Genomic DNA, 57,671 nt, shown 5'->3' with positions numbered 1-57,671 from the left:
CACACGTCCCTGGCCCACCCAACGACCGAACTCGAACACGATTAACCAATTGATCGAGCATTCCATCCCGTGTCCTGGCTCGTGGGCCGACGAGCTGGAGTTGCAACCGCAGTCGACCTGGTCACGGACACCGACACTGCGGGATGCCCGCGTTCTGCCCGCGCCGACCTACGGCTCGCTGACCGTCGACCCAGAACTGGGATTGGTTCGCCACACGAAGGGACACCCGTGACCTCTCCTGCCACCTTCGACCTGCGTGACCAGCGATGGATACCTGTGGTCACCGAGAACGGAACTACACACATCCGATCCCTGCGCGAGGTCTTTCACCACGCGCACGAAACAGAGGACCTGGCAGTGACGGTTCCGCCCGCGGCCGTGGGGCTGCTTCGGGTGCTGTACACCATCACCGCCCGCGTTACCGGTCTCGACCGACACCTCCCCTTGGAGGATTGGAAAAAGGCTCGCAATACGGTGTTGCGCGAGGGTCAGTTCGACAAATCCGCTGTCGACGCCTACCTCGATGCCGATTCGGGCGCGTGGAACCTGTTCGACCACGCCCGCCCCTGGATGCAGGATCCGCGTTTGGTCGAGCAGGCAGAAACCAAAAGCATCAACCAGCTCGATCCGAGTCGCCCCGGGGACAACTCTCCTGTGTGGTTTCGTCACACTCACCACGGGCACGCCCCGGCGCTGCCGACGGCGGAGGCGGTCCTGTATCTGCTGGTGCACAGTTTCTACGGCTCGGGGGGAACCGGGGGGAAACGCACCGTCACCGACGGGTTCGGCCAGACGGTCTCCGACCAGTACATGAGCAGCGGTCCGTTGCGAGGCGTGCTCAGCCACCATCCGCTCGGCCGCAACCTGCTGGAAACGCTGGTGCTCGGACTGCCCGGCCCGAACCATGAGCACGAGGCCGATGTAGCCGACCTGGCTCCGTGGGAACGGCACGAGCACCCCGATCCACTGGGGCATCCACCACCTGTGACCTGGCCGGCGGGAATTCTGGTCGGGCGATGCCGGCACGCGTTGCTGCTGCACCCGAACGAGACCGGCGAACACGTGACCCAATGTCGTCTGACCTGGGCGTACAAGAAGCCCCATACTCCCGTGGCCGACCCGTACACGATTCGACAACGCACGAAGAGCGGCGAGTGGAACGACCGGAGTGCTCACGCCGACCGGGCCATCTGGCGAGACCTGGACGCACTGCTGGCCGACACGGACACGCACACACGTCCCGCCGTTCTCACCGGCGCTACAGGACTACCGAGCGGGGTCAGGGACGCGCTCCGCGTCCGCGTACACGGCGTCGATCAGGACCGCCAGTCCCGCGACCGCCAGTGGATGACCGCGACGACTCCACCGATCATGTCCTGGCTCGAGGCAGAGAATCCCCGTGCTGCCGACGGCGCCAGGCAACTGCACGACGCCGCGGAAACCGTCGCGACCAGGTTGGTCTCGGAGCTGCGCAGGGCCTACCACTCCCTGAGCATCAGTAGTGGTCGATCAGGCAGCGGAGACGTGCCATGGGGGGCACCTGCGCTGCGTCACTACTGGCCCGCCGCGGAAACGATGTTCTGGGAACGGATGTACGAGGAGGACTTCACCGAACCACACCGTGCCTGCACGGAGCGCGCGCTGCAGGCCCTGGAGGCGGCCACCGACCACGAAGCCCATCACCCTCCGGTGGCCCACGCACTCGCCACCGCCCGCCAGAACCTGATCAACGCAGCGGCCAAAGCCGAACCCCGCGACCAGTAAGAGGAAACCACCCATGGCCCGTGCAGCCAGCGACTACGCGACCCGATTCGTCACCGACATCGCCACCCAGGCCACTGCGAACCCGGCCGTACGCACCGCACTACGCACCGGGCTCGGACGCGAACCCGACCAGTGCCACCGCATGCACGCCTTCGTCGCCCCGTGGCTGGAGGAAGACTCCCACCCCGACAAGGAACGCGTCCACTACACGATCGCCGCACTCATCGCACACGCCCCCGAAACCGCAGTCCCCACCGACGAAGACGCATCCGGCGATCTCGGCGAGTCCCTGGCCCGCGCCGCCCAGCACCACGTCCTCGCCTCCGCCACTACGGAGAACTACCTGCATCTGGTGGTCCGTCAAAACCCCGGTACGCTCTGCCGCTACCTCACCACCGTCGTGCTCTCGTTGCGCGACACCGGGATACCGGTCGATTTCGCGCGGCTGTTCGACGATGCCGGCCGCTGGCCCTGGCAGTCTCGCCGGATCGCCAAGACCTGGCTGCAAAGCTACTACCGCTCCGTCGCTTCCAAGACTTCCTCCTCCTAAGCTCCGTTACCTCCCTCACTCCTCCCCGATATCGGTCAAAGAAACAGACAAAGATTTCCGAAAGGAAAGAACATGCACTTGGACATTCACGCCTTGCAGCCTGTCCCCTACTCGAATTTGAACCGCGACGCGCTGGGCAGCCCGAAAAGTTGTGTCTACGGTGGATCGACGCGCACACGCGTGTCCAGCCAGTCCTGGAAACGCGCCGTCCGTTTCGAACTCGAGCAGCAACTCGACGAACCTACGGTCCGCACCCGCCGAATCCCCGAAGCCGTGCGAAAGGAGCTGGAACACCGCGGTTGGGATCACGACACGGCACGCAGGGCCGGACGTGCTGTACTCATCAGCGCCGATCAGGCAGCCACCCGCAAAGACAGCAAGGAAGGCGGGTTGTTCCCCACACCGGATGACGACCAGTCCGATGTACTGTTCTGGGTCCCTCGAGCTGTGATCACGGACCTCGCCGATCTGGCCGAGCAGTACCCCGATGCCATCGCGGACATGCCGTTGCCGTCGAAGCAGGAAGTCACCAAGAAGGAACGTCCGAAGAAACAGGACAAGCCGCAGCCGGTGCTGCCGGTGGCAACCGTGGAGGACATCCTGCGTCGCCGTTCCCCGTCGATCAACCTGCTCGGCCGGATGCTGGCCGAGATCCCTGGCCACCGCGTTGACGGGGCGAGCCTGTTCGCCCACGCGTTCACCACGCACGAATCAGCGATGGACTTCGACTTCTTCACCGCCGTCGACGACCTCAATCCTCCGGATGCGACAGGCTCCGGACATTTGGCCACGGCCGAGTTCACCAGCGGTGTGTTCTATCGCTACAGCAGCGTCAACCTCACCGACCTCGCCACCAACCTCAGCGGCACGGACAAGACGCAGGACGGCTTCGACGACGCCCTACGAGTGGTCGACGCCTACCTGCGCGCCTTCTGTGAAGCCGTCCCCAGCGGAAAACAACGCACCACCGGAGCCACCACCCGTCCCGAGCTGGTGTACCTGGCGCTGCGGCACGATCCGCTGTCGCTGGCAGGAGCGTTCGAAAAGCCCGTGCGTAGTCACAGCGGAAGCGGCTACGCGGAACCGTCGCGGGAGCAACTCGCCAACTACACCGGCAGGCTCCACCGCTTCCTCGGCACCGACGGACTGCTCTGGCACGGCCACGCCTCGATCGCCGCCGAGCCCTACGAGCAACTCGGCGAAGGCTACGACAGCCTGCACGACCTGATCACCGACAGCACGAACCGAGCGGGGGATGCGGCATGACAGGGCTCCTACTCCGTCTGGGCGGCCCCCTGCAGTCGTGGGGCACCCACTCGACTTGGACCGAGCGGGACACACATCCCTACCCGACCCGGTCCGGGCTGATCGGCCTCATCGCCGCCGCCGGAGGACATTCCCGCACCATGGACCCCGACCGTTTTTCCCCACTGCGGTTTCTGGTGCGTATCGACCGGCCCGGCACCCATCTCGTCGACTTCCACACCGTCGGTGGGGGACGGCCCCCGAAGCAGACCGTCCCGACCGCCAAAGGCGGTTACCGGCAAGAGGGCACGGGCACGCTGGTCTCCAACCGGCACCACTTGTCCGACGCTGTGTTCACCGTGGCGGTGACCAGCTCGGACGGCACGATGCTCACCGAGACCGAGCAGGCGCTGCGCCGTCCCTACTGGGCCGGGTATCTCGGACGCCGAGCATGCCCTCCGGACACTCCGTTCCTGATCACCGCAGTGGACGATCCCCACATCTGGCTGCACCAGCGCCTCCCGCTGGCCCGCCCCACTCCATACGAGGAGTCGGTGACCGTGGAATTCGTCGCCGAGCACCCTCCGGACGAGCCCACCGGCTGGACCGACAACGTCGCCGACGATCCACGGGACTTCACCCCCGACCACCGCAGCTACCGCAGCCGCCCCGCCTACCGATACCGGCGCGTCCTCCCCGCCGGCCTGTGCGGCGGGTACGGCACCGACTACCTCGATGCCCTCTCCACGGCCTTGGAGGAAGCCGCATGACCACAACCGCACCACGCACCGCGATGCTGACTCAGCTCAGGCTAAATCCGCGTCACCCAGCCACCGGTCGGGAATTAGCCAATGTAGACGGGATGCACCGCCGTGTCATGTCCCTGTTCCCCGACTCCCTCGGGGACAACCCCCGCTCCGAAGCCGGTGTCCTCCACCGCGTGGAACACAGTCACGCAGCAGCGGTGGTGCTCATCCAATCCACCCTCACCCCCGACATCACACGGCTCCCACACGGCTACGCCAACGCCGCACACCGCGAGCTCGACCCCCTGCTCAGCGCTCTGAAACCCGGGACGCGGGTACGCTACCGGATCGTCGCCAACCCCACCCGCGTCGAAACCACCGACGACGGCAGAAAACACCGGCGCCAGTTGTCCGGGGATCATGCCCTGTCCTGGTGGCATCGTCGCGCCGAGGAAGCAGGACTCGACCTCGAGTCAGCCATGCTCACCCGCGAGTACCAACTGGTGGGGGACAAACCGCGGCGTGCACGGCGCACCCACTACCACGGGGCCGCCCAGTTCGACGGCACCGCCACGGTCACCCACCCCGAGACAACCTTCCGCGCTGTCCTGGAAGGGATCGGACGTGCGAAATCCTACGGCTGCGGAATGCTGTCCCTCGTCCCCATGGCGGAGGGTGACCAGTGAACCAACGACTTCCCAAAGCACTCGGCACACCCAGCGTGCTCGGGCTGCACCCAGTCAAAGACCGCATCACCTATCTCTACGTGGACAGCGTTCGAGTCGTGGCCGACCGCAACGGTGTGTGCGCACAGACCGAACACCCCGATACCGGCACGATCGACCGCGTCTACTTACCGACCGCCAGCCTGGCCTGCGTCCTGCTCGGTCCAGGCACCAGCGTCACCCATGCCGCCGCCACCGCCTTGACCAGAGACGGGACCGTACTCGGCTGGGTCGGCTCCGGTGGAGTGCGCTGCTATTCAGCCTTCCTGCACGAAAGCACCTCCACCGAACTGCTGCACCAACAAGTCCAGCTACTGGCCAATGACGACCAGCGCATCACAGCGGCGCACCGGCACTTCCAACTCCGTTTCGGGGAATCACCTCCAGATGACGCGACCGTAGCTCGGTTGAGAAGTCTGGAGGGAGCCAGAATGAAGGCCACCTACAAAGCGCTGGCGAAAAAGCATCGGGTGGGGCCGTTCCGCCGCTCCTACGATCCCAACGACTTCAGCGCCAGCGATCCGGTCAACCAGGCAATCACCGCAGGCAACAGCGCACTCTACGGAATATGCACCGCCGTACTGCTCAGTCTCGGAGCCTCGCCCGCCTTGGGCGTTATACACGAGCACAACCAACGCGCCTTCACTTACGACATCGCTGATCTGTACAAAGCGGAACTCACCGTTCCGATCGCTTTTGCCCTCGCCCAAAGCACACATCCCGACCGGGAAATGCGCTACCGGCTACGTGAAAACGCCCGACTACTCAAACTCGTTCCCCGTATGATCCGCGACATCCGCTACGTCCTCAACGGCGGCACCGCACCCCCGAAAGACACTCCCACCGGAGTGGTCGACCTGTGGGATCCAGACACCAACGTGCCCGCCGGGGTCAACTACGCCAGCCTGGACGAAAACAACGATGACCCGGAATTCTGATGAGCACCTTCGCCGTTATCACCACCAGCGCCGTCGCGGACGGCACTCGCGGAGCCCTGACCCGCTGGATGCTCGAACCTGCTCCAGGAGTCTACGTCGGCACGCTGACCAACCGTGTCCGGGAATACCTGTGGGAAGCCGTCTGCGAGAGCATCGACGACCAGGAAGGCTGGGCCGCACTCATCTGCAACGCCGACAACGAACAAGGCTACGACATCCACACCCACGGCCCCGGCACCAGAGGCCGAACGATCGTCGATCTCGACGGCCTCTCGCTCGTGTCCTGGACACTGACTCCTGACAGCGATCCCGAAGCTGAGATCACAAAACGGTAAAGCACAACTGTTTTCCCAGCACAAAAAGGGGTTTCCCCGCTCGCGCGGGGGTGAGCCAGGGTGTACGGGCACGTGGCCACGTGGGGCACCGAGGTTTCCCCGCTCGCGCGGGGGTGAGCCGAAGCACAGATGACCACCGAGTGACCGAAGGAGGGTTTCCCCGCTCGCGCGGGGGTGAGCCCTGACCGCCACCAGCCACTACGACAAGCACCACGGTTTCCCCGCTCGCGCGGGGGTGAGCCACTGATTCCAGTTTCCGTGATCAAGTGACCGTCGGTTTCCCCGCTCGCGCGGGGGTGAGCCAGGGTGTACGGGCACGTGGCCACGTGGGGCACCGAGGTTTCCCCGCTCGCGCGGGGGTGAGCCACACCCCCCGCGTCGGGAGACGGCCGGGGGTGTGGTTTCCCCGCTCGCGCGGGGGTGAGCCGTTGGAAAAGCTGGTCAACTCGAATTTCCAGAAGGTTTCCCCGCTCGCGCGGGGGTGAGCCCTACGACATCCTCGGCGGCGGCCCGTGCCCCCAGGTTTCCCCGCTCGCGCGGGGGTGAGCCAGCCGCCCAGTACGCACAGAAAACGATGAACGTGGTTTCCCCGCTCGCGCGGGGGTGAGCCGGCCACCCCGAATGACCGCCCCACCAGCCACCAGGTTTCCCCGCTCGCGCGGGGGTGAGCCCAGGAGTCGTCCGCCGCCGCGCACTACGACAACGGTTTCCCCGCTCGCGCGGGGGTGAGCCGTCCTGGCCCCACGTCGACACGATCGCGTTGGAGGGTTTCCCCGCTCGCGCGGGGGTGAGCCTCGCCGGTGACGATGCGGACGAGTCCAGGGCTGAGGTTTCCCCGCTCGCGCGGGGGTGAGCCCCGGCGTGGACGTGCCCGCCGGGGCGCTGCGACGGTTTCCCCGCTCGCGCGGGGGTGAGCCGGCCACGTAGCTGGGTGCCCAGCCAGTTGTGATGGTTTCCCCGCTCGCGCGGGGGTGAGCCGTTGGAGTTTTCAAGTGGGCAACCTGTCCAGCAGGTTTCCCCGCTCGCGCGGGGGTGAGCCCACCCGGCGGCCTCGTAGACGGTGAACGCGCGGGGTTTCCCCGCTCGCGCGGGGGTGAGCCGGGCGACGAGGTCGAGACGGACGAGCAGCACGAGGTTTCCCCGCTCGCGCGGGGGTGAGCCGAGACCGGCGTGGACGTTCCCGCCGAGGCGCTGGGTTTCCCCGCTCGCGCGGGGGTGAGCCCGGCGGGCCGTACTACACGATGCACGGGCAGCTGGTTTCCCCGCTCGCGCGGGGGTGAGCCGACGCGGCAGGGCCGCCGGGCGGAGCGTGCTGCGGTTTCCCCGCTCGCGCGGGGGTGAGCCCGCCCGGTGGACCTGGAGAAGTTCGCCGTCGACGGTTTCCCCGCTCGCGCGGGGGTGAGCCTGGGCCGCCTACGTGCGCTGGTACGACATGGCCGGTTTCCCCGCTCGCGCGGGGGTGAGCCGGTCAGCTCGACCGCCCAGTCCTGGTTCTCCATGGTTTCCCCGCTCGCGCGGGGCAACTAGACTCATCGGGCACTGCAGCTAGCAGTTTCCCGTGGTGGGAAACCGCTCGAGGACGTGCCAGGTGTAGTGGTGATCGGCGCGGGTGAGTTCGACCAGGCGCAGTTCAGTGATGGTGACCTCGACAGGAGTCAGTTCCCGTGCCCGCCGCACAGCGCGAATGATCTCCTCCGGTGATTGCACCCGATTGCTGTAGGCAATACCCACATGGGGTCGGTACATCCGCAGCGGGTCGATGTCGGCATAGCCCGAGGCCGTCGACACCGCGCGATACACCCCAAGCAGCGGAGACCACGGAGCAACGCTGAACCGCACAGCCCCCGGAGAACCGGCCAACGGGATCAGTTTCAGACGAAACGGCTCGATCCCACGGCAGTGTTCCCCCACGTCCCTGGCCGCGGCCCGCAACGTCGGCACGGGCACCTCATCGACATAGCCCAGACGGCGCACGGTCAGGTGCAGACTCTCCGGCGGAACCAGATCGAGCCCCTCCGCGGGCAGTAGCTGCTGACAACGCCGGCTCAACGCACGGGCCGGTTCGTGCTCGTCCAGGGTGATCATCCAGTGATAGGAACGCCGGTGTGGACGGTCCCAGTGACACAGCATCCGCTCGACCCGCTCGAACGCGGCCTGATCGTGGACCGCGATACCCACCGGATCCTCGTGATCATCCGGTGGATCGGCCGGGAACATCGAACTGTAAGAACTACCCACACCGACCAGCCTGACCCGCACCCGCTGCTCATCCGTCACCGGGTTGGTCCCCCAGCGACGTCGCGCACTTGAGGACGGCTCCACCAGGTGCGCAGCACCTCGGTGAACTCGGTCACGCGTGCGTCTCCTGCCCAACGTTGAGCAAGTCCGTACAGGGTGTGGGCACGTTGCCACACCGAACGAATCGGGTGATCGGCACAGATCCGCACCGACTCGGTGCCCAAGGCAAGTGCGTGTTCCAAGTCCGGATCCGGCTGGCGCAACAGCGCCGTGGCAACATCGAGCCGCACCAGAGCTCGGCTCCAGTCGGAATCGGCCTGTTCCACGGCGGTATCAACATCGCCGGTGTAGTGCAGCACACGTTCCGTGTCCCCCAAGGGCACGTACGCCGTCGCCGCGTTCGCGGCCAGGCGGGCATAGCCGTACGGTTCGAAGGACAGGCACGGCGTGAGCTCGGGGCTGATCTCGTGGTGATCGAGCAAGCTCAGCGCCTGGCCGACAGCCTTCTCCACACCGGCACGGTCACCGAGCTTTCCCAGCGCTCGCGCCTGCCCGTTGACCAACAGGCGGATGCTCTGCGGACTCTGCGGTGCCAGCGCTCTCCCCCGTCCGGCATGGGAATACGCCTGCTGGAAGTCTCCCTGGTAGTACGCTCCCAGCGAATAGGTGCCCCACACCCATGCTTGCAGGTCCACATCCCCGATCTCTGTCGCACAGAGCAGTGCCTCCTGGCAATAGACATTGGCCAATCGAAACCGCCCCATGTTGACGGCCATGTAGCCGGCCAGCCCGGCAAGCTGACCCGCGAGCCGGTGCAGCCGGTAACGGATCCGCAGGGTCTGACGTCCACGCAGGAGCTGGTGGACCTGCCTGCGTGCTCGGACGACGACAGGTCCGAGCTCGACGGGGCCACGGTGTTCGTACTCGGCAACAATGCGCGGCACCTGATCCTCCAGGAACCGCAGCTGCTCGTCACCGACGTTGGACTCCTGCAGTTCCTGCAGCTGCAACCAGAGCTCGTCCGGATCGTCCCAGGAGGAGGTCGAGGTGACCCCGGGGTGTTCGGGCACATGTGACTGTGGTGAGGACGTGTCCTTAGCAGCGGTCTCGTTGAGCAGGTCATCGAGTTCTTCGGGAGTCACACCGAGTACGGAGACAATTCGTGGGCGCTGTTCCGGTAACGGAGCCGCCGTTCCCTTCTCCCACCGCCAGACGGTGCTGCGTTCCACTCCGACCGTCTCCGCAAAACGCTCTTGCGTATAGCCTAGGCCTGCCCGACGTGCGGCCAGGCCTCGTCGTTGACGCGGCATAACTTCCCCGAGTACGTACATCGGATGTCGCTTGAGGCCACCGAAATCAGTTTCAATCTCGGTCACCTTCGATCACGTGATCGTAGTAGTCACAGCATCAGCGCAGGTCAATGATTCGTGTGCATCATCGGTGCAGCATTCGTGCAGCGAATCCGCTCTGGTCGAGGCCTGGGGTGAAGCGGTTGACTGCCCTCGGCTGCGGCGAGAGCCCCGACCTCTCGCCGCAGCCTGCCTCCTTGTAGTCGACCTGCGAACCGGTACCGCTCGCTCATGCACCACAGCCACCAGTCCCGGGATACTCCGTTCCCGATGGAAGTCGGCAACCTGCTGACCGCTATAACTCGGGATGGCTTCACCTGGCGGTTCTGCAACGGACCTCACCGACCCACCGCCCTGGTGGCGACCTACGAATGGGACGACGTCATCGATCTCGCACTGATCCGCGATCGCGACGACGTCATCACCGCGCGGCTGCCCATCACGCACAACACCGACATCTTCGCTCCCGAAACCATCCTGTGGGTCTACGTTGGTGAAGCACATCAGGCGCTGCAGGCACTGCTGGATCTCCCCCATCCCGACCATCCCCGAGCACCCCACGAGCCAGCACCAGCACCGGACACGTTGCACATCCCGAGCGCGAGGCGGTGTCCGCTCACCGTTCATCCACCCTCCCTGCTAGTCGCCCAAGCGCGGCAGAACCGACTCGCTTCGGCCCTAGCATCCCGAGACGACCTATCAACAGCGCAAAACGAGGTGAGCCATGAGCAATCGGAGCGGCACGAACAATATCGCTGAGGCGACGTACTGCCTTTCCGGGAAAGAACAGAAGAACCAGCGAGTCCGATGGTCCGCAACTGGTTCGGCTGCTCACTGGGGAAGAGCGGAACAACCAGAGGCACCTCGACAAGACAGTTGACTCCGCCGAATCCGGTTTCGGCCAAACATGAGATTCAAAACCATTTCTTGTCTCTACCGACTGTAGAGCTCCGGAATTTCCGCCGAGTTCCTTACCGGCTCGTGAGCACCGGGCCAGCGGCGGGAAGCAGGAGTTCCCATAACGACCGGGAAGGACTTCGTGACACAGGAAGGTGTTTCGTGACAAGGGCATGTGAGACCGGTAGCGGTGCTGCCGACGAGGCGAGCACACGGCGGGAAACGATGATCTCCGAACTGCGCGAGTGGGGCGACCTGCGTAGTGATTCGGTCGCGGAAGCGCTGCGAACGGTGCCGCGGCATCTGTTCGCACCGGGTGAGTCGCTGGAGGACGTGTATGCGGCGAACCAGGCTGTGGTGACCAAGCGGGACGAGCAGGGACTGGCCACCAGCTCGCTGTCGGCCACCCACATCCAGGTCACGATGCTGGAGCAGGCTCAACTCCAGCCGGGAATGCGGGTTCTGGAGGTCGGAAGCGGTGGCTACAACGCCGCCCTGCTCGCCGAACTCGTGGGCGAGGCCGGCACGGTCGTCTCGCTCGACATCGATGGCGACATCGTCGAACGTGCCCGCAGCTGCCTGCAGACTGCCGGCTACGAGCCGGTCAGGGTGGTGCACGGGGATGCCGAGCACGGACATGCGCCGGAGGCTCCGTACGACCGGATCATCGTCACGGCCGGCGCGTGGGACATCCCCCCGGCCTGGATCGAGCAGCTCGCGCCGGGTGGGCGGATCGTGGTCCCACTGCGGATGCGGGGGCTGACTCGGTCGGTGGTCTTCGCCCACGACGGGGATCACCTGGTCAGCACGGGATATCGCCTGTGCGGGTTCGTCCCGATGCAGGGTGTCAGCGCCCGCGAGGAACGTCTGATCCCGCTCGACGGGTCCGAGGTGGCGCTGCGGGCCGAGGAAGAGCAGCTGCTCGACGTGAGTGGCCTGCGGCAGGCGTTGTACGGGCAGTGGGTGCAGCACTGGTCCGGTGTGCGGTTCGACCAGGTCGACGAGTTGGATTTCTGGATCGCCACGCAAGCCCCGGTGTTCGGGTTGCTCGTGGCACGGCAAGACGCGGTCGAACGCGGGCTCGTCACACGTGCCGCGTTGCGCGGGGTTCCGACGTTGCTCCGGGGCAGCGGTTTCGCCTACCGCACGAAACGTCCGATCGAGGGCACCGACGAATTCGAGACCGGGGTCTATGCCCACGGCCCCGAGGCGGACGCGGTGGCCGACGAGTACGTCGAGCTGCTGCGCCGATGGGACCGCGATCTGCGGGGCGGTCCCGGCGCGCGTATCGAGGTGTTTCCCGCTACGCGGCCGACCAGTGAACTCCCCAGGGGACGCATCGTCGAGAAAGCGCACACGCGCGTCGCCGTCTCCTGGCCAGGAGCGCGGAATCCCTGACAGGCAGGGCCCGCGGCATCACGGTGATTGAGAAACGAAGGAGATTCCTGTGGCAGTTCCGGACAACACCACCAGCACAGTGGACGAGGTGGGAGATTTCGCTGGCGAGCAGCCCCTCCTTCCCGACGACTTCGATCTCGACATTCGTTTTGTCGAGTCGGGGCCGGTCGTCGAGGAACTCATGCGTCCCACTGATGACGGCTGTGGGCACACCTGTGAATCGGCCTGCAATTCCTGCCCGGAGTAAGTAGTTCGTTGCAGTCCTGATGTGAATCAGGAAGCCGGGCGGCAGTGTTCGCGCTGTCGCCCGGCATCACGCTTTTCCTGTCGTTAGGGGCCCAGGTGTATCGGTTGCTCGACACCGCCATGATCCGGGCGACCCTGCTCCCCAGCGGGGTGGATGGTGGATCGTGGCCGGATCTGACCGGAAGTACGGATGCGCACGTGCGGCAGTGGTGTTCGTGGTTACGGCGGGTGTGGGCGGTTGAGGAGTTCGCGGCGGCCGTGGAGGTGGCCAGCCCGGTGCTGGCCGATCGTGTGCGTGCGATCTGCGCGGGCGAGGAGCTGCGTGCCCGTGAGGTTCGTCGTGTGACGAGTTCGATGATGCGGTATCTGCTGCGTGCCACCACTCGGGCGACCCCGTTCGGGTTGTTCGCGGGCGTTGCCGCTGCCCGGTTCGACCGTGCCACGACGGTGCGCTGGGGCCACCGGCCTCGGGCGGTGGCGCGGGTCGATGCGGAGTGGTTGTCGGCGGTACTGGCGGATCTGGAGTCTGATCCGCAGCTGCGTGCCCGGCTGCTGGTTGTGGCGAACTCGGCCGCTGTGGTCCGTGACGGCAGGATGGTGCTGGGCTGGCAGCGCCGTTCCGAGGACGGCTGGCTGGGAGAGGTCTCGGTGCGCCACAGCCGGGTGGTGCGGGCCATCATGCGGGCCGTGGCCGCGCCGATCCGGGTGTGCGAGGCGGCCGAGAAGGTCGCGGCTGAGGTCAACGCCTCCGCCGCCGCAGTGGAGCCGATGCTGGGGGCGCTGGTTGAGCAGGGGTTCCTGATCACTCAGGTGCGGGCTCCCATGACGGCCACCGATCCCCTGGCCCATGTCGTGGCGGCGCTGGACGAGATCGAGGCCGACACGATGGCCGGGGTGTCGGGGCGGGTGGCCCAGCTCCGTGCCCTCCACCAGGACATGGTGGGGCACAACGCCGTTGGCGCACCGACCCGAGCAGACCAGCGCCGTGCCGGGCTCTCGCGGGCGATGACCCGGCTGGCGCCGAGCCAGCGGCCGGTCGGGGTGGATCTGCGGTTGGACTGTGACCTGACCCTGCCGCAGGGGGTGGCCCGGGAGGCCGAAGCCGCGGCCGCGGCGTTGGTGCGGCTGGCTTCGGAGCCGTTCGGCACCCCGGCGTGGCGGCAGTACCACGGTCGGTTCCTGGAACGGTACGGGCCACGAGCGGTCGTGCCGGTGGCCGAGCTGGTGGCCGATACCGGACTCGGTTTCCCGGCCGGTTACCGCGACTGCCCGTGGGGCACACCGGAATCCGGTCCGGTCTCGGAGCGGGATGCGGAGTTGCTGGCCCTGGCCCAGCGAGCGGTCTGGGAAGGCCGTACCGAAATCGTGCTCGACGAGGCCACGATCAGTCGTCTCGAGACCGCGGGGACGAGGGAGACGACGGTCCAGCCGCATACCGAGCTGCGCGTGCAGGTGCGGGCCCGGACGCGGGACGCCCTTGATCGCGGCGAGTTCGAGCTGGCTCTGGCCGGGGTCTCACGCTCGGCCGGAGCTACCACCGGCCGCTTTGTCGACCTGCTCGACGACGAGGACCAGCAGCGTGCGGTCGCGGCCTATGCCGAACTGCCCACAGTGTGTGCGAACGCGCGCCCGGCCCAGATCTCGGCGCCGGCGCTGTATGCGCGCACCGACAACGTCGCTCGCAGTCGACAGGTGCTGCCCGCGGTGGTCTCGCTGGGCGAACACCGCGAGTCGGGTCACGATGTGGTGCCGTTGGACGATCTCGCCGTCACCGCCGACGCCGAACGGCTGGTGCTGCTGTCGCTGTCGCAGCAGCGTCCGGTCGAACCGGTGGGTTTCAACGCGGTGGAGATGGTCGGCCACGCGCATCCGCTCGTGCGGTTCGTCACCGAGCTCAGCACCGCCCGTGCCAGGCCGTGCGTGCCGTTCTCGTGGGCAGCGGCGGCTCGGCTGCCGTTTCTGCCCCGAGTGCGCTACCGTCGCACGATCCTGGCACCAGCGCGGTGGCGGTTGGAAGCAAGCGAGCTTCCCGGTTCCGGGGCCTCGTGGCAGGACTGGATGCAGGGCTTTCAAGCGTGGCGGCAGCACTTCGCCGTGCCGGATCTGGTCTCTCTCGGTGACAGCGATCAGCGGATGCGGCTGCATCTGCACACTCCGGCGCACGTGTCCCTGCTGCGCACCGAGCTGGAACGCACGGGAGAAGTCACCCTGCGGGAAGCACCGGCCGACGAGGAGTTCGGCTGGTTCGACGGGCACGCCCACGAGGTGGTGATCCCGCTGGCGACCACCGCCACGGCCGCTTCGCCGCCGAGGTGGTCGGCCCAGCACCTCGACCGCGGGCACGGGCACCTGCCCGGCAGCGAGTCCTGGCTCTACCTCAAGCTCTACGGGCATCCCCACCGGCAGAACACGGTGCTCACGAATCATCTGCCCGAGCTGCTGTCGAGCTGGGACACCGCGCCGGAGTGGTGGTTCGTGCGCTATGCCGACCCGGATCCGCACCTGCGGCTGCGGATCCGGGTCGGCCAGCACGACGAGAGCGCCCCTGTTCTGGCCAGGGTCAACGCCTGGCTCGCCCAGCTGCGCCAGCGGGGGCTCGTAGGCCGCGCCCAGGTCGACACCTACTATCCCGAAACCGGCCGGTTCGGCGCCGGAACGGCGATGCGGGCCGCCGAGTCGGTCTTCGCCGCCGATTCGAGCGCGGTGCTCGCCCAGCTGCACGCTATCGAGCACCACGACGGTGCTCGGCCGCTGGCTCTGACCGCGGCGAGCATGGTCCAGCTCGTGTGCTCGTTCCACGACGATCCGGCCACCGGAATGCGGTGGCTGATCGAGCACGCCCACACCCCCTCGGGCCCGGCCCCCGAGCGAGCTCTGCGTGAACAGGCACTGCGGCTGGCCGAGCCACGCGAGGACTGGGCCGCGGTACGCGCCCTGCCGGGCGGCGAGGACCTCGCGGCCGCCTGGCACCGGCGTCGGACAGCGCTGACCGCCTACCGCAGCACCCTGACCGAGTCCGGGCACCGCGAACCCGCCGGCGTGCTGACCGACCTGCTGCACCTGCACCACGTGCGCATGACCGGCGTGGCTCCCGAGACCGAGCGGACGTGCCTGCGCCTGGCCCGCGCCGCCGCTCTGAGCTGGACCGCCCGCACCCAGGGAGCCCCGTGAACACCCTCAACACCGTCGACATCCTCGCCGCGGTCGACGAGCTCGCCGAGCCTCTTTCCGACCCGCACACGCTCTACCCGCACGGCGGCGTGGGCCGCACCCGGCCGCAGTCGCTGCTCGGCGGCGCGGCCGGCCTCGCGCTGCTGCACCTCGAACGTGCCCGCAGCGGCCGCGGCAGCTGGGACACCGCCCGCGCCTGGCTGACCGCGGCCGCACGCGAGGAAGTCTCCACCGGCCGCAACGCGACCCTGTTCTACGGGGCACCGGCGCTGGGGTTTCTCACCCGCTCGGTCGCCGACGAGCCCCACCGGTGTCCCCCCGTGCTGGCCGCACTGGACAGCAAAACCATCGCACTGACCCGGGCCCGTCTCACCCTGGCCCACGCGCGTCTCGATCGGGGCGAGCTCCCCCTGCTGTCCGAGTTCGACCTCTTCCGGGGCCTGGCCGGACTCGGCGCCTACCACCTGCGCCACCACCGCCGGCACGCCATCACCCGCGCCGTGCTGAACTACCTCGTCCGGCTGACCGAACCCCTGCCGTCCACCTCGGACGGCCTACCAGGATGGTGGACCGAGGTCTCGCCCAACGGAGAGATCACCGCCGATTTCCCCGGTGGGCACGGAAATATCGGCCTGTCCCACGGCATCGCCGGACCACTGGCGCTGTTGTCCCTGGCCCTGCTGCGCGGTGTGGCTGTCGACGGCCAGCGCGACGCGCTCGAACGGATCTGCAGCTGGCTCGACACCTGGCAACAACCGGGCCCCTGGTGGCCCGGAGTGATCACCCGCACCAACGTCGAAACCGGACAGATCGCCCCCTCCCAGCGACAAGCGCCGCGCTGGTGTTACGGCACCGCCGGGCTGGCCCGCGCACTGCAACTCGCCGGGATCGCCACCGGCGACACCGCCCGACAACGCACCGCCGAGGCCGCGATGCTGGGCCTGCTGCGCGAGCCCGACCAGCTCGACCGCGTCACCGACACCGGCCTGTGCCACGGGCTGGCCGGAATCGGCCAGACCGCCTGGCGCATGGCCGCCGACGCCGACACCGGCGAGATCACCGGCGAACTGCCCCACCTGTGCCGACGGCTCCTCGCACGGCTGTCACCACCCCCGTCAGATCCCGAACTCCTCGACGGAACCGCCGGCATCGCCCTGGCCCTGCACACCCTCGGCACCCACCAGGCACCGCACACCGGCTGGGATACCTGCCTGCTGCTGGCCTGACCCGACAAGGAGCCATCGCGTGACCCCGTCCTGGCGCCAACTCAACGTTCGATTCGACGACTGGGACACCGTCGAACACACCGCAGTGACCCACCTCGGGCCCGCCCTCACCGAAGCCAGCCACGCCGGGCTGATCGAAGCCTGGTTCTTCACACGCAAGGCCGAACAGCTACACCCCGATGGCCACGGCGTCGCCGCGCAGGGAGCTCCGCGCCCGTGCTGGCGAGTGCGCATCCAGGGACCAGACGAAGACACCGTCTCCGAGGCGCTCGCCCTCCTCCACGCGCACCTTCCCCGGGCCACCCCGGTCATCTACGAACCCGAGGTCCACGCCTTCGGCGGGGCCACCGGCATGGCGCTGGCCCACACCCTGTTCCACCAGGACAGCCACCACATCCTGACCTACCTCAACCACCTCGACACCGCGCCCCGGAGGGTGCAGCGAAAAGAACTTGCGATGCTGCTGTGCAGCCGCCTGTTCCGCGCGGCCGGGCAGGACTGGTACGAGCAGGGAGACATCTGGGCCCGGATCGCGCAGAACCGTCGCCCGATCCACGAGCTCCCACCGGAGACCGTGCACGCGCTGCACCCCGCACTACGTCGCCTGATGACCGTCGACACCGCGCAGCTGGCACGCGATCCCACCAGCGGCCTCGCCGTCGCGGCGGACTGGTTCACCGCCTTCGACGACGCGGGCACACAGCTAGCGCGCCTGGCCCACGAGGGCGTCCTCGAGCGCGGCCTGCGCGCCGTGCTGGCCCACCACGCCCTGTTCGCGTTCAACCGCTTCGGTCTCAGCCCCGCAAGCCAGACCCTGCTCGCCCACACCGCGGCCACGCTCGTCTTCGACTGATCGGACCCTTGCGATGCCCCTCCCGAGCAACGACCACCTCCACGAACGACTCGCCGCGTGGTTCCCGCTCCTGCCACGGCCACGGCCCGCCTGCCGAGCACTCACCGAGCGCGTCGACGAGATCAACCACCTCGCCCACATCGCCGCACACGGCCCACCGGAACAACGCATCACCACCGCCGCCGAAGCCTGCAACAAGGCCGCGCTCATCCTCAGCGACTGCGGCCTGCCCGACCGCGCCCACCAGCTGTGCCGGCGACAATTCGACCTCTTCCACGCCCACCGGCCGCTGGCACCGACAACGGCCAAACTCGCCCTGCAACCCCTCGTCAACCTCGGACGACTGCACATCCGCACCGGGCAGGCCAACCGCGCCCACCAGCTGTTCACCCACGCCTACCAAGCCCTGCGCACGAGAACGGCGACCACGATCGACGGTCGGAACATCGACCTCACCGACCTCACCGACGATCACAGCGCAGCACGAGGCGACCTCGCCCGATTCCTCTGGACAGTGCTGCTGGCCGACGGCACCCGAGCCCTGACCCGAGCCGGACGATGGAACGACGCGCTCGAACACCTCGAACGCCACAAAGGCATCGGCGACCGCATGCTCGACGGCAGACAAGTCGCCATCCTCACCCGCATCATCAACGACGACCACGAGCACGCCCTCGACCTGCTCGCACACAGCTCCACCCCGGAAACGTGGGAACAAGCCGTCGCGTCCTACCTCACCACGCTGTGCCTGACCACCGCAGAACGCGAGACCCAGCCAGCTGACACAGAGATGGTCGAGCGCTACCTCGCACTCCCCCACCAGTCCACACCACCGGTGTTTCGCTGCCGCCTCGGTCTATGCGTACTCGACCTCACCAACCACACACCTCACACACCAATCACCACCGACATCACTCGACAAGCCATCGCCGCAGCAGACGCCTACGCCGCCCACGACGTGCTCACCCACCCAGCCTGCGCGCAGAACATGTCCGACACTGACCAGCACGCGCTAACCCACATCATCACCACCGCCGGCCTCCACCACGGCGAGGAAGCACCAGCCGAGCCCCTCACCGAACTCACCGACGCAATAGCCGCAAGCGAAACCAGCCTGGCTCACGCACTCACACGACCACAGTCAGCTCACGACCAGCCCCGAAGGAACTACCCCAGCACGACTGCCCCACAGCCACCGGGCGAACTCGGCGATGACCTGGCCGGACCGGGAGACACGACAGAGGCAGCGCCGCGAGGGATACCTCGCTACTAAGACCGTGAAACGGCAGCACGTGGAAAATCCACCCTGGGAGCTGACGTCACTTTCCCGCTCGTCAGGCCCTGGGACACGTCTCGAGAACTGCTCAGCGACTACACAGCCGTGCCCGTGACTGGAGAACTGTTGAATGTCTTCCACGTCCCCACCGAGTTGTTCGCCTCGACCGCCCCGTACGACGCCCGCCACCGACCCGGCTAGATGTCGTTACCAGGGCCGACAACGGGCAGCTCGCCCAGCTCACAGACGTCTCCCTTTGCCACGGGTGGGCGGGGCTGCTGCACACCACCTGGCGCATGAGCCAGCACGCCCCGCGGCTCCGCGCGCACCTGCCGAGGCTGATCGACCGAGTCACGGAGCGGCTGGACGAGCACTCCTCACCGGCGGCGGGCCTGCTCACCGGAGCAACGGGAGCCCGGCTGGCGCTGCACGCCGTCACCACCGATCAGCCCCCCGTCACGCGGTGGGATGCCTGCCTGCTGCTGGATGGTTGACACGACGAAGAAGCAAGGAAGGGACACGATGAACACCGAGATCACCACCGAGGCCGCGTCAGCCGAGGAACTGCGTGCCCGCATGGTCGAGAAAGTCCGCAGCAAAGGATTCGCCGCGAACTCGCGTGTGGAGCAGGTCCTGCGGGACATGCCGCGCCACGACTTCGTGCCCGGACACGACCTGGACACCGCGTACCACCCGTTCCAAGCGGTGATCACCCACCGGTTCGCCGACGGCAGCTCCCTGAGCTGTGCCAGCGCCCCGTTCGTCGTGGCGATGATGCTCGACCAACTCGACGTGCGCCCCGGCGATCGTGTGCTGGAGATCGGCGTCGGAACCGGCTACAACGCCGCCCTGCTCGCCGACCTCACCGGCGACACGCAACTCGTGACCACCATCGACGTGGACCCCGACGTCACCACGCAGGCCCGACGAAATCTCAACGCGGCCGGGTACGGCGACGTGCGTGTGGTCACCGGGGACGGCACCGACGGGGTAGCCGAGCACGGACCCTACGACCGGATCATCGCCACCGTCTCCCCCTGGGACATCCCACCGGCCTGGTGGCACCAACTCATCCCCGGCGGACGCATGGTGCTCCCCCTGCGCTGGCGCGGCCAAACCCGCGCCGTGGCCTTCGCCGAACAGGACGGCACGCTCGTCTCGGACTCGGTGGAGTTGTGCGGCTTTGTGAACCTGACCGGGGAGACCGAAGGAGAACAGAGCGGCGCGATCACCGACGACGGCACCATCAGTCTGCACTGGGACCGCGACCAACCACTCGATCACAACACGCTGCACGGCGTGCTCGATGCTCCGAGCATCACACGCTGGTCCGGGCACACGATGGGCGGTAGCGAACCCTTCGACGGGATCTGGCTGCGGATGACCGCCGAGGACAACCGCACTTGCCGACTCGACGTACACCCGGACGTGCCCAGCGAGGTCGCCGACCCGCTTGCGCCGATGCGGTCCCCAGCACTCGCGGCGGGCGAATCACTGGCCTACGTGACCAAGCACCGACACCAGACCGACAACGGCTCCCGCTGGGAACTCGGCGCGATCGGCCACGGACCGGCCGCCGAAACCCTGACCGACCGACTGATCGAGATGATCGACCACTGGTCACCCGCCCGCGACGCACGCCCCACCGTGACCGCCTACCCAGCCCACACCAACCCCCCGCGAGCATCCATCGACAAGCGGCACAGCAAACTCCTCGTTACCTACTCCGAAGAATGATGACCGTCAGATCGTCCTGGTCACGCCATCGTGGACTGAACGCGATAAGAGCTGTCGCCGTGCAGCGGGCGGTGGCATCATCTGCCGTGAGCCCGTGCGGAGCTCGCTGAGCTGTCCTCCCGACCGGGAGTGTCGGTTTGGACGTATAGCTGTGCGGGATCGATCACCTTGCAGACGGGGTGGGGTGCTCGCCCTGTGGGGCTGTGTGGTTCTCGCAGTTCATCGACCAGCAGAACCCACGGCAGTGGGGTGGGCTGAGACCATCCATGTCGCCGCTGCGTAGCGGATTCCGCGACAGACGACGCCGTTCTCACCGACGGTCCACGCCGAGTGATCGAGCATGATGTGCGCTGCCTGCAGGATATCCTCCACAACATGAGCGAAGGCCTGATCATCACGTGCTCCGATCAGGAGACGATCGGTAGATCCAGGTCTTTGGGTCGCGGGGCTCGGGCTGGGGACCGTGAGAGTGCGGGGACGGCTTCGGAGGTTCTTCTTCATGGGAGTCGTTCAAGGGGATGTTCCTTTCTGAATGCACGTTGTCGTCGTGGTTGGTGAGGAGTTCGGTGCAGGCGTGGGCGAGTGGTGTGGCTGTGGCGGGGCCGACGAGGAGGTGGAAGGTCTCGTCGTTTTCGATGCGGCCGAGAACGGCGGGGTGGTCGCGTAGTCCGGTGTTGTCGACGGTCTGGTGGTCGGCCAGGGTGATGCGTAGGCGGGTGACGCAGTGGGTCACCGTGATGATGTTTTCGGCCCCGCCGAGCAGGGTCAGCAGCTCGTTGGCGGTGCGGGTGTAGGGGTTCGAGGTGGATTGTTCTGGTGGTGTCATCGGGCTCCCCAGAGGTAGCGGGGTATGTCCATTTCGGCGTAGGCGACCTGGTCGGTCTCGTTCCAGTACGCCTTGGCGAGTACGTGGGCGATCAGGGATCGCAGCCGTAGCAGGGAGTCCAGCCACGTGCCGGGGTACTGCCAGTGCCGCCATAGAGCGGGGTCGGTGGTGGCGAGGTGGTCCAGGGTGGTGTCGAGGTCGCGGCGCCAGCGGTGTAGTTCGGTGAAGGTCACGGTGGTGTGTCTGTGCTGGGTGGCGTTGATGAGGTGTTCGCGGATCGCTGTGGCGGTCTGTCGGGCGGGGGCGCTCCAGGCTGTCTGGGTGTGTGGGTCAGGGTCGTTGGCCAAGGTCGCCAGGAGGGTGCGTGCGGTCGCGGTGTCGTCCTCCATCGAGGTTCCCTTCAGCATGGTCGGTGATCTCGGTGGCACTGGTCAGGCAGCGCACCGGCCCGCCGCGGGGTTGGTGGTGCAGGGCGCGGCTGAACAGTTGTGTGCGTCCGTGCGGGCTGGTCACGCTCGTCGAGCGCGGTTGGCCGCAGTCACGTCCGCAGGCCAGGTCGGCGTTGGAGACGGCCAGCGGGGCCGTGGGTGCGGGCAGCAGGGTGGCCGCGGTGGCGGTCAGGTCGGTGTCGGTGACCTGGTGGTGTTGCCAACTGGGCCCGGGGCTGATCCACCGGGGGAGCTCGCGGAAGAACTCGCCGTACGCCTCTAGGAAGGCCTGGTCGTACCAGAGGCGATAGCGGGGGTCATCGGCTCGGTCGCGGCGGCGGTGTCGTGACTCGTCGGGTTCCAGGTGCAGGATCAGCACGGTGTCGTTGTGGTGGCGCTGGTCGAGGGCGAGCTCGTGGCTGTGGGCCAGGGCGCGGTCGAAGTCGTGCCACTGGCCGGTGAGTCGGGCCAGGGCGTAGCGGTAGGCCAGCACTCCGAGGTGACAGCGGTCGGAGGCGATCACCCGCTCCGGAGTGTGCGTGTGCAGCCGGGCGGCCTCGGTGGTGCGCGCGTGATCCTCGGCCAGCAGGTGCCGCAGCACGGTCTCGTCACCGCCCTCGGCCGGTGGGCGGGCTTCGGGAAAGACCACGGCCTGCCACTGGGTGAGCAGTGTTCCGAGGAGCGTGGTTTTGCCTGCCCCGGGCATCCCGTCGAGGATCAGCACGTCACAGCACCTGCCCGGTGCCGTGCAGGCCCGCCAGCAGCCACGGGGCCAGGGCGGCGACCTGTTCGGCCAGCTCGGGGTCCAGCTCGAGGGCCCACTGCAGGATCCAGCGGGCACGCAGGGCCAGGTGATAGGCGAGGTGTTCACCGCTGACCGGGTCGGCGTTGGGGGTCCAGCGGCGGCGTTCGGCGTCGTAGGCGGCCAGCAGCACGCGCCGGTCGTGCGTGCCGAGCAGGCTCTCGTGCAGCACCAGCGTGCCGAGGTCGTCGTAGCGGCAGCCGATGCCGGAGCCCTCGAAGTCGATGACGCCCGGCGCCTGGTCCTCGGCGAGCAGGATGTTGCGGCGGGAGAAGTCCCCGTGCACGAACCCGCGCTCGCGCGTGCAGCGCGTCTCGGCCGCTGGTGCCGCCTCGGTCAGGGCGGTGTCGAGCCGGCCTGCGGCCGCACGTGCGGGGCTGGTGCCGTCCGGTAGCTCGCGCAGCCGTCGGCGGTGTTCGGGCATTGCCGTGAGGAGTTCACCGGGCAGGCTGTGCAGCTGGGCGGCGACTTGGCCGAGCGTCGTGGTTGCCTCGTGCGGAGACGGTTGGGTGCCGTTCAATCGGGTGGCTGCCAGCCAGGGCAGCTGTCCGGCCTGTTCGTCGTGGGCCAGCACCTCGGGCACGCGCAGTTCGGGGGTGTGGGCGGCCGTGCGCAGCCCGGCGGCCTCACGGTGGCACCGTTCCTGCCCCCGGTGGGTGTAGACCTTCAGCACCGCGTGCTCGGCCAGGAATATCGCGGAGCGTCCGCCGTAGCCGACCAGGGCGTGGGAGGCGAATGTCGTGCCTACGGCCGCGGTAGCGGCGAGGCGGGCACAGTCGATGGCTTCGGCGAACTCGCTGCTGACGTCCTCGTCGCTGTTGGTGGTGTCGTCGTCCATGTCGAATCCTTACTCGGAAGCATGCGTGCGAGGAGTGGTGTGGCCGCGCCATTCCCGCAGCCAGTACGGCGGCTCGGCAGCCAAGGCCCGTATCTCGGTGTCGGGAACGCTGCCGCGTGTGCCGGCGCGGTGCCGCTCGAGGATGGCGCTGTAGGCCGCGTGTGCGGCCCGTGCCTGGGCCGACCAGGAGTAGTACTGTTCGACTAGGTGCCGTGCGCGTCTGCCCAGACGGTGGCGGCGCACCTCGTCGCCCAGCAGCGCGGTCACGTGTCCGGGCAACTCGGCCAGGTCGGCCTCGACCGCCCACTGCCCGGTCTCGGCGAACCCGACGAACGCCTCGGCCGTGCCAACCACGGGCAGCCCGGCGGCGCAATAGTCGAGGACTTTGAGCTTCATGCCCCCGCCGCTCTCCCGTGGGGCGACGGCCACGGTCGCGGTCTCCAATGCCGAACGCAGGTCGCGCAGCGGGCCGCGCAGCCGCACACGGTCAGCGAGTTCCCGCAACGAGGCGGGATAGCGGCCTATCACCTCGATCACCGTCTCCGGCGGCAGGCTCGGTGCGAGCACCTCGTGCAACCACCGCACCGCACGGCGGTTCGGCTCGTAATAGCAGTTGCCGACGAACACCACCCGCGACTCGGCACTCGACCGCGGCCTCGGGGCAGGTCCGGGGTCGACTCCGCAGGGCACTACGTGCACCGCTGTGGCGCCGAGTCTCCGGGCGGTCGCGGCATCGCGGTCGGTGAACGTGATCACTCCGTCGGCGGCGGCCACGGCGGCGGTTTGCAGCACCGCCGCGGTGTCCTGTCCCGCGTCGTCGATCGAGCGCAGCAGGGTGGGCTCGTCGTCGTGCATCTCGTAGACCAGTGCTGCCCCGGCCTCCTCGGCCAGTTGGCGGCCATAGCGCACGGTCAGCTGGGTGTTGGACAGCACCAGCACGTCCGGTGCCAGCTCGGCCAGGTGCAGCCGCAGCCGGTCGGGACGCTCGTAGACGCTGGCATAGGGCAGATAGCGCACCGGCAGCGGCCAAGCCCCGCTCGGCCGCGAGGCCGGGTTCAGATCGCACAACAGCAGGGTCGTCTCCGCTCCCCGCCGATGCAGCCACGCGTTCAACCGTGCCGTGCGCGCGGCCGCGCCGGTCAGCGGCAGGGTGTGCAGAAACCCGGCCGTGTCCAGCAACACCGCCACGGTCGGGCTGCTGCTTGCAGCGCTGGTTGGCCGTGGCCGCAGTGGGGCGCTCATCGGCTCTTCACCCCCTCGTCCTTGCCGGCTGATGCCCGCTGCGTCGGCCGGAGCGTTTCCAGCCGCCAGCCGGTGATGCGGGCCAGGTGCGTGGCCACGGTGCGCCAGTGCTCGCGCGGGACCGCGCCGAGCACGTCGGAGAGCCGCACGCTGTCGTAGATCACTGCCTCCGGGTGGCGGCGGCGCAGTCGTGCGACCGATACGCCGTGCCAGAAACCACGCGCCAACAACCGAGGCAGACGCACGTCGGCGGCGTGGATGGCCCGACGCACGATCGCGTCCGGCGCCACGACCACCCCGAGTCCGGCGTGCTCGGCGCGCACGGTCAGCTCCAGATCCTCGCAGGACAGATGTCGCCACGGGCGGACACCGAGCCGCTCGTCGAACACCGGCCTCGGCCTGGCACGGGTGGCCAGGTTGCATCCGACCAGCCAGAACGGCGGGCGCAGCTCGCGCGGCTCGCTCGGCCAGTCGGGTGGGACGAAAAACTGCGCGATGCCCGGCTCAAGCGCCGGCGGTTCGGAAAAACCCACGAAACGGGGGACGACTCGGCCACCCGCGCAGTAGGCGCCCGTCTCGGTGAGAGCTCGAACCAGACCACTGGCCCAGCCCGGCTCGGGACGCGAGTCCGGATCGGTGAACAGCACGAACTCGCCGGTCACGTGCCCCACCCCGGTGTTGCGGGCCCGGCTCAGCCCGGCGCGGGGCTCGTGGACCACGGTCCCGGACAGCCCCGCCTCGACCAGCACCGACGGCGAGATCCTGCGGCGACGGTGGTTGTCCACCACGATCACCTCGATCCGCCCGGCGAAATCCTGGACGGCGATGTGCCGTAGCAGACCCGCCAATTCCCGGTGACTGCCACGGACAGCGACCACGATGTTCGCTGTGCACATCGTTCACCCCTGCCGCGAGTAGTGATCGGTGGGGCGGCTGGTGGCCTGCCACATGCTCACGAGCGCGACGAGACGGTCCCACAGCGGACCGCCGTGTTCTTTGACCGTGGACTGCTTCTCGGCACGCTCGAACACGATGACCCAATCCCCTGTTCGACGGTCCCGATAGCCGTGCACGGTCTCTCCTCGGGAGCGGTGTAGCTGGTGGGCCTGTTCCAGATCGGGGTAGGTATCGGCGATCAGCGCACGCACCTCGTGGCCACCGAGGTGGGGAGGCACCGACGCCGGTCGTTCGGCTTCGATGGAGTGTTGAAGTCTCAGCAGCGGAACAGTGATCGTCATTGAAGGTCCTTTCAGGACGACAGTGGGGTGGGAAGGTGGCCCGAGCACGGGGGAGGGAGCCGGGTCCGGGCCACCTGTCTGTCGAGCGGCTCAGCCGTTCGAGACGGGAGTCTCGGCGTCAACATGCCGCCGTACACACGTGCCGCAGGCTCGCGGGCCTGCCGGTTCGAGGTCGTTGTTGACACCAGCGTTGAGACCGCACAGTGTGCGGGCGGTATCGGCCGCGATTCGTTCGTGCACTGTTCCGGTGTGGTCGATCCACACGCGGGCAACGCAGTGGGACTCGTCCGCGGTCGTCATGCCCGTACCTGCTGGGGCGTGTTCGACAGCGGAGCTCGTCGTAGACAGGGTATGCAGGGCATCCCCTCACCCGGGGTGAGGAATTCCAGATCGGTGATCGCGATAGTCGCTCCGCACCACGCGCTCAGTGTGTCCCCGTGCCAGTCACCGGGGCGCATCACAACGATGTGTGCGGCCCGTCTGGTTTCGCCGACAACCCCACGCCGGTAGCGAACGACAAGTGAGATCGGCTCGGGCCACTCAGCCGAGAGCCCCCATGCACCGGAGACATCGGGAAGGGATTCGGCAAGGATCCGCACCAGAGTGTCAAACGCGGTCTCGGGATCGCTGACGGTGAGCTGCCGGGCAGCCTCTCCTTCGCCAACGGCCACGACGAACGGCCGCGCGTCCCCGGTCGTGAGGCTGTGATTGCCCATGTAGTCGGTCCATTCATGTGCGAGTCCAGCGTGGTCACGGCGACCCCGTCGGAGGTCGGGGGCAACGACGGGGCCGCCGTGTCTGTGGTGTCAGGACCGAGCACCGATCGGGGAGTTATGATGCTCTAGTGATTCCCGACACATGAGAGAATGATGCTGGAATTATTCCGATCAGTCTAGACGTCCGATCGGGTGATCCTCGTTGACACCGTGGCCGCATCCTGCGGGTGTAGCGGTGCAACGACCCCGTTGAGGAGCGACAGGTGGCACGCAAAACGATCAGGGCACGTCGACTCGGCAAGCAGATCCGGAAGCTGCGTGAGCGGGCTGGCTTCAACCAAGACCAACTGTGCGAGGCGATCAATGCTGGGCAGGAACGCCGAGCCTCCGTGAGCCAAGGACAGCTGTCCAAGATCGAGGTCGGGGCCGCACGACTGGACGCCACGCAGCTCGAACGCATCCTGACCGCGGTCGGTGCGAACGAGGACACCGCCGCACGGCTGGAAACACTGCGAGCCCGCGCCGAAGAACCAGGCTGGTGGTCCGAATACAGCCCCTACATTCACGAGACGCTGGAACTGACCATCGAACTCGGTGAGGACGCGCGAGCCATCCGCACCTACGACACCAGCGTGGTACAGGGACTGCTGCAGACCGAGGACTACGCCCGAACGATCATCGAGTCCAGCCGTGCCTGGGTGCGTCCCACGGATGTCGACATGCTCGTCGAGCTGCGCATGCGACGACAGAAACGCCTGGCTGACGACGACTTCGGCGGGCTCACTGCTGTGATCACCGAAGCCTCACTGCGCCACCAAGTGGGCAGCCGCGCGGTCATGCGCGCCCAGCTGGAGAAGCTGTGCCAGATCACAGAAGAGGGAACCGCCGCCGTACACGTCCTACCCTACGAGGAGGGACCGTGGCCGGGTTTGGGCGGTTTCCTGATCTACTCGTTCCCGGACGAAGAGGATGCGGAGGTGGTGCAAGTCGATGGAGACCTCGGCGCCGGAATCTACGAAGACCGCGAGCCCATCTCAGCACTGACGTATACGTTCAACGCGGCACTGGCCAAGGCACTGCCCGCCCGGGAAAGCCTGAACCTGTACCGCACCGTAATGAAGGAACTGGACACATGAGCAGCAACCCCTACCACGACATCCCCGACGAGGTGTACGAGCAACTCGTCCACGCCGAGCACGCGGCACCGGCCGCGAGCACCGGCAACGGCGCCTGCATCACCGTCGCCTCGACAGACGGCTACATCTCGTTCCAGGACAGCAAACTCGACGACAACGACCGGCAAGCACGCACCCAGATCTATACCCCGGCCGAACTCGCCGCGTTCGTGGCCGACGCCAAGGCAGGACGCTACGACCACCTGATCTGAGCGCGTCAACAACGACATAATCGGATGTGCCCCGGCTTACCGTGGGAGCCGGGGCACATCCGTATCGTGCCTCATACATTTCTGCTGGGGCACACCCCTGACCTCAACAGCAACCGATGAAAACTCAGGCCGCTGGATTACGTATCATATCAAAACAGCGTAGAGCTCCCGCCAGGATGAGCCCCACAGAATTCGCCGAGACGGTCGAGAGCTACCGCCAGGCCGGACACACCCGCTGACTCTCAGCCCCAACCGCATGGGCCACCGCACTCGAGCACTGGGCAATACTCTCCTGGAACTCGCAGCTGCGTGGGCGGCTACAGTATCGACGTCCATCACTGAAATCCGAAGCAGGTATCTGGGCCCGGCCCATCGCACAGGCTCAGGCACCTACACTGATCCGAACAGCTCCCACATCGAGGTGCTGTTTCCCAGCCCATTCAGTCACGTGTAGACACCCGAGCACGATCAGAGCACGACCTACGCACAGAACTCGCCACGCGGTTCCCCACGGCGATTTCACCGACACCATCACAACCGAATCCATCATCGCCACCCATCCATAACCCCACAACACCAAGACATCGACAGACCTCAAATCCCGGACCCTGTTTGGCTGCGGAAAAGCCTCGTCACGAGAAAAGCTCTCCGCAGCTACTACGTCCAAGCGAGACGCCACATTATGTCGGGCACCCGCTGTTGCCGGTGTGTTCTCGGCTGTGTTGATGCCTACGCGGACCAGTCGTTGGCAGCAAGCCCCCACGCGAGTTTCTTCGCTCGTTCCTCGCTGCGAAACGTCGCGTTCTTCAGGGCTTGCTGCCGCCTCCCGCTCCGCGTCGAGTCGGCATCAGCCGAGAACACAATGACCGGCCACACCAGGTCGGTCTCTACTCGGAAGGAGCACCGATGAATTCTCCGTCGCGTCCTCATACGGTCCCTGAACACGCGGAATGGACCGGGCGTTCATGGTTTTCCTATGAGGGTGCCGATGAGGAGGGGATGCCTATCTTCCGGGAATACTGCCCGTCCTGTGGAGAAGCCATGACGATCAGGGTCAACGGGCGCTGCCGGGCCTGCCATGAGGCCAGCCTGCTTCCCGTTTCCGAAGTTGGGCTCGCCGATACTGGTGAACGCTGGTCGGAGATCTACCTCGGAATCAGCGACGAGTAACGCCGACACTGGGGGTCCGCTCGCGTTTCTGTGATGCGAGTAGTAGCGGACAGGACACAGCTCTGCCAACCAGGCAGGGAATCCCGGAGAGGTTCGGGCAGAACGACGAGGAGGAGCGGGATGGAACATGTCCCGCCATGGGGTCGGGTTGCCTGTACTGGGCACCGACCACAGCATTTGCCCACCGGCAGTCAGCAGTGGCTGTTCGGCGAGTTCATCCGGATCGCGGTGCGGTTACGGGAGGAGTATGGCACCACGATCGCCCTCAGCGGTGGAGCGGCGGGAGCGGATCTGCTGTGGGCGGAGGCCGCTCAGGAGGCTGGGTTGACGACGTGGCTCTACCTTCCCTGCCCAGACCTGGATGCGCGGTGGACGCGGCCGTGGCGGAACCGGCTGGCCGCAGCCGTCGACGGGGCAGGCCGAGTGGTCATGCTCGGCACGCGCTACTGCGTGCAGCTGCTGCACGAGCGCAACGCCCGGCTCGTCGCCGACAGCGAGGCCGTAGTCGCCGCCCACGATCCCTGCCACCGCAGCGGAGGAAGCCTGTCGACGATGCGTCGTGCCTGGGACCAACATCGCCCGATCCTCCGCGTGGATGTGCGTAACCGCCGCACCACGTTCGTGACCAGACGCCCGTGACCTCGATGCCTCTTGTTAGCTGAAAACATCGTGCACGGCACCGGCCAGCGCAGTCTCTTCCCCAGCTATATCAGCACCGCGTCGACGACGGGGTGCTGTGTGGATGAGGGCGCCGGACATTTCCCGTATCCGGACATGTCACCAACGACGCCCGGCATTAACGCCGTGTAGTCCACGCCGCGTCGGTGGGGCGTGGGCACTCTGCACCGCCGTCGGCGAGGTCAAGCGCTGAACCGAGCGCGCTTGACTCCTTTGCCACCGACGGCGGTGCTTGCCGAGTGCGCCCCACCGGCACGGCCGACGGAAACAGTTTCAGTGTGACCAGCCATCACTGTCCTCGGCGATAACGCCGGGAATTTGAGCGCCAACGGGCGCATGCCGCCCGCCCCGGACCCGGCTCCGTTGTGGTCGCCCCGACCGAACGGGCCGGGTTTTTTGCTGAGCACTGCCCGTTTCCGGCCGCGACACGGCCGGAGGTACTGCCCCAAGACAACGACATCGAGTGACTGAGGAGATCATCATGCCTCTCGAATCGAGGACACTCACCGACATCCTGGAGACCACATCCGCTGCGTGTGCCCCGGTATTCGATCAGATGGCCTGGTGCGAGGACGAGATCCAGGCAGCACAACGGCGTCACCCGCACGCAGCGGACACGCTGTATCACTCATGGACGCTCCTCCACCCCACTACCGCGCGGATGAGCACCGAGTTCGTCTACCGCAGCCACGGTCGCGAAATCCTCGAGCGGGTCGCGGCCGGTGAGGACACCCGCCCCGGATCGGCGGCCGAAATCGTCATCGCCCTGTGCGAGGTCGCCAAGACCACTCCGATCACCACGGCGGCCGAGGGCGTGCTCTTCCGCCTGTGGGCCGAGGCGTTTCCCGACCAGCAGGACATCGATCTCCATCGCTCTCACCGTGAAACGCTGTACAACGACCGGATCGACGATGTCGAATCCCTGATGCGCAGCAAAACAAGTGTCACTACTCGGACAGTTACGCTGGCGAAGATCGAGTGCCACGGGCGGCATCACGGTGAACGAGTCACGTGTTCCTACGCCCCGAATGCTCCCTCTATCGACGAGAGCTCCTCGTGCCCCACATGGGCAACACGGTGACCCATTGTGCGCGTGTTGGGCCGCCCTAATATTCGGATAGGACTCGCGACCAGGGATCCGCGGCGAGTTTCCACGTGTCGATCTCACCGGTGACGACAGTATCCGTCAACTGCGTAGCTCTCGATGGATCACCATGCCAGAACAGGATTTCCGCGCTCGCTTCTCTTGTAAATCAGATCACTCACCCGGATCCCTCGCAGAAATCATCGGATGTTTCTGTCCAACGATGGACAGTAATTCGTTGTCCGGCTATCTCGATGTCGCACAGTTGGCTGATTATCTCGTTGTGCGGTGTCGTACTCGAATGGAAGGAAAACCGCATGTCCCAGCAAGAGACAGTTGCCCACCCCGGCACCGGCGATGACTCGCCTCCCCCGGTCGGTCTGATGGACCCGTCTGGGCGGATCGACCTGCGCACTCCGGAGGGGGCGGCGATCTTTGGTCTGTTCCGCCGGATCAAAGTCCTCGTCGAGGAGCCGGACGGCTCTTGGCCTGGTGGGGACCTCGTCGAGGTGCTCAACGAGTGGCTGGCCGATGTCGGACTGGACCCTGACGAGGAACTCGATAACGCCCGATCTCGGCTAGAAACCATGGCAGAAACGAAGGAAGCGTTGTGGACAGTGGCAGGCCTGCGCAACCAGGCCTCACCTGGTGAAACGTTGATCGCCGCGGTGTTCGCTGGTCAGCACTTCTGCCGGGACAGCGAACCCGGCGACGAGGGCGGGTACCAGCGGGTCGTCGACACGGTAACCGCCGAGGACGCGGACGAGGCTGAACGACTCGCGTACGAACTGTTCGAATCCGCCCGGGACGAGTGAGTCGATCGCGCTGCTCTCCGACTTCCCAGTCAGAAATCTTCGGCAGTGGGTGCTCTGCTGCGGTGTCGGTGGGAAGCGGGGAGAGCTCTGCCCCGTCAGCAGCGGAAGTCGAGGGCTGAACCGGACGCGCTTGAGGCCCTCACCGCGACAGCGGGGCTTGTTGAGTGAGCCTCACCGAGACGGGCGAATTCTTCCTGCGTGATGCGTGAGCAGGAACCGACCAAACCCCTGTGCGCATCACGACCAATTTCCCTGTGAAAGGAACACGATTGTCATGTCACATCACATCGAACGCTTCGCCGACGGCAGTGCCGCTTTCGCCAGTGCCCGCCTGGACGCGTGGCACCAGCTGGGCACGGTCACTCGTGAGGCCATGACCGGCCAGGAGGTACTGCGGCTGGCCCGACTGGGTGGGTGGAACGTGCGCAAGCTCGGGTTGACCGCCACCGAGCTCACTGACGAGGGGGTTACCAGCCTCGCGGTTCCCGACCGGTTCGCCACGGTGCGAACGCATCCGGTCACCGGTGAGCTGGACTACCTGGGCACGGTAGGTAAAGACTACGAGATCAGGCAGAACGAGCAGCAGGTCGAGCTGCTGGACGCGTTGGTCGACGAGTCCGGGGCGCATTTCGAGACCGCGGGCAGCCTGCGGGGTGGCACGCAGACGTTCGTGACCATGAAGCTGCCGGAGGCGATGCGGCTGGCCGGCACCGACGAGATCGACCTGTATCTGGTGGTACTCAACAGCCACGACGGGTCGAGTTCGTTTCGGGTGGTGATCACGCCGGTGCGGGTGGTCTGCGCCAACACCCAGCACATGGCGCTGCACACAGCGCGCGCTTCGCATGCTATCCGCCACACCAAGTCCGCCAGGATCAAGATCGCTGAGGTTCGCCAGAAGTTGGGCTTGATGTGGGACTACTGTGAGGCCTTCGAGAACGAGGCCGAACGGATGATCAACGCCGAGTTGTCCACCGACGGGTTCCGGGAGGTCATCGACCAGGTATGGCCGCTCGAGAGCAATCCCTCGAGTCGGACCCGCAACAATGCCGAACGTCGTACCACCGCGTTGCTGCGGTTGTGGCGCGAGGCCGACACCCAACAGTCGATCCGCGGCACCCGGTGGGCCGGAGTGCAGGCAATCACCGAGTACCTGGACCACTACTCGCCGGCCGCGGATACCACCGTGCGCGCCAAGCGAGTCGTGTCCAGCGACGCGATCGCCGACCGCAAACAGCGCGCCTACGAGCTGCTGGCGCTGTGAAAGCGCCAGGGTCCACCCGGAGAGGTCTCCGGGCGGGCCGGCGCAGCCGGTGAACCACCCCTGTACAGGGATCCGCAGCCAACGCGCGTGGCTGCGGCCGACCAAAGCATCCACCGGCCGCTGATTTCCGGGTGAAAGAGAAACACCTCTTCCACCGGCCAGGCTAGCCCAACACCACGAGCTCGTGCTGGTGCAGTCCGAATTCCCACCTGTCGCTATGCGCTGGGGGCGCCCGCCGGGGCGCCCCCAGCGTTGGCTGTTTTCAGGAGCACCCGATGGAGGCTGTCACGAGCACACTGGCCGCTCTGCTGACCGCCGCTGATGAACACGACGAGCCAGTCATCACACGCACGGCCCACCACGCCCGACTGCCCGGACGGTCTAACGGCTGGGTGGTCTCGCTGTTCTACGCCAGTCCCGCTCCAGCTGTCACCGAGGCACGGCCGCCGTCGAGGTCGACACCGCAGACAGGGTCGCCGATCACGGCGACGGCCATGTGCTCATCGAGCGACGGCTTAACGGGCTCTCGGTGTGCAGCTGCGGGGAATACGTCGTCTCGGGGCGGGTGTGCCGGTGTGCTCGGTGGGGCGCACTCGCCACGCCCCACCGAGGCACGGCAACACCCGCTTCGGCGCGGTGGGGCTTTCGTTGTCCGTCCCGGCCGAAGACGAGAGGTCACCATGCACACGCGCTACAGCCTGCCCGTCCGGAAACACACCGGGGCCACCGCCGTCATCGTGGGGTGGCACCGCCTGTTGTCCACGTTCGTCATCCACGTCCACGGCCCCAACCACGCGACTGTGGTCAACCGAGGTGATCTCTACGACCGGATCACCGACCCGCGGGCCGTGGTGGCTACCGCCCGCCAGTGGGCTCTCATCCCACCCGATCTCGTGGCGGCTCTGGTCGCTGACCAGCACGCCTGAATCGTTTCGACCGGTGGGGTCGGCAGTACACAGCGGTGTCTGCCGGCCCGGCCGCGCGTGGACGGACGCGTGCCGTCGACGCGCGGGCGGGCACCGACCATCCCGCCGTATCCACCCGAGTGAAAGGACGTTTCATGGGCTTCGACATGGTCGTGCAGGGCGCTCCGCGCCAGCATTCGCATCGCTATCTGCGCCGCGGTGTTTTCGGGATGCTGGTCACCGCCCAGGAGATGGTTCGCCTGGGTATGGCGTTTACCAGTGACATGCCCACGTTTCCCGAGTCAGGGCATCTCTCCGAGGAGGAGTTCACCAACCAGGGGGAACCGGTCACTGAGCAGGCCCGTACGTATCTGGCCCAACTGGACGAGACGCTGTCCGCCCACGGCGGCGACGGAGCGGGGATTCCGCTGCACAAGTTCGGTTCCAACGACGGGTGGCATGTCACCGCCGTTGAATGCGCCGACGCGGTGGCCGCCTACGACCGGGCGAGGACAGCGGGGACGCCGCACCCGAACGAGTTGGAGGGTGACGTGGTCCCGTTTTTGCGCACCGCCGCGCAGTGCGACGGGTTCCGCGTGTACTGATCCCGCCTCTCGGGCCTCTCCCGGCCCAGGTCGAGCCGGGGTCGGGGGTGTGTCCGTTCTGCTTGGAGAACTTCGAATGACCACTACCGACCTACCCAGCCACTACGACCCGGTGGCGGTCTTTGCCGAGACGTTCGACGACGGAATGCTGGCCGAGCACCTGGCGACGTTATTCACCTGCGACGAAGTCAATGTCTTGGCGGGCCTGTTGGAGTCATTTCACCGTCATGAGGGTGCCCGCTGCTGGTTGGACGTCCACCAGAACGACTGCGACGAGCCCCACCGGCACTAACCCCACGTATCCGTCCCACACCCGAGTGCGCGCCCCGTCATCCCTGCCCGGATGGCGGGGCGCTGTGTGTTCGCACCTCTGGAGGTGACGTGTGTGCCACTGTTCCGTCGTTGCCGCCGCTGCTCCGATCCTTCCTTGTCCCCGGTGACGCCTCCTGCGAATTCGGTCCACCGTGAACAACGCCTCGCCGGCAAAGACCGGCGGGGGCTGGTGTTGGCCGAGTTGGCGCGTCTGTGCCCGGCCTACGCCGCTGGTGGCCCCTTCCGTCCGGTGCTGCATCTGTACACCCCGGTCGGGGAACTGCTGTGCCGGATCGAACATCACCAACGCAATCAGCTCGAGCGGCTGTTGACCACGCCCTATGCCTCGCACCGTCCGCCCGAATGGTCGGCCGACGAGATCGAGCGCGTGGTTATTCAGCTGCGGCGTCTGGCCGAGCTCGACCACCTCGACGGCTGAATCTTCCGTGGGCGGGCCTGGTCCTGCCCGATGTTTCGAGGAGATCCCGGCGCGGGCCGTGCGTGTCCAGCCTGCGCCCGCGCCGGGGTGATCCCCCTGCGAAGGAGAGATCATGTCCTGGATTAGCACATATCGGCTGCTGGCGACAGCCGCGCTGGTGGGATGGCTGTTCACCAGCGTGTGGCTGTGTGTGACGCTGCGACGTCTGCACCAGGCCCGGCATGACGCGTTGACCGGGGTATTGACCCGCGCCGCCTGGCACGCTCACGCCCGCCGGTGTCTCGGCCCTACGGCCACGCTCGGGCTGCTGGATGTCGACGGACTCAAAACCGTCAACGACCTGCACGGACACCACGCCGGCGACGAGGTGCTCCGTGTCCTCGCCACCCGGCTGACTACCGAACTCGGCAAGGATGCGGTCATCGGCCGTCTCGGCGGGGACGAGTTCGTGCTTTTGTCCCCGACCACTCCCACGCACCGGCAGCTCGACGCGCTCGTGACCGAGCTGACTCACCCGATCCGGCTGTCCGAGCAGGACACCACGGTGCGCGTGGGGGTCGCGCTGGGAATGGCGCCTACGGCCCCACGCCGGGGCCAGTCTGCCGCCCGGGTGCTGTCGGATGCGCTGCGCGCGGCCGACGTGGCCATGTACCGCGCGAAAAAACACCCCGAACACGCCTGGCTGTGGACCCGCGACCAGCCGCACCTGTCCCCCTGGTCGACGTGAACCTCACTCGGCACGTCAAGCACCGCAGCGTACTCCCCACCGAACCCAGCAGCCCACTGCCCGCACCCAGCCCGACGCAGCAGTGCTCTCGCGCCCGGTGTGGTCACTACCGCCTGCCGGGCCCGGGCAGGGCGCTCCTACTCCGCTTCCAGGAGGTCGTTGTGTGTTCGATTCATGTTGCCGTGACCCGCTACGCCACCGCTATCAGCGCTCGCCGTGCCGAGGTGTTGTGGGAAGCCACCTATCACGGCATCGACGAGGTCGCGGCGTTGGAACTGCATCAGGGCCACTGCGGCGGGCCCCACGCCGCGGACACGCTGTTCGAAGCGGCCGACGATCTCGCGCCGCTCTCGGTCGAGGAACTGGTCCGCCGTGCCTACGCTCACGGACGCAGCACCCCGAGCGTTCGGGAACGATTCCTGGAGTGGTTTCTCGCGCAGGTGCACCGCATGTTGCTGCCCGACGAGGAGACCCCGTCGACCCCGCCCGGTTCGCGGCCGTACTGGTCCGACGTGGCTTGCTGGGCAGCTCCCCTGCTCGACCCGATCGACGAGTGGCTCGACCACGCCGTAGCCACCGCCTATGGCACCGCCCTGAGCACCGTGATCGCCCGGCACGAAGCCGAGTTGGCCGCGCACCGACCGTCGTGCCGTCGGCACACCGCGGGCTCGCCAACACCGACCGGAAGCGAACCGTCGTGGTGACACCACCCCACACCCTCGCCCCGGCCAGCGTGCTGGCCGGGGCTTTTTGCGTAACCACCGACCGGTGCGTGCCCGCACGCCCCGATCAGCCCGAAGGACAAGGAGTTCGCACATGACTACTGTGGACAGCCCCAGCGTGACCGGTCTGCAGATCCACACCGACCGGAAGAGCCTGCGGCAAGCGCTGCACACCGTCGGGATGACCGTCGCACGTACCTCGCCGATACCGGCGCTGTGCGGGGTGCTCCTTGAAACCGACGAACACAGTCTCCGCGTGAGCAGCACCGACTACCAGTGCACGGTAACCACCCGCCTGCCCGCCCGAATCACTACGCCGGGGCGGATGCTGCTCAACCACCACGAGCTCACCAAACTGCTGACCGGTCTGGGCAAAGGACTGCGCACCCGCGAGGCCGAGGACATGCCGGTGCGGCTACGGGCCACCGACGACGGCACCGGCCAACTCAGCGCCCACGGCTATCACCTGTCGGTGACCAGCTACGCACCCGAGGAGTTCCCGGACCTCCCCCGCGCGGAAGCCAGCTGCGCCGAGCTGGACTGGACCACCTTCACCCACCAGGCCCAGCGAGTGCTGGTGGCCGCCGACACGGACCGCGAACCGTCGATGCCCGCTCTGAGCGGAGTGTCGGTAACCATCACCCCGAACCAGCTACGGCTGGTCGCCACCGACCGCTACCGACTGGCCATCGCCGACTGCCCCGCCACCACCACTCATGACACGGAGCAGACGGTGCTGATCCCGGCCGAACTGCTGGCTTCGGTGATCACGCGCCTGACAGGACAACGTCTACGCATCGGGCTCACCGAGTCCGGGATGGCGACGCTGACCACCGAGACCACCACCGTGATAGCCACTGCCCCGGACGAGCACGCCCGTTACCCCAAGTGGGAACGGCTGATGCCCACCGGCGGCACCACGGTGCGGTTCGAACGGGACCCGCTGGCACGGGCGGCCAACACAGCCGCCGCCCTGGCCACAGCCACAGACTCCGATGCGATGGTACTGCGTCTGGCCGGTGACCGCGTCGCGCTCGCCCCGGTCGTCGACGACGATCCCGAGACCGTCACAGCCCCCTGGCACCCACTGCGCAGCGGCACTATCGAGCAGCCGATGCGGATGCGGTTTCACGCCGAACGACTGGCCGACGCGCTGAGCACCCTGCACACCTCCACCGTCGCACTGACGGTGACCGGTTCGTACACACCGGCCGTGTTCTCCGACGACGACGGCTTGTTCCGACACCTGCTGATGCCAATGCGTACCCCCAGGCGCTAACCTCCGCTATCCGGTCACTAGCGTCCCGTAGCCAATCCCCCATCGACCACGGGCGCCGGGGCGCGGCCGGAGTCACCTTCCCCTGTTGACAATTCCGTTGTGGAGAGGCGTATCTGGAGCTAGCTGTTGCGGGTTGGGTGGTTGTTGATGCTGGGGTGCTCGGGGTTGGCTGAGGGGACGGGTCTTGCGGCGGCAGGATGAGAACCGCCAAGTCCCTCGTCCGCCGATTTGCAAGGACCCGTCCCGTGTCACACAGTAACGCCCCGCTGTCCGTTGAGGGCCGCCGTCGTCGCATCGCTTGGTGCCAGCGCCGTCCGATCGCTCATGTGGCCGCCGAGATGGGGATTTCGCGGCAGTGCGCGTCGAAGTGGGTCAACCGCTACCGCCGGTTCGGCGAACTCGGCCTGACCGACCGGCCGTCGACGCCGCACCGGCAGCCGACGGCGACCCCAGCCCAGACTGTGGCCCGGATCGAGTCACTCCGTCGCACCCGGAAGGCCTCAGCGAACCGGATCACCGTCGACCTGTGGGCCGAGGGTGTGCACATCACTCGCCGCACGGTCACCCGCCACCTACGGCGTCCGGGCCTTCCACGTCGCCGTTTCATCGACCCCACCGGCGGCTCGAATCGCACCCCGCGTCGGATCATCGCCCGCCGACCCGGGCACATGGTCCACCTCGACGTGAAGAAAGTCGGCCGCATCCCTGACGGCGGCGGTTGGCGTGCTCACGAGCGCGGCAGCCACCAGGCCAAGACCGTCGAACGACGTAAGGCCGCCGGTGCGCGGGCCGGGTATGTGTATCTGCACTCCGCGGTCGACGGCTACTCGCGGCTGGCCTACACCGAAGCCCTGCCCGACGAGAAAGCCGGCACGGCGATCGCTTTCACGCACCGGGCACGGGCGTTCTTCGCCGCGCACGGCATCACACACATCCAGCGGATCGTGACTGACAACGGGGCCTGCTACAGGGCCGTCGACGTCGCCACCGTTCTGCGCGGAGCCCGGCATCAGCGCATCACCCCGTACACACCCCGACACAACGGGAAAGTCGAGCGCTACAACCGAATCCTGGCCGAGGAGTTCCTCTACGCCCGCACCTGGACCAGCGAAGGGCAGCGTGCCCAGGCACTGCCCGTATGGAACATCCACGACAACTACCATCGACCACACACTGCCGCCGGAAACCAGCCCCCGGCCTCCCGGCTCCACACCGGCGTCACCAACCTCCAAAACCTCATACAGCTAGGTCCTCCAGCCGCACACCACGAGGGGGAGCATTCGGCTGCAGCGACACAACAAGGCCAGCCCTCTCACCTCACAACGGGGAAGAACGGGCCCGGTGCTGAACGCGGTGCGGTCTCGAGGGGTGTCTCGGTCATTCTGTCCGCTGCGGGCGTCGAGTCACTGTCGGATCACGCGGCCTTCGCCGGTGCCGGTCTCTCAGGGGGCCAGGTAACCGATCCAGCCGTTGTCCTGCACTCCCGTCCTCATGCCCTGGGCCAGTGGCGCGGGCTCCAGCAGCGCCGCGGCCGCCGCGGGGAGGGTTTCGTCGACGAAGCCGCCTGTCGGCCCGCTGCTGCTGAAATCATGCGTGATGAAGAACTGGCGGTCGACGATACCGAGTGGGCTGCCGGTGGTGTAGCTCGGTATGGCGCCGCCCGACACGGGGCGGTGAACTGTGCCGTCGGCGTCGACGGCCCAGGACGGGCCATCAAACCGCGTGACTGCCTCGATCCACTCGCAAGCCACGACGTACACTTCGTCGGTCCGTTCGTAGCGCGTCTGCCGCCCCTCGAAGCCGGCATCCCGCGCGATATAGCGGGGCAGCGCAGGCGCACCATGGCGGCGGGCGAGGGTGAAGAACTCCTGCACCTGGCGGCGCTGCCGGGCCTCCTCCCGTGCGGCGGTCCGTTCGGTCTCAGCCTTCTGCGCGGCGCGCTCCCTCAGCCAGCGCGCGTACTTGGTGGCTTTCTCCTCGAACCCTGACACGATCCCCTCCCTCAGCTCTGGGCTTCCCCACCCAGGCCCCGGGGGGGGGAGGCTCAGGTGTTTCCACGCCTGGACAACATCATCCACCCCTGAACCAGACCTTCCAACCGCTCAGCAACAGATATTCCCGAAAATCGTCTACGTCGAAACAGCCACCTGGAAGCAGAAGAAGGCGACCTTCCCCCAGTAGGCGTAGTTCTCCGGTCGCTACGGCGAGCCGCATGTCTCAGGTGGTCGTGGCCGACGTAGTGGTTGACGGTCGCCCGGCGTGCCAGGTGCCGGCACGGTCCATGTAGGTCTCTCGATCAGTAGGCGGTCCATCGCCTCCAGATCCGTGCGGTGGCTGGCCAGCACGCGCAGCCCGGCCAGCGCACGGATGTCCGAGAGCAGTTTTTCGGTGGGCAACGCCAGCAATAGTCCATATTGCTCCGCTCGTGGTTTTTTAGCGCCTCCATGCGAGTGATTGGTGCTGGGTTTCGTATCGCTTTGGTGGCTACTTTGTTTTCCTGCCCACGTGGTTACAACACGTGATGAAGGAGTGCTTGTGTACTCGTGGGATGTCGATATCGTCGTCGCCTCACCACCGCCGACGTGGACTGAGCATTGCTTGGGGGTGGTGCGATCATGAAGTATGGACGAAGTGTCGCCGTGCTCGCGGCCGCCGCGTTGCTGGTACTGGTGCCGGCGGGTACGGCCGCCGGGCAGGAACCGGACAATCCGTCACCCGCGACGCCACGGGAGACGGGGACGAAGCATCATCTGCGGACTTGGCTGATCAATGATCCAGAACTGATCAAAAACCAGCAACGGGTCCTCGACACGCTGCGACGCACGGGCTCGCTGGACACGTTAGGGATCGCGCCGGTCACGGACATGACGCGGCCGAAGCCGTATCAGCAGGAGCCAGCGTCGTACACTGTGGACAGTTCCCGCTTCCCGCAGGGCACAAAACCGGCTGATCCGTACCAGTACATCACCGAGCAGGAGTGTGAACAGGCAGGCGAGAAAGCCTCCCGCCCGCAGGGATGGATCAAAAACCACTTTTCCTACTGTCAACGCACGTTGATGGTCATTCAAGACGTAGGGTGTCGTTTCCCGTTTGGGGGTTGTCGCCCGACGGGATTGTTGGTCGCACGGCCGATGATCATCGGACACGGGAAACAGGGTGGCTACGGCGCGGATGACCGGTGGGCCCATTTCGACGTGCGGCTCAACCCCTCGTTCCTCTCGGGCACGATGCGACGCGCCGATCTGGAAGTCTACTTCGAAACCGACGGCGAGTACGAAAACGGAGGAGACTGGTTCGAAGACCCCTGCGCCATCGGCGACAAGGAAGGCCGTGACGACAGTCTCCTGTCGTGGCGGGCCAATGACGGAGCCGAGGTCGAACTCGTCTCCGAGGCCGACGCTCCCTCAGCGGAGCAAGGCCAGCAGATCGCGACGTGCACGTTCCACCCGGTCTACGATTTCGACCTGGTCGGGTTCGACCCGGGCAGCGAAGCTCACGGCCACGAGGGCGGTATGCGTTTCGACAGCGCTTGGTACCTGGCGCCGCAGGAACCCGGCCAGCAGCTCGGGTCGGTGTTCGACCGCACCACCCCGGGCATGACCTACCGCCGGGACGACACGCCCGTGGCGGGAGTGGCCGACCACATCGGTGACGCTCGCCAGAACCCCTCGGGCACGATCCCCTCCCGCTCGGACAAAACCCTGGAGGGCTCCGGACCACAGGACACGCTGCGCAGACTCGCCCCCGGGGCGGGGCAGTCACAGCAGGAGCGCTACGCCGCCAATCGCCGCGTGGTCCGCAACTTCTGCCGCAGTGCGGCCATGCCCCCCAAACCAGGGCCCGGCCTCTACGACTGCGACGAGTACGCCTTCGCCTCCACCTACGAGGGCGCTGCCCGCCACGAGTACGAGGGCAGCCAGCACGAGGGGCACTACTCGGTGCGCTGGGTCAACCGCAGCCAGAACCGGGAAGCCGGCAGTCGCCTGGGCCGCTGGTACACCAACGACCGCATCCTCAACGGCGACGAATTCTTCGTGCCCATCGACTAAACGACTAACGTGACACTGCCGGTGCCGGTGGGCCCCTGCGTGCCTGCCGACACCGGTCAATACCAGGCCTGACCACTCGTGGCTGATCAACAGCGCGGCCAGTACTGCACGAGAGCGAACGCCTCCGGATTGCCGTCCTCGTCGTGCTGGTCCAGGTCCCGTTCCCGCCACGCCACCCGCAGCTGATACTCCCCAGGTTCCGGCAACACGAACACGTCCCCTTGACCGCCCGCGGCGATCTCGTCGATCCCCAGGCGTCCACTGGGCATCCGCACCACGGCCAGCTCACTACGCGGCCAGTCCCGCTCCTCGAACGGGGCCGGGCCATCCCAGCACTCCAGACGCAGACCAGCAGTGATGATGTCCTGCTCGGCCTCCACATACACCGCCGCGACCCCCACACTCATCCACTGACCAAGCTCGGACGGCGCCTGAGGCGGATCCGTCCGATCCTGCTCACAAGCCTGATCAACAATCCCGAACAAATGGTGATCCACCGTCACCACCAGATCGGTCGCCGCCAACAACCGCGCCATCACCCCTCCTTACGCACCCGAACCACTCACCTCGCCCCTTCGGGATCTGCACCGGTGATCCGGCTCATCGCCGAGGCCGAAAGCGGGTGAACAGTTCGCGCCACCACTGCAACCGGTCATAGGAATTCTGCGGCATCAATGCCGCACCAAACGAACGCAGAAAAACGCCGCCACCAAGAGAACGCACGCCCAGCACAGCAGGGCACCTGGGAAGCGAAACTCCTCAGCTGTCCGAGAGTCGACACAATCCACTCCGTGCATAGCCCGTATTCGGAGGTACGGCCCTGACGAACGTGGTGTCCTCTCGGGGCCTGCGTGTTCCGCTCTTGGCCCCAGAAATCACTCGTCCGAACCGAGAACGCACCGGCAGTGAACGTCCCCTACGCCAACACACCGTCCAGGCACCACCCAGGTAACGACGGACGGAGACGGGCCAATCCTACCCTGGCCTCTCCGGTCGCCGACCTTATCGACTGGACAGGAGAACACTACCCCCGTGGTCCCCGCGCCGAAGATCGGCGCGGGGACCACTTCTGTCTCCAGGAGCGGAGCACAATGGCCAGCAGCTGCGTCCCTGGTTAACAGCGCGGAGCTGGTCAAGGTACTCAGTGGCCGAACCCTCGGTGGTCAATACCAGCGCGAAAGGCTCGGCTGCTGTCACCCGCTGAGTCGGCGTGACCGATTCGACCGCGCGGCCTGTCCGCGCTCGCGCCGCCGTCTCGCAAGCTCGTCCTCGACTCAGCCTGACTGCCGAGCGGCAACAGAACCCCATTCCCGACGGTTCACCGACGATCTGATCGGCGGGTTCTGCCACCGCCATGCCACCCCACGGATCCGCGAAGCCCCTCGACAGCTGCCACGCGGCGCGCTCCGCACCGACAGCGACGAAGTGGACGTCCTGGCCCTTGCTACCGGAGACAGCCGGGCTCGTGTGCGGCACGACCTTACTCGCAAACCAGCGCTGCTCAGCGCACACTACGACCGCGAAGGAAGAGTCTCATGGCGTCATCGAGATCCGCCCCTGCTTCGGGCCGCGGACGGGGGCAGGAACCGCGGCTGATGCGCCACGCGCTGCGGGCCACCCACGCCGGGCACCATGTGATCCCGCTGTGGCCGCGCAGCAAAACGGCCGTGCTCCCCGACTGGGAATCGGCGGCCACCACCGATCCCCGTGCGATCCGCTCCTGGTGGTCGCAGCGGCCGTACAACATCGGTATCGCCTGCGGCCCCAGCGGACTGCACGTGCTCGACCTCGACCAGGCTCACGAGCACGAGCCGCCACCGGCATGGTCCGGTGCTCGCGATGGGCAAGAAGTGCTCGCCCGTCTCGCCACGGCCACCGGGCAGCCCTACCCGAGTCACACCTACACCGTGACCACCCCCAGCGGTGGGCAGCATCTGTACTTCCGCGCTCCGGCCGAACCGGAACTGCACTCCACCGTCGCTCGGCTCGGGTGGCGGATCGACACCCGCGGAGCCGGGGGCTACATCGTCGCCGCCGGATCCGTGCTGACTGGCGGTGCCTACCGCGTGGCCAGTTCCGTCGCGATCGCGCCGCTGCCGGCCTGGCTGGTCGACGCGGTAAAACCACCACCCCAGCCGGAACCGGTGGAGCTGAATCTGCCGAACGGCCGCGCCGGGGCCTACGTGGCCGCCATCGTCGACGGCGAAACCAGGGCCGTCTCCGAGGCCCTGCCGGGACAGCGCCACGACACCCTGCTGCGCGCCGCCGGGCGGCTCGGCCAGCTGGTCGGCAGCGGTGACCTCGACGAGCACACCGCCCAGCAGGCCCTGCACACCGCCGCCGCCGTGCACATCGGCCACGACGGGTTCACCACCCGCGAAGCCACCAACACCATCCGCGACGGGCTGATCTGGGGCAGGAACCGTCCCCGCCACATCACCAGCCGGGCCGAGTGAGACCACCCCCGCACAGTCCTCTCGCCCGTCGAGCGTTCCGGGCCCGCAGCAGCACGCCCTGCACCCCCGTGTGTTCACAGAAACGGAGACGAACTCGTGCGTCCCCTCGACATCTACAACACGCTGCCGACCGAGACCGTGTACCTCCGCGTCCGGCGGAGCTACCGCGACCCGTGCGCGGAGTGGACCACCCGCCGCGTGGAGAGCAGCGCTCCCCTTGGCTCGATGCACGATCCTGGCAGCTGGTGGCAACTCTGCTTCGCCGACGACCTGCCGACCCCGCTCCTGATGACGCCGGGCTGGGCACACTACACCCGCGTCATGGTCCCGTCGCCGGAGGAGCGCCGCTACTACCGGCGCGAGCAGGAACTGCACCGCTACTCGCCGCATTGGCCGGTGTGATCGCGCGCTCTCCCACCAGCCGCGTGCCCAGGCAAGAGCGATGAAGAACTAGGAGGGGCGGGGTTCGTGCCCGGCCGGTTGTCGATCACCACGGAGTCCATCAGGACGTGGCTGCTGACGCACGGGCGCCTTCGGCGTCGCTGACGCGATGCGCTGCGCGCACCCGTGCCCCAGCAGCCACGTCCTGATCCGAGGGCCGCAGATCGACAGCCCATCCGGGCACGAACCCGATCCCGTATCGGGGCAGCGGCCCGCCGAAGGGCTCGGTTCGTTTCGACAGCTCGTCCCGTCCCTAAGGAGCGTCCCACCATGGCCGGAGAGACCCAGACCACCGTCATCGGCAACCTGACCGCCGACCCCGAGCTGCGGTTCACCCCCAGCGGCGATGCGGTGCTCAACTTCACCGTGGCCAACAATCCCTCCTTCTTCGACCGCCACAGCGGGGAATGGAAAGACGGCGAGGCCCTCTTCCTGCGCTGCACCCTGTGGCGACAGGCCGCGGAGAACGCCGCCGAGACGCTCACCCGCGGGATGCGGGTAATCGTGCAGGGACGGTTGCGGCAACGCTCCTTCGAAACGAGGGACGGAGCCAAGCGCACCGTGGTCGAGATGGAGGTCGACGAGATCGGCCCCTCGCTGCGCTATGCCACCGCCCGAGTGGCCAAGGTGTCCCGATCCTCCAGCGCCTTCCCCGAGGAGACAGCGGGAGGCTCGGTTCCCGCGGATACAGAAGCGGACAAGGAGATCCCCTTCTGACGTTCTGCCCGGGCTTCGGGGAAGTCTCCAGGCCCGGAGAGCGCGTGTCCCTTCCTAACGGGCAGGCCCGGCTCCGTGAGTCCGGGCCTGCCCGGTGTGCTTTCGTACCACTTCTGGTCGGAGGAAAACCGTGTCACTTCATGTGCTCATCACCCGCTTCGACGACGTCCTCTGCGATCCCGACGCCACCCCGCTGTGGCAGGAAACCCATCGAAACGTGGGAGCGCTGCAGGCGCTTGAACTCGTCGACCGATCCTGCCGCGGCATACTCGCCACCGAGACCATGTTCGCGGTCACCCAGATCTCGACCGGCCGATTCCTCACTCGTGATCAGCTGGCCCGAGTGGCCTATACCCGCGCGTGCTCGCCAGCTGCACCGGCGGACTACCGGGAACGCTTCGTGGCGTGGTTCTGTGATGCGCTCGGAGACATTCTCTTCCCGTGGGACGACGGTGCCCCGTATGCCGACCCGCCGTTGCCGTACTGGGAACAGGCCGCCTGCTGGGCACTGCGGATCGTCGGCCCAACCGTGCCGGGGTGGCTGGCCCTCGACATCGCCCCCTACCCCGGCGGCAGCGACTTCGCCTCCCTGGTTGCCCGCCACGCCACCCAGGCGGCAACGCCGAGACCTGCGTGTGCCCACTGCCGACTCGACCCCCCAGGGGCAGTGACCACACGAGCCTGACCCTGCGACATCAGCCGAGAACGCACTCGCCCACTCCAGGAGAACGATGACGATGCTGATGGCGACGACACCGGTCGCTGACGACACCCCGTACCCGCACAGCTACGAACGGCCCCCGCTACCGGAAGGAGCCAGCTGGGGACACGCCCCCGCCCACCACGCCGGTGGGTACGTCCACCCCGGACGGGCGGTACTGATACTGCCAGGCCGACCGTGGCCGGATTCCCCGGAACGGTGCACCAATGACGATCCACTCGCCAACGAGTGGTACGGCTCCCACACCGAAGGCGAAGCCACCATCCTCGCCTGTCGCCGCTGCGGCCTGGACGTGACCTGACCCCACACGTCCACCTGCAGGGCCCGGACCAGACCGGGCCCGGTTTTTCATGCTCACTCCGCTGGTCACCCAGTTCCCCACGCCGTGAGATCTCCCCGGCGTGGTTCCTGCCTCAACAATCCGAAGCAAGGAGGCACCATGGACATGCTCAACACCATCTCACTGTCCACCCCCGCTGAACTGCTAGCAGCGACTCCGCACATGCTGGGGTTCTACCCGACCGAGTCGCTGGTCCTCAGCACACTGCACCGCCGAGAAAGCACAACGCAGCTGGGAATGACCCTACGCGTCGATCTCCCCAACTCGACGTACGCCCAGGAGTTCGCCGACTATCTGCTCACAGGGCCTTTCGAGCAACATCCCGTCGACGCGGTGATCATGCTCCTGATCACCGATAACGCCAGTCCCGGCTTGCCGCATACCGAGCTGGTCACCACGCTCCGCGACACGCTCAACCAGGCCAGCATCAGCACGCTCGACGCGCTGTGGGCCCCCGCGATCCGGGAAGGAGCTCCGTGGCGGTCGTATCTCGACCCCACTCGCTCCGGCACACTTCCCAACCCGGCGATATCCCCACTGGCCGCAGCGCAGGCAGTCCGCGGCTCGACCACCCGCCCGAGCAGGCAGGACCTGCACGCCCTCATCGCCGCCGAGGATTCCGAGCAGGCGCTGTCCGCGAAACTCGCCGCGCTGCGATCACAGCCCATCCCCGCTCCGTCCGAGACACTGCCCCACCGCATCCACACCGTCAGGGAGGCGCTTCAAGCCACCGCCGCCGGCAAGTCGCTGTCCGAGGAACAGCTGCTGCGTGTGTTGATCGCGGTCGCCGATACCCGCGTTCGCGACCTCGCCTTGAGTGCGGCACTCGGTGACTGGAGTCAGGCCGCCGACGAACTCTGGCGAACGCTGATCCGCAAAGCCCCCACCCCGGAGAGAGGCGAAGTCGCCTCCTTGTTGGCTGTCCATGCCTACCTGTGTGGCGATGGCCCCCTGGCCAGGGTCGTGTTGGAAAACCTCGAACAGTCCCAGCCCGACCACCGGTTGGGCGCCCTGCTCCACCAGGCTCTCGACCAAGGCATCCCACCCGCTGAACTGATCACACTCGTCAACGGCGCGGCCCACGGCATCCTCGAGGAGCTCGGGTGGGGCACGAACCCCTTCACCGCCTCAACGCAGGCCTGACCTTCGAGAGCGTGTCCGGGGACTCTCCGAAGCACGGGTGCCGAGGCGGGTACCCCCACTGCCGGGAAGGGGCGCGGATGCACGTCCCGACGACCGATGGGGCGTGGCACCCGCCGCCCGGCGGCCGGTGCGGGACGAGCCCGCCTCGGACTCCCCGCGCCGCCGCCTATCGTGCTCACCACCGCCCCTGCCGGGAGAGCGTGGAGGTCATCGCATCGGCATGAAACAGCGAGACCGAACCCCGGCCGGACGGGATCGAAGCAACAGGGACCGACCACGCCGTCGTGGTGGCATAGCCTCCTCGACCATGAGGGTCCACCCGCACGTGGTGTTCCTCCGGCTGTGCGGAGCCGCCGGGTTCGGGGTGTTTCTCGGTCTGGCTACCGCGGGGCTGGTCGGGATCGTCACCGGCCGTGACTTCGCCGACGGCACCGAATGGTTGGCCGGTGTGCCCATACTCGCCGTGTTCGGAATGCCCCTCGGAGCCGTCGTCGCATGGCTGACCCGCCACTGGTTCCTCCCTGCGACACCCCGCCGTTGGCTGCTCTTCACCGCCGCCGGTCTCCTCGCCCTACCGCTGGCCACCGCTGTCGGCCAAGGAGAGATGAGCAACGCGGTAGTCTTCCCGATCACCGCCATCGGTGGGATCACGACCGCGATGCTGTGGCAGCGCGGCTTCCGCCGGGAAATCGCCCCGGGTCAAGCGCTCCGGTACGGACGCTTCATTCGGCGGCACTCGCACGGACCTCAAGATCGCGGTGGCTCGAGGCGGTGGAGCTGACAGGTAACTGGACCGGACCGGCACGAACGTATCGAGCGGTTACGTGCCCTGTCCATCGTCATGCGCGGTAGAAACCGGGACGAGGCCGGTCTGGACACCGTGCTGCTGACCAACATCCCCGACTGACTCAGCCTGTTCCCCCGAGCCGTCCGCTGACGTCGCGTTGGCGGACGGGGCTTCCTGCCGGAGCCGGCTTCCTTCCCGCTGACTATCGCCGGGTGACGACTCGGTATCCGTAGTCGGGGCGACGGCCTCCCGGCCGGTCGCGATCAGTCGTCGGGCCTGTTTCTCCGAGTCGAGTTCGAGCAGCTCGGCCACCTGCTCCACCGTGCGGCCGCCACCCTCGTGGAGAGATAGCGCCGCCTGGGCCTGCCGGGTGTGCTGGTCGGCGACCTTCTCCTGAGAATCAGCGCGCAGCTTGTCGATCTTGCGTTGGTAGACGGCGACCTTCTCCTCACAGCGGGCATGTTCGGCCGCGATCGTCTCGCCTGCCTCGACGTACTGCCGCAGCGCGGCCTCCACCCGCTGTTCCCTCGCGCGCTGTTCGGCGAGTTGTTCCGCGTTGCGCTGCCGGGCCCGCTCCAGCTGCTGGCTGACTCTGCTGGAGCGACGACGAGCTTTGCTTGTGCCGGATTCGGTCATGACCGTGCCCCTCCCCAACGATGCGACGTCAGCGACAGGCTAGCCAGCACCGCAAGCAAGGTCGCCCGACCGTCGGGACGCCATCTTCTGGCTCGGCAGCCCGACACGGGGGCACGTAGACATGGAGGGCGTGCCCGACCGCAGCCGGACACGCCCGCGTCGACGCGGAAGCCCCGGAAGGCTTGCCACCGCGAACGATGGCTCCGCCAAGACCGCGTCGACATCACGTCCGGTACCGTACAGGCTCACTAAAAGCCGTTCCACCAGAACGCATGATCCAGTGTAGCGCTCCGCCGTCCACCGTGTTCGAGCCGGACGGTGAGTTATGCCGTCCCACCTGCTCCCGGTGGAGAGGGCGGCTTCACCGTTGAGCGGGTTGTTCGTCCCGCAGGGTGCCCGTTCCTGCCCCAGACCCGTCAAGGTCGGACTTCGCCCGACGTCGAGCTCCCTGAGCACGGCGGGGTGCTGTGGCGGGAAGGCTGCCCGTCTTTCCTCGATCCTTCGAGGCCGAATTGTCGTGGCGCGCGGGAACGTCGCGTCAAGGTACCCACAATTTTTTTCGCTCCCGACACCGACATTGGTGCCGACATGCTCAGAAAAAAATTGCGGGTCCCGCCCTTGACTCGACAACCCCGCGCGACGAAAAAGGCCCACACGAAGGAACAAGGAAAAACACGCAGCCACGTACACACTCGCTTTTTCGTGTCTGATCTATTTTTACAGAAACAGCAGCGCAATGGCTGATCATCCATGATCAAATAAGCGCCAAAAACAAGGACCAAGAAACCTCCCACAGCTTGCAATTATTTCACCAAGGAGCTATACTAGAAATCGCAAGGAAAGCCGGGAACGCCAAGCCCGACTACCGTACAAATCACTATATAAGGATTTTCTGTCATGCCACAGTCTGGCACGATTTCCGACTCTGTGTCCGCCGTCGCCGCTTTGCTGCGCACTGGCAACGTGCGTGACGCGCGCCGCCAGTGGTCCGAGACCATGAGCAGCGCCGAGCAGGACGAACGCGCCGCCCTGACCGAGTGCGCCCGCATCCTGGCGCATTATCCCCGCACCGCGCTGACACGGTTGCGCGCCTACTGGCGCCAGGCCGACGAACGTACCCGCGCTGTCATCGAAGCATGCGCCCCGACTCCCGAAGAACACCGCAAGCAGACCGAGCCGCAGCCCGACCGTTCCCCCCGATGGGACCGCCGAGCCATCGAAGGCGCCCGCGCCCAACGCCGCACCGGTGGCACGGTGCGCACCACCACCGATCCGCAGCGCCGCAGCTCCCCGCCCCAGAACCGCGCCCGTGCTCGCCGTGTCATGCGCGAGGAAGCCGCCACCACCCACGACTACCTCGATGCCCGCGCCGGAGTTGACGACGCGCCCGCACGAGGCGCCCAGCCCGACGGCTACGCCATCAATTACGAAGACATGGCCGTCTACCCCGATGCCCGCGACTCCGAGCGTCGCGATCCCCGCACCACCCCCGCGCGGGACGGTCAATGCTGTATCGCGCTGGGGTGCCAGCTCATCACGAGCCACGCTGACCTTCGTGTCGGTGACGGACTGTGCGAAGAGTGCCGCGACGTCGGCCGCCCCGGGCTGGACGTGTCCGCCACGGCCAGCCACACCCAGGTGATCGAGGCGAGGTGCGCCTACTTCGCCGAGTACTACCCTTACCCGACAAAGCATCTGCGCACGCTGTGGCAGCAGGCCAACCAGGCCGACCGCGACACGATCGCACAATGGGTCACGGCGAACCTGCCCGCCGAGCAGACCGCCGCGCCGAGCGAGCTCACCCCGTGCGAGCAATGCGGCACCCGCCGCAACCCGCGTGATCTCGCCCGCGTGAACACCGATGACGGCGAGTGCCGAGCCTGCCGCACCGACGCCGAGCAGCTCACCGCTGCCACCGTCTAACCACCCCGCACCCGCCGCCACGGTCCCCCGGTCACCGACCGGGGGACCGTTTGTCATGCCCCACCCACCCCACCACGCAGCCGATCCCGCATCGCACCCCCGCTCGCCCACTTCCCCGCCCGTACCGGGCCCCGCCCCGGACCTGCCCAGCCCGCGCGCCCGACATACCGACCCCGCCCCTCCGGACATCCCGGTACCTCCGGCCAGCCGGACAGCACCTCTTGCATTTCCCTCCGAACCCGGTTCTGAATCGCGACAGCTGCGGCCGGGGTAACGGCTGCGGCGGCTTAACGTGACGAAGACAGCTGACGTGGACAGCTCGACTGGTGGGGTGTGTCGTGATCGCGGTGCGCAAGCTCTCGCCCAGCGGGCACGAGTACCTGACCGGCAGCGTCGCGTGCGGCGATCGCGACCTCGAACCCGGCGAAGCGTTGTTCGACTACTACGCCGCCCACGGATACCCAGCCGGTGAGTGGTTCGGTTCCGGTGCTGCAGCGCTGGGAGTCTCCGGCGAGGTGACCGCGGCGCAGATGAATGCGTTGTTCGGTGAGGGGCGACATCCGGATGCCGACCGCATCGAGGCGGAGAAAATCGCCGATGGCGCGTCGAAGGACGACGCGCTGGCCGAAACAAAGTTGGGCTACCGGTTCCGGCAGCACAGTGGTGCCGACGAGCTGCGCCGTAAGGTCGCCGAGGCCTACCGGGCATACAACGAGGAGCACGGTCGGCCTGCTGGGGCGGCGATCGATGCGGACACTCGCGCGCGGATTCGGCACCAAGTGCGGTCCGAGGCCTACGCCGAGGCCCACGGCGGAGCACAGCCGAGTGAGGAGCAGCTGCGCCGGTGGTTGGCCGAGCAGAACCGGCAGCAGAAAGACGCCACAGCCGGCTACGAGCTCGTGTTCGCCCCACCCAAGAGCGTCAGCGTGGCCTGGGCACTCTCCGACGAAGACACCCGTGAGCACATCGCCGGGTTGCACCGCCAGGCGGTGCGCGACACGCTGACCTGGTTCGAGAACAACGCCGCGTTCACCCGCAAAGGAGACGGCGGCTACGCCCAGCACGATGTGCGCGGTATTACCGCCGCGCTGTTCGAGCACTGGGATTCGCGTGCCGGGGATCCGCATCTGCACACCCACGTGCCGATCAGCGCCAAAGTGCAGGGTCCGGACGGAAAATGGACCAGCTTGGACGGGCGCAGTGTGCTGGCCGCGTCGGTGACCACCAGCGAGTACTACAACTCGCGGCTGCGGGACCTGTTCCGCGAACACGGGGCGAGTTGGAGTGAACGTCCCCAGGGCGGGATCGATCTGAAACGCCCGGTGTGGGAGCTCGACGGGGTGCCCACTGAGCTGCTGACCGGGTTTTCCCAGCGGGCCTCTGATGTGGAGGCCGATCGTGCAGCGCGCATCGTCGACTTCCGTCGTGAACACGGCCGCGAACCCGGCCCGACCGACATGCTCGAGATCAGTCGCCGCGCGCAGTACGGCACGCGCGATCCCAAGCAGGAACCACACACCCTGGCCCAGCATCTGCACCGGTGGCAGGGGCAGGCCCGCGAGATGCTCGATGCCGCCGAGCTCGAACAGCTCGGCATGCGGGTGTTCACCACCCCAGGGCGCGAGCCCGACGAGGTCGATGTCGCCGAGCTGGCTCAGGGCACGCTGGCGGTGGTCTCCGACCACTACAGCCATTTCAATCGCTGGAATCTGGAGGCCGAGGCGCATCGGCAGAGTGCGCATCTGCGGGTGGAAGACGGCACCCGCGAGCGGCTCGTGGACAGGGTCGTCGAGGCGGTTCTGGCAGATCCCGACACGGTTTCGCTGCAGCCCCCGCCCGCGGTCGAGGAACCGTCGGAGCTGCGCCGGGCCAGCGGTGAGAGCGTGTTCACCGAGCACAACGCGCAGCGGTTGACCACCCAACGCACGCTGCGCGAGGAGTCGGCGTTGGCAGCGTGGGGACGACGGAGTGACGGGGTGCGCATCAGCGACGGGACGGTGCGGTGCGCGCTCGGCCGCGCGCGGCTCAATGCCGGGCAGCAGCGCGCGGTGAGCGGGTTCGCCACCTCCGGACGTCGAGTGCAGCTGCTGTATGCCCCGGCCGGTGCGGGCAAAACCACCACCATGCGGGTCTTCGCCGACGCGTGGCGCGCCGAGGCCGGCGAGGTGTACGCATTCGGCCCCTCGGCCCGGGCGGCCCAGGAACTGGGCCGGTCCCTGCAAGCACGCCCGCACACGTTGCATCAGGTCACCACGGCGCTGCGGCTCGGCACGGCCGAGACGGTGTTTCCGTTCACCCGTGGTGACGTACTCGTCATCGACGAGGCCGCCATGGCCGGTACGCACACGCTGCACGACGTGGTGCGCTACGCCCTCAACCGTGGTGCCGACGTGCGGCTGGTCGGTGACGACAAACAGCTCGCGGCCGTCGAGGCCGGTGGGGCGGTGCGCTGGTTCGCCCACACCAACGGGGCGCTGCACCTGCGCGAGGTCGTGCGTTTCGCCGACCCGCGGCAGGCGAAGGCCTCGGTGAAGCTGCACTCCGGCGATCCGTCCGGGCTGGACTACTACGTCGAGCAGAACTGGGTACGGGAAGGCAGCCGAGAGACGATGCGCGAGGCCGCCCACCATGCCTGGCGCACCGACCTCGACATCGGACGCCCGTCGCTGCTGATCGTGCCCGCCACCGACGACGTCACCGCCCTGAACCGCCAAGCCCGCGAACTACGCCTGCAGCGCGGCGACGTCGACGACACTCGCGCGGTGCGGCTGCACGACGGCACTGCGGCCAGCGCCGGCGATCTGGTGGTCACCCGCCGCAACGACCGACTCAAAACCCTGTTCGGCGGCAAGGACTTCGTCAAAAACGGCGACACCTGGCAGGTACGGACCGTGCGCGAGGGCGGAGCACTCAAGGTTCGCCACCAGGCCAGCGGCGGCACCGTCCTGCTGCCGGCCGAGTACGTCGCCGAACACGTCGAACTGGCCTACGCCACCACCGTCAACCGCAGCCAGGGCATGTCGGTCACCGGCGGCACCTCACACAGCCTCGTGCCCCAAGGGCTCTCCCGCGAGCAGCTCTACACCCAGATCACCCGCGCCGAACACGACAACCGGCTCTACGTCGAAACCACCCAGCACACCATCGACTCCCACCAGGAAACCCCACCCGACCGCACCGCCCGCGGGGTCCTCGAGGCCGCGCTACAACGCTCCTCAGCCGAGACCTCGGCCACCGAGGAACTGCGCGCCGCCCTGCACACCACCGAATCGCTGCGCACCCTGGTCGCCCAGCACGATCACGTCGCACACCTCGGCACCGACAAGCGCATCGAGGCCGTGCTCAACGAACACGTTCCCCAGCTAATGGAGCTGCCAGCCGCACCCGCGCTGCAGCAAACCGCGCGCACCGCCTGCGAACTCGGCTGGCAACCCGAGCACCTCATTCCCGCCGTCCTGGACCAAGGCCCGCTGGACGCCGCAGACGATCCGGCCGCGTTGCTGCGGTGGCGCCTCGAACAACGCCTGCTGCACGAACAGCCACCCCCGCGCGGTCTCGAACCCACCACCACGCAGATTCCCCACTGGCGCGAACTCATCGCGACCTACGTACCCACCGCCGATGTCGAGGACCCCTCGTGGATGCCGGTGTGGCGCCAGGCGTCCGCGGCCACCGCGGACGGACTCGACGCGGATGCCGCCCTGGACACCGCCGCCTTTCAACTCGCCCACCGACCCACCCACGACCCGCTGCCCGCCCCCGAGTACGCGGCCAGTGTGCTCACCACCGCGTTGGACGAGCAACGAGCCGACGGAGCCGGACACCACCCCGCCCTTCCCTGGCTGGCCCGACCCGACTTCCCCACGCTCACCGAGGAGCTGACCAACTACACACGTCAACTCAACACCGCCATCGAACACCGTCATCACGAACTACGCGAACAGATCATCGCCGACCCGCCACGCTGGACCACCGCACTCGGCCCACGACCCGACGATCCGGTCGCCGCCGAGCACTGGGACGAACTCGCGGGCCTGGCCGCCGCCTACCGCGAGACCTACAGCATCACCACCCGCGATCCCGCCCAACCACTGGGCCCCGAACCCGAGAGCCAGGGACCACGCGCCCGCGCTTGGCGCGCCCTCATCGACCAATGGCACCCTGTCGACTCTCACACTCCCAGCGAGTCCGCCCACGACACCGCCGACCTCGACCCGATCGAGCGGATCCGCGCCGAATTCGACGCCGATGAGCTGTCCAACGCCGTCACCGAGACCGACACCGCCAGCACGACACCGCGTACCGAGGACTCGCTGGCGGTGCTGACCGAACGCCATCAGCGACTCGCCGACACCTTGTTCGACACCGCCGCGCAGCACGCCCTCGTCGAGCACGCCCCCACGCCCCTGGATCAACCCGCCGAACCCGCACTCCGAGCGGTGCTGCGCCGCGCCCAACGCGACGGGTGGGATGCCAATCGGCTCGTCGACACGACTACAGCTCAAGGCGATCTCGACGCGGTCGCCGATCCGGCCGCTGTGCTGGCGCGCCGCATCGAGTCCCACATCGCCGATCGTCATCCCCCCGCCCGTGTGACCGAACCCGACGAGGAGCAGGTCCGCCGGTGGCAAACCGTGACCGCCCACACCAACCCTGATCTCACGGTCACCGACCCCGCTTGGCAGCTGGTGTGGCGCCACGCCGCCGCAGGAGCCGCCGACGGGCTCGACGCCGACACCGCCGTCTCCACCGCCGCCGAACAACTGACCTACCGAGCCGACGGCGACCCCACCGAGGCACACCGCTACGCCGCCCAGCTCGTGGTCGACCAGCTAGACGAGCAACGCGAGCAGAATACCGCCGACGTTCCGGTGCTGCCCTGGCTGGCCGCCCCGCACCACACCGTGCGCGCCGCCGATCCCGACCTCGCAGACCAGCTCGCACAGGTCACCGAGGCAGCACACGCCCGCCTGGCCGAACTACGCGAGCAGGTCTCGGCCGAACCTCCTGACTGGACCTCCGGACTGGGGCCACGGCCCGAGGAGCCGACCGCCGCCGAGTACTGGGACGAACTCGCGGGCCTGGCCGCCGCCTACCGCGAGACCTACAACATCCGCAGCACCAACCCCGACACACCGCTGGGGCCGGAACCCGGCGGGCAGAACACCAAGGCCGAAGCCTGGCAAACCATTACCGAGACATGGAGGCAGACCATGAGCATCCCGAACGACAACGACCACCACGACGACACACTCGCCCGCCTCGAAGCCCTCCGGGACGCTGTGCTCGACAACAGCGAAGCCTCCCGCGACGAACAGCGCACGTGGCGTGCCGATGACCGGGACAACGAAAACTCCGACGAGCACTACCGCTATGACGACGATGACGAACTCGACCAGGACAACGACCTGCAGTCCGGGCTGGGGCTTTAGAGTTCCTAACGTATTCGGTTGGGTAGTCGGCGCCAGCAGATGAGGCTGGTGGCCAGGGCGAGGAAGTCGTGGTGGATGTCGGTGCGGCGTTCCCACCGGGTCGCCAGACGTCGGAACTGGTGCAGCAGTGCCAGGGTGTGTTCCACAACAGCGGACGGGCTGGTTGGTGTCGCGGGTGCGTTTCCGGCTGATCAGTGGCGTGATCCCACGCTGCCGGAGCTGCTCGCGGTAGGGCTCGTCGTCGTAGCCGCGGTGCGCGACGAGCATGTCGGGCTTGCGGCGCGGGCGCCCGCGCCGCCCTCGCACCGGCGGTATCGCCTCGACCAACGGCAGCAGCTGGGTGCTGTCGTGCCGGTTGCCGCCGGTGAGGATGACGGCCAGCGGAATGCCACCCCCGTCACAGATCAGGTGGTGCTTCGCGCCGGTTGTGCCTCGGTCGAGGAGGGCTCGGCCCCGTGGCCGCGCCCCCTTTTTTTTCGTGCGAATGTGGGAAGCATCCGCACACGCTCGCGACCAGTCGATGGGCCCGGCAGCATGGAGTTGCGCCAGCAACACCTCGTGCAGTCGGTCGAAGACCCCGGCGGCCTGCCAGTCCCGTAAGCGGCGCCAGCAGGTCATCCCGGACCCGAACCCCAACTCCTGCGGCAGATCTTCCCAGCCGATGCCCGTGTAGAGCACGAACAAGATTCCTTGCAGCACCCGGCGGTCATCCAGCGGCTTCGGCCCCGTCTTACCGGCCGGGCACACCGGCAGCAACGGCTCGACCCGCTCCCACAACTCGCCCGAGACCACCCACGGCGCAACCATCACCAAGATCATCCCAGCCCAAGATCACCAACGTGTCAGCTAAGAACA

General features: G+C 67.3%; 55 protein-coding genes, 1 pseudogene and 1 CRISPR repeat array (1 of these 57 running past the window's edge). Of the genes and pseudogenes, 42 read left to right on the top strand and 14 right to left on the bottom strand.

The features are described from left to right. From cas3 to cas2e, 8 genes are all read left to right on the top strand, one after another. On the top strand, positions 1-232 hold the end of the coding sequence (gene cas3 / locus BLQ75_RS22080; protein WP_170837630.1) for a CRISPR-associated helicase Cas3'. 2,441 nt of this gene lie to the left of the window's left edge; the window shows 232 of its 2,673 coding nt (coding positions 2,442-2,673); its start codon lies off the left edge, out of view; the stop codon is at positions 230-232. Continuing rightward, a complete protein-coding gene (casA, locus tag BLQ75_RS22075) occupies positions 229-1,764 on the top strand; it encodes a type I-E CRISPR-associated protein Cse1/CasA (RefSeq protein ID WP_170837629.1) in 1,536 nt (511 codons plus the stop codon). The genes cas3 and casA overlap by 4 nt, the downstream gene beginning before the upstream one ends. A 13-nt stretch (positions 1,765-1,777) precedes the next feature. Then, the gene (casB, locus tag BLQ75_RS22070; RefSeq protein WP_092604599.1) at positions 1,778-2,314 is read left to right on the top strand and encodes a type I-E CRISPR-associated protein Cse2/CasB; all 537 of its coding nucleotides are present in this window, start codon (positions 1,778-1,780) and stop codon (positions 2,312-2,314) included. A 72-nt stretch (positions 2,315-2,386) separates the two neighbouring features. Then, the gene (gene cas7e / locus BLQ75_RS22065) at positions 2,387-3,580 is read left to right on the top strand and encodes a type I-E CRISPR-associated protein Cas7/Cse4/CasC (RefSeq protein WP_092604598.1); all 1,194 of its coding nucleotides are present in this window, start codon (positions 2,387-2,389) and stop codon (positions 3,578-3,580) included. Next, positions 3,577-4,329: a type I-E CRISPR-associated protein Cas5/CasD gene (gene cas5e / locus BLQ75_RS22060; protein WP_092604597.1), complete on the top strand. Its 753-nt coding sequence runs from the start codon at positions 3,577-3,579 to the stop codon at positions 4,327-4,329. The genes cas7e and cas5e overlap by 4 nt, the downstream gene beginning before the upstream one ends. After that, entirely contained in the window at positions 4,326-4,991 is a 666-nt protein-coding gene (gene cas6e, locus BLQ75_RS22055) for a type I-E CRISPR-associated protein Cas6/Cse3/CasE (protein WP_092604596.1), read from the top strand. The genes cas5e and cas6e overlap by 4 nt, the downstream gene beginning before the upstream one ends. Next, positions 4,988-5,968 (top strand): type I-E CRISPR-associated endonuclease Cas1e, encoded by a 981-nt coding sequence (gene cas1e / locus BLQ75_RS22050; protein ID WP_211481555.1) that lies wholly within the window; start codon positions 4,988-4,990, stop codon positions 5,966-5,968. Before cas6e ends, cas1e begins: the two co-directional genes overlap by 4 nt. Further along, positions 5,968-6,303, top strand: coding sequence for a type I-E CRISPR-associated endoribonuclease Cas2e (gene cas2e, locus BLQ75_RS22045; protein ID WP_092604595.1), 336 nt, complete (start codon positions 5,968-5,970; stop codon positions 6,301-6,303). The genes cas1e and cas2e overlap by 1 nt, the downstream gene beginning before the upstream one ends. 29 nt (positions 6,304-6,332) lie before the next feature. Further along, positions 6,333-7,769: a CRISPR direct-repeat array (repeat unit 28 nt; unit sequence GGTTTCCCCGCTCGCGCGGGGGTGAGCC). A 79-nt stretch (positions 7,770-7,848) separates the two neighbouring features. Here the strand turns inward: cas2e and BLQ75_RS22040 are convergent. Together BLQ75_RS22040 and BLQ75_RS22035 are read right to left on the bottom strand one after the other, a co-directional pair. Then, the gene (locus tag BLQ75_RS22040; RefSeq protein ID WP_092604594.1) at positions 7,849-8,580 is read right to left on the bottom strand and encodes a 2'-5' RNA ligase family protein; all 732 of its coding nucleotides are present in this window, start codon (positions 8,578-8,580) and stop codon (positions 7,849-7,851) included. Then, a complete protein-coding gene (locus BLQ75_RS22035; RefSeq protein WP_280137868.1) occupies positions 8,577-9,851 on the bottom strand; it encodes a helix-turn-helix transcriptional regulator in 1,275 nt (424 codons plus the stop codon). Before BLQ75_RS22035 ends, BLQ75_RS22040 begins: the two co-directional genes overlap by 4 nt. Positions 9,852-10,160: 309 nt before the next feature. Here BLQ75_RS22035 and BLQ75_RS22030 point away from each other — a divergent pair, with 309 nt between their 5' ends. The 9 genes from BLQ75_RS22030 to fxlM (BLQ75_RS21990) all read left to right on the top strand — a co-directional run bounded on the left by BLQ75_RS22030 (position 10,161) and on the right by fxlM (BLQ75_RS21990) (position 20,694). Then, positions 10,161-10,649, top strand: a complete 489-nt coding sequence (locus tag BLQ75_RS22030) for a hypothetical protein (protein ID WP_092604592.1) — start codon at positions 10,161-10,163, stop codon at positions 10,647-10,649. Positions 10,650-10,949: 300 nt separating this feature from the next. Further along, positions 10,950-12,185, top strand: coding sequence for a methyltransferase, FxLD system (gene fxlM / locus BLQ75_RS22025; protein WP_092604591.1), 1,236 nt, complete (start codon positions 10,950-10,952; stop codon positions 12,183-12,185). A 79-nt stretch (positions 12,186-12,264) separates the two neighbouring features. After that, positions 12,265-12,432: an FxLD family lanthipeptide gene (locus BLQ75_RS22020; protein WP_092604602.1), complete on the top strand. Its 168-nt coding sequence runs from the start codon at positions 12,265-12,267 to the stop codon at positions 12,430-12,432. 44 nt (positions 12,433-12,476) lie between these two features. Next, the gene (locus BLQ75_RS22015) at positions 12,477-15,602 is read left to right on the top strand and encodes a lantibiotic dehydratase (protein WP_092604590.1); all 3,126 of its coding nucleotides are present in this window, start codon (positions 12,477-12,479) and stop codon (positions 15,600-15,602) included. Continuing rightward, entirely contained in the window at positions 15,599-16,828 is a 1,230-nt protein-coding gene (locus BLQ75_RS22010; RefSeq protein WP_092604589.1) for a lanthionine synthetase C family protein, read from the top strand. The genes BLQ75_RS22015 and BLQ75_RS22010 overlap by 4 nt, the downstream gene beginning before the upstream one ends. 19 nt (positions 16,829-16,847) lie before the next feature. Further along, positions 16,848-17,681 carry a thiopeptide-type bacteriocin biosynthesis protein gene (locus BLQ75_RS22005; RefSeq protein WP_092604588.1) on the top strand — a complete coding sequence of 278 codons (834 nt, stop codon included), beginning with the start codon at positions 16,848-16,850 and terminating at the stop codon, positions 17,679-17,681. Positions 17,682-17,694: 13 nt separating this feature from the next. Then, a complete protein-coding gene (locus BLQ75_RS22000) occupies positions 17,695-18,954 on the top strand; it encodes a hypothetical protein (RefSeq protein ID WP_211481553.1) in 1,260 nt (419 codons plus the stop codon). 299 nt (positions 18,955-19,253) lie between these two features. After that, positions 19,254-19,451 (top strand): hypothetical protein, encoded by a 198-nt coding sequence (locus tag BLQ75_RS21995; RefSeq protein ID WP_211481552.1) that lies wholly within the window; start codon positions 19,254-19,256, stop codon positions 19,449-19,451. Between the two features lie 28 nt (positions 19,452-19,479). Next, positions 19,480-20,694, top strand: coding sequence for a methyltransferase, FxLD system (gene fxlM / locus BLQ75_RS21990; protein ID WP_092604587.1), 1,215 nt, complete (start codon positions 19,480-19,482; stop codon positions 20,692-20,694). 394 nt (positions 20,695-21,088) lie between these two features. Here the strand turns inward: fxlM (BLQ75_RS21990) and BLQ75_RS21985 are convergent, their stop codons facing one another. The 8 genes from BLQ75_RS21985 to BLQ75_RS23210 all read right to left on the bottom strand — a co-directional run bounded on the left by BLQ75_RS21985 (position 21,089) and on the right by BLQ75_RS23210 (position 26,784). Beyond that, the gene (locus BLQ75_RS21985) at positions 21,089-21,520 is read right to left on the bottom strand and encodes a PTS glucose/sucrose transporter subunit IIB (protein ID WP_170837628.1); all 432 of its coding nucleotides are present in this window, start codon (positions 21,518-21,520) and stop codon (positions 21,089-21,091) included. Further along, the gene (locus BLQ75_RS23665; RefSeq protein ID WP_170837627.1) at positions 21,517-21,909 is read right to left on the bottom strand and encodes a hypothetical protein; all 393 of its coding nucleotides are present in this window, start codon (positions 21,907-21,909) and stop codon (positions 21,517-21,519) included. Before BLQ75_RS23665 ends, BLQ75_RS21985 begins: the two co-directional genes overlap by 4 nt. Next, entirely contained in the window at positions 21,851-22,672 is an 822-nt protein-coding gene (locus BLQ75_RS21980) for a hypothetical protein (RefSeq protein WP_092604585.1), read from the bottom strand. The genes BLQ75_RS23665 and BLQ75_RS21980 overlap by 59 nt, the downstream gene beginning before the upstream one ends. A 1-nt stretch (position 22,673) precedes the next feature. Beyond that, a complete protein-coding gene (locus tag BLQ75_RS21975; RefSeq protein WP_092604584.1) occupies positions 22,674-23,588 on the bottom strand; it encodes a phosphotransferase family protein in 915 nt (304 codons plus the stop codon). Between the two features lie 9 nt (positions 23,589-23,597). Next, positions 23,598-24,830, bottom strand: coding sequence for a glycosyltransferase (locus BLQ75_RS21970; RefSeq protein WP_170837626.1), 1,233 nt, complete (start codon positions 24,828-24,830; stop codon positions 23,598-23,600). Beyond that, positions 24,827-25,726, bottom strand: coding sequence for a glycosyltransferase (locus tag BLQ75_RS21965; RefSeq protein WP_092604582.1), 900 nt, complete (start codon positions 25,724-25,726; stop codon positions 24,827-24,829). The genes BLQ75_RS21970 and BLQ75_RS21965 overlap by 4 nt, the downstream gene beginning before the upstream one ends. A 3-nt stretch (positions 25,727-25,729) precedes the next feature. Further along, complete coding sequence (locus BLQ75_RS21960) at positions 25,730-26,068, bottom strand: hypothetical protein (protein WP_092604581.1); 339 nt, start codon at positions 26,066-26,068, stop codon at positions 25,730-25,732. A gap of 296 nt (positions 26,069-26,364) precedes the next feature. Beyond that, on the bottom strand, positions 26,365-26,784 hold the full coding sequence (locus BLQ75_RS23210) for a hypothetical protein (RefSeq protein ID WP_139183073.1): 420 nt from the start codon (positions 26,782-26,784) through the stop codon (positions 26,365-26,367). Positions 26,785-27,047: 263 nt separating this feature from the next. On the opposite strand from BLQ75_RS23210, the gene BLQ75_RS21950 reads away from it, so the two are divergent. The 15 genes and pseudogenes from BLQ75_RS21950 to BLQ75_RS21880 form a co-directional block, all read left to right on the top strand. Further along, positions 27,048-27,920: a helix-turn-helix domain-containing protein gene (locus tag BLQ75_RS21950; RefSeq protein WP_092604579.1), complete on the top strand. Its 873-nt coding sequence runs from the start codon at positions 27,048-27,050 to the stop codon at positions 27,918-27,920. After that, positions 27,917-28,171, top strand: a complete 255-nt coding sequence (locus tag BLQ75_RS21945; RefSeq protein ID WP_092604578.1) for a DUF397 domain-containing protein — start codon at positions 27,917-27,919, stop codon at positions 28,169-28,171. Before BLQ75_RS21950 ends, BLQ75_RS21945 begins: the two co-directional genes overlap by 4 nt. A 1,041-nt stretch (positions 28,172-29,212) precedes the next feature. Further along, positions 29,213-29,341 (top strand): hypothetical protein, encoded by a 129-nt coding sequence (locus BLQ75_RS24555; protein WP_280137867.1) that lies wholly within the window; start codon positions 29,213-29,215, stop codon positions 29,339-29,341. Between the two features lie 177 nt (positions 29,342-29,518). Beyond that, complete coding sequence (locus BLQ75_RS21935; protein WP_244515859.1) at positions 29,519-29,980, top strand: DUF1273 domain-containing protein; 462 nt, start codon at positions 29,519-29,521, stop codon at positions 29,978-29,980. A 520-nt stretch (positions 29,981-30,500) separates the two neighbouring features. Further along, positions 30,501-31,100 (top strand): hypothetical protein, encoded by a 600-nt coding sequence (locus tag BLQ75_RS21930; RefSeq protein WP_139183072.1) that lies wholly within the window; start codon positions 30,501-30,503, stop codon positions 31,098-31,100. A 257-nt stretch (positions 31,101-31,357) separates the two neighbouring features. Continuing rightward, positions 31,358-31,918 (top strand): hypothetical protein, encoded by a 561-nt coding sequence (locus tag BLQ75_RS21925; protein ID WP_139183071.1) that lies wholly within the window; start codon positions 31,358-31,360, stop codon positions 31,916-31,918. A 274-nt stretch (positions 31,919-32,192) separates the two neighbouring features. Continuing rightward, positions 32,193-33,182, top strand: a complete 990-nt coding sequence (locus BLQ75_RS21920) for a DUF932 domain-containing protein (protein ID WP_092604573.1) — start codon at positions 32,193-32,195, stop codon at positions 33,180-33,182. Positions 33,183-33,862: 680 nt separating this feature from the next. Beyond that, positions 33,863-34,108 carry a hypothetical protein gene (locus BLQ75_RS21915; RefSeq protein WP_043574949.1) on the top strand — a complete coding sequence of 82 codons (246 nt, stop codon included), beginning with the start codon at positions 33,863-33,865 and terminating at the stop codon, positions 34,106-34,108. A gap of 134 nt (positions 34,109-34,242) precedes the next feature. After that, a complete protein-coding gene (locus BLQ75_RS21910) occupies positions 34,243-34,692 on the top strand; it encodes a hypothetical protein (protein WP_092604572.1) in 450 nt (149 codons plus the stop codon). A 76-nt stretch (positions 34,693-34,768) separates the two neighbouring features. Continuing rightward, positions 34,769-34,984 (top strand): hypothetical protein, encoded by a 216-nt coding sequence (locus BLQ75_RS21905; protein WP_092604571.1) that lies wholly within the window; start codon positions 34,769-34,771, stop codon positions 34,982-34,984. Between the two features lie 93 nt (positions 34,985-35,077). Continuing rightward, positions 35,078-35,443 (top strand): hypothetical protein, encoded by a 366-nt coding sequence (locus BLQ75_RS21900; RefSeq protein ID WP_139183070.1) that lies wholly within the window; start codon positions 35,078-35,080, stop codon positions 35,441-35,443. 112 nt (positions 35,444-35,555) lie between these two features. Beyond that, the gene (locus BLQ75_RS21895; protein ID WP_092604569.1) at positions 35,556-36,170 is read left to right on the top strand and encodes a GGDEF domain-containing protein; all 615 of its coding nucleotides are present in this window, start codon (positions 35,556-35,558) and stop codon (positions 36,168-36,170) included. A 182-nt stretch (positions 36,171-36,352) separates the two neighbouring features. Next, a complete protein-coding gene (locus BLQ75_RS21890) occupies positions 36,353-36,874 on the top strand; it encodes a hypothetical protein (RefSeq protein ID WP_092604568.1) in 522 nt (173 codons plus the stop codon). A gap of 112 nt (positions 36,875-36,986) precedes the next feature. Next, positions 36,987-38,171, top strand: a complete 1,185-nt coding sequence (locus tag BLQ75_RS21885; protein WP_092604567.1) for a DNA polymerase III subunit beta — start codon at positions 36,987-36,989, stop codon at positions 38,169-38,171. A 245-nt stretch (positions 38,172-38,416) separates the two neighbouring features. Next, a pseudogene (locus BLQ75_RS21880) lies at positions 38,417-39,400 on the top strand (IS481 family transposase); the annotation flags it as partial. Positions 39,401-39,613: 213 nt separating this feature from the next. Here the strand turns inward: BLQ75_RS21880 and BLQ75_RS23660 are convergent. After that, entirely contained in the window at positions 39,614-40,162 is a 549-nt protein-coding gene (locus BLQ75_RS23660) for a hypothetical protein (RefSeq protein WP_170837624.1), read from the bottom strand. Positions 40,163-40,786: 624 nt separating this feature from the next. Between BLQ75_RS23660 and BLQ75_RS21875 the strand changes: the two genes are divergently transcribed. Beyond that, positions 40,787-42,220 carry a NucA/NucB deoxyribonuclease domain-containing protein gene (locus tag BLQ75_RS21875; RefSeq protein ID WP_092604566.1) on the top strand — a complete coding sequence of 478 codons (1,434 nt, stop codon included), beginning with the start codon at positions 40,787-40,789 and terminating at the stop codon, positions 42,218-42,220. Between the two features lie 86 nt (positions 42,221-42,306). Here the strand turns inward: BLQ75_RS21875 and BLQ75_RS21870 are convergent, their stop codons facing one another. Next, entirely contained in the window at positions 42,307-42,756 is a 450-nt protein-coding gene (locus tag BLQ75_RS21870; protein ID WP_170837625.1) for a hypothetical protein, read from the bottom strand. Positions 42,757-43,755: 999 nt separating this feature from the next. Between BLQ75_RS21870 and BLQ75_RS21865 the strand changes: the two genes are divergently transcribed. The 7 genes from BLQ75_RS21865 to BLQ75_RS21835 all read left to right on the top strand — a co-directional run bounded on the left by BLQ75_RS21865 (position 43,756) and on the right by BLQ75_RS21835 (position 48,819). After that, positions 43,756-44,676 (top strand): bifunctional DNA primase/polymerase, encoded by a 921-nt coding sequence (locus BLQ75_RS21865; RefSeq protein WP_211481551.1) that lies wholly within the window; start codon positions 43,756-43,758, stop codon positions 44,674-44,676. 96 nt (positions 44,677-44,772) lie between these two features. Then, entirely contained in the window at positions 44,773-45,078 is a 306-nt protein-coding gene (locus BLQ75_RS21860; RefSeq protein ID WP_092604563.1) for a nucleoside hydrolase, read from the top strand. 309 nt (positions 45,079-45,387) lie between these two features. Then, on the top strand, positions 45,388-45,834 hold the full coding sequence (locus BLQ75_RS21855) for a single-stranded DNA-binding protein (protein ID WP_092604562.1): 447 nt from the start codon (positions 45,388-45,390) through the stop codon (positions 45,832-45,834). A 130-nt stretch (positions 45,835-45,964) separates the two neighbouring features. Continuing rightward, positions 45,965-46,519, top strand: a complete 555-nt coding sequence (locus BLQ75_RS21850) for a hypothetical protein (RefSeq protein WP_139183067.1) — start codon at positions 45,965-45,967, stop codon at positions 46,517-46,519. Positions 46,520-46,565: 46 nt separating this feature from the next. Beyond that, the gene (locus tag BLQ75_RS21845) at positions 46,566-46,856 is read left to right on the top strand and encodes a hypothetical protein (RefSeq protein ID WP_043574928.1); all 291 of its coding nucleotides are present in this window, start codon (positions 46,566-46,568) and stop codon (positions 46,854-46,856) included. 138 nt (positions 46,857-46,994) lie between these two features. Next, complete coding sequence (locus tag BLQ75_RS21840; protein WP_092604560.1) at positions 46,995-48,038, top strand: DUF4192 domain-containing protein; 1,044 nt, start codon at positions 46,995-46,997, stop codon at positions 48,036-48,038. Between the two features lie 307 nt (positions 48,039-48,345). After that, positions 48,346-48,819 carry a hypothetical protein gene (locus BLQ75_RS21835; RefSeq protein WP_092604559.1) on the top strand — a complete coding sequence of 158 codons (474 nt, stop codon included), beginning with the start codon at positions 48,346-48,348 and terminating at the stop codon, positions 48,817-48,819. A 39-nt stretch (positions 48,820-48,858) separates the two neighbouring features. On the opposite strand, the gene BLQ75_RS21830 is transcribed toward BLQ75_RS21835, so the two are convergent. Continuing rightward, positions 48,859-49,461 carry a hypothetical protein gene (locus BLQ75_RS21830; RefSeq protein WP_092604558.1) on the bottom strand — a complete coding sequence of 201 codons (603 nt, stop codon included), beginning with the start codon at positions 49,459-49,461 and terminating at the stop codon, positions 48,859-48,861. A gap of 897 nt (positions 49,462-50,358) precedes the next feature. Between BLQ75_RS21830 and BLQ75_RS21825 the strand changes: the two genes are divergently transcribed. Next, positions 50,359-51,384 (top strand): hypothetical protein, encoded by a 1,026-nt coding sequence (locus BLQ75_RS21825; RefSeq protein WP_139183066.1) that lies wholly within the window; start codon positions 50,359-50,361, stop codon positions 51,382-51,384. Positions 51,385-51,710: 326 nt separating this feature from the next. Beyond that, entirely contained in the window at positions 51,711-56,816 is a 5,106-nt protein-coding gene (gene mobF / locus BLQ75_RS21820; protein ID WP_092604556.1) for a MobF family relaxase, read from the top strand. 5 nt (positions 56,817-56,821) lie between these two features. On the opposite strand, the gene BLQ75_RS21815 is transcribed toward mobF, so the two are convergent. Further along, positions 56,822-57,623 (bottom strand): IS5 family transposase gene (locus BLQ75_RS21815; RefSeq protein ID WP_425286481.1). Its coding sequence is split into 2 segments (ribosomal slippage): positions 56,822-56,966 and positions 56,965-57,623, totalling 804 coding nucleotides; the frame shifts between segments, so codons are not numbered across the junction. Between the last annotated feature and the right edge of the window lie 48 nt (positions 57,624-57,671).

Source organism: Actinopolyspora xinjiangensis, assembly GCF_900104475.1.
Lineage (GTDB): Bacteria > Actinomycetota > Actinomycetes > Mycobacteriales > Pseudonocardiaceae > Actinopolyspora > Actinopolyspora xinjiangensis.
This window is presented reverse-complemented; position numbering and strand designations above follow the sequence as displayed.

Bases quoted from the DNA above. Each gene is read 5' to 3' on its own strand.
- BLQ75_RS21865 (WP_211481551.1), top strand. From the start codon at position 43,756: ATGGCGTCATCGAGATCCGCCCCTGCTTCGGGCCGCGGACGGGGGCAG.
- BLQ75_RS21855 (WP_092604562.1), top strand. From the start codon at position 45,388: ATGGCCGGAGAGACCCAGACCACCGTCATCGGCAACCTGACCGCCGAC.
- BLQ75_RS22000 (WP_211481553.1), top strand. From the start codon at position 17,695: ATGCCCCTCCCGAGCAACGACCACCTCCACGAACGACTCGCCGCGTGG.
- BLQ75_RS21960 (WP_092604581.1), bottom strand. From the start codon at position 26,068: ATGACGATCACTGTTCCGCTGCTGAGACTTCAACACTCCATCGAAGCC.
- BLQ75_RS21835 (WP_092604559.1), top strand. From the start codon at position 48,346: ATGAGGGTCCACCCGCACGTGGTGTTCCTCCGGCTGTGCGGAGCCGCC.
- BLQ75_RS24555 (WP_280137867.1), top strand. From the start codon at position 29,213: ATGACGATCAGGGTCAACGGGCGCTGCCGGGCCTGCCATGAGGCCAGC.
- BLQ75_RS21975 (WP_092604584.1), bottom strand. From the start codon at position 23,588: ATGGACGACGACACCACCAACAGCGACGAGGACGTCAGCAGCGAGTTC.
- BLQ75_RS22035 (WP_280137868.1), bottom strand. From the start codon at position 9,851: ATGCCGCGTCAACGACGAGGCCTGGCCGCACGTCGGGCAGGCCTAGGC.
- cas7e (WP_092604598.1), top strand. From the start codon at position 2,387: ATGCACTTGGACATTCACGCCTTGCAGCCTGTCCCCTACTCGAATTTG.
- BLQ75_RS21945 (WP_092604578.1), top strand. From the start codon at position 27,917: ATGAGCAGCAACCCCTACCACGACATCCCCGACGAGGTGTACGAGCAA.
- BLQ75_RS23665 (WP_170837627.1), bottom strand. From the start codon at position 21,909: ATGGAGGACGACACCGCGACCGCACGCACCCTCCTGGCGACCTTGGCC.
- BLQ75_RS21845 (WP_043574928.1), top strand. From the start codon at position 46,566: ATGACGATGCTGATGGCGACGACACCGGTCGCTGACGACACCCCGTAC.
- BLQ75_RS21915 (WP_043574949.1), top strand. From the start codon at position 33,863: ATGCACACGCGCTACAGCCTGCCCGTCCGGAAACACACCGGGGCCACC.
- BLQ75_RS21870 (WP_170837625.1), bottom strand. From the start codon at position 42,756: ATGGCGCGGTTGTTGGCGGCGACCGATCTGGTGGTGACGGTGGATCAC.
- BLQ75_RS21995 (WP_211481552.1), top strand. From the start codon at position 19,254: ATGAGCCAGCACGCCCCGCGGCTCCGCGCGCACCTGCCGAGGCTGATC.
- BLQ75_RS23210 (WP_139183073.1), bottom strand. From the start codon at position 26,784: ATGGGCAATCACAGCCTCACGACCGGGGACGCGCGGCCGTTCGTCGTG.
- cas2e (WP_092604595.1), top strand. From the start codon at position 5,968: ATGAGCACCTTCGCCGTTATCACCACCAGCGCCGTCGCGGACGGCACT.
- BLQ75_RS21830 (WP_092604558.1), bottom strand. From the start codon at position 49,461: ATGACCGAATCCGGCACAAGCAAAGCTCGTCGTCGCTCCAGCAGAGTC.
- BLQ75_RS21925 (WP_139183071.1), top strand. From the start codon at position 31,358: ATGTCGCACAGTTGGCTGATTATCTCGTTGTGCGGTGTCGTACTCGAA.
- BLQ75_RS21875 (WP_092604566.1), top strand. From the start codon at position 40,787: ATGAAGTATGGACGAAGTGTCGCCGTGCTCGCGGCCGCCGCGTTGCTG.
- BLQ75_RS21905 (WP_092604571.1), top strand. From the start codon at position 34,769: ATGACCACTACCGACCTACCCAGCCACTACGACCCGGTGGCGGTCTTT.
- BLQ75_RS22030 (WP_092604592.1), top strand. From the start codon at position 10,161: ATGGAAGTCGGCAACCTGCTGACCGCTATAACTCGGGATGGCTTCACC.
- BLQ75_RS21965 (WP_092604582.1), bottom strand. From the start codon at position 25,726: ATGTGCACAGCGAACATCGTGGTCGCTGTCCGTGGCAGTCACCGGGAA.
- BLQ75_RS21970 (WP_170837626.1), bottom strand. From the start codon at position 24,830: ATGAGCGCCCCACTGCGGCCACGGCCAACCAGCGCTGCAAGCAGCAGC.
- casB (WP_092604599.1), top strand. From the start codon at position 1,778: ATGGCCCGTGCAGCCAGCGACTACGCGACCCGATTCGTCACCGACATC.
- BLQ75_RS21930 (WP_139183072.1), top strand. From the start codon at position 30,501: ATGCCTCTCGAATCGAGGACACTCACCGACATCCTGGAGACCACATCC.
- BLQ75_RS21920 (WP_092604573.1), top strand. From the start codon at position 32,193: ATGTCACATCACATCGAACGCTTCGCCGACGGCAGTGCCGCTTTCGCC.
- BLQ75_RS21895 (WP_092604569.1), top strand. From the start codon at position 35,556: ATGTCCTGGATTAGCACATATCGGCTGCTGGCGACAGCCGCGCTGGTG.
- cas6e (WP_092604596.1), top strand. From the start codon at position 4,326: ATGACCACAACCGCACCACGCACCGCGATGCTGACTCAGCTCAGGCTA.
- fxlM (WP_092604587.1), top strand. From the start codon at position 19,480: ATGAACACCGAGATCACCACCGAGGCCGCGTCAGCCGAGGAACTGCGT.
- cas5e (WP_092604597.1), top strand. From the start codon at position 3,577: ATGACAGGGCTCCTACTCCGTCTGGGCGGCCCCCTGCAGTCGTGGGGC.
- BLQ75_RS21985 (WP_170837628.1), bottom strand. From the start codon at position 21,520: ATGACACCACCAGAACAATCCACCTCGAACCCCTACACCCGCACCGCC.
- BLQ75_RS21885 (WP_092604567.1), top strand. From the start codon at position 36,987: ATGACTACTGTGGACAGCCCCAGCGTGACCGGTCTGCAGATCCACACC.
- BLQ75_RS21840 (WP_092604560.1), top strand. From the start codon at position 46,995: ATGGACATGCTCAACACCATCTCACTGTCCACCCCCGCTGAACTGCTA.
- BLQ75_RS21910 (WP_092604572.1), top strand. From the start codon at position 34,243: ATGGGCTTCGACATGGTCGTGCAGGGCGCTCCGCGCCAGCATTCGCAT.
- BLQ75_RS21825 (WP_139183066.1), top strand. From the start codon at position 50,359: ATGCCACAGTCTGGCACGATTTCCGACTCTGTGTCCGCCGTCGCCGCT.